55 protein-coding genes, 1 other RNA gene and 2 riboswitches (1 of these 58 cut by a window edge) are annotated in these 57,671 nt (G+C 45.2%); of the genes, 44 read left to right on the top strand and 12 right to left on the bottom strand.

From position 1 onward, the window contains the following. Positions 1-27 precede the first annotated feature (27 nt). The 13 genes from NST56_RS17990 to azoRB all read left to right on the top strand — a co-directional run bounded on the left by NST56_RS17990 (position 28) and on the right by azoRB (position 11,190). The gene (locus tag NST56_RS17990; RefSeq protein ID WP_010331892.1) at positions 28-768 is read left to right on the top strand and encodes a carboxylesterase; all 741 of its coding nucleotides are present in this window, start codon (positions 28-30) and stop codon (positions 766-768) included. 18 nt (positions 769-786) lie between these two features. Beyond that, positions 787-3,123, top strand: coding sequence for a ribonuclease R (rnr, locus tag NST56_RS17985; protein ID WP_010331891.1), 2,337 nt, complete (start codon positions 787-789; stop codon positions 3,121-3,123). A 142-nt stretch (positions 3,124-3,265) separates the two neighbouring features. Then, entirely contained in the window at positions 3,266-3,736 is a 471-nt protein-coding gene (gene smpB / locus NST56_RS17980) for an SsrA-binding protein (protein WP_010331890.1), read from the top strand. 174 nt (positions 3,737-3,910) lie between these two features. Beyond that, positions 3,911-4,273: a transfer-messenger RNA gene (gene ssrA, locus NST56_RS17975) on the top strand. Between the two features lie 179 nt (positions 4,274-4,452). Next, a complete protein-coding gene (locus tag NST56_RS17970) occupies positions 4,453-5,247 on the top strand; it encodes an SDR family oxidoreductase (RefSeq protein WP_268449167.1) in 795 nt (264 codons plus the stop codon). Between the two features lie 113 nt (positions 5,248-5,360). Then, the gene (locus tag NST56_RS17965) at positions 5,361-5,915 is read left to right on the top strand and encodes a TetR/AcrR family transcriptional regulator (RefSeq protein ID WP_026014608.1); all 555 of its coding nucleotides are present in this window, start codon (positions 5,361-5,363) and stop codon (positions 5,913-5,915) included. Positions 5,916-5,930: 15 nt separating this feature from the next. Continuing rightward, on the top strand, positions 5,931-6,284 hold the full coding sequence (locus NST56_RS17960) for a multidrug efflux SMR transporter (RefSeq protein WP_339178204.1): 354 nt from the start codon (positions 5,931-5,933) through the stop codon (positions 6,282-6,284). 1 nt (position 6,285) lies between these two features. Next, positions 6,286-6,675: a YvaD family protein gene (locus NST56_RS17955; RefSeq protein ID WP_168748751.1), complete on the top strand. Its 390-nt coding sequence runs from the start codon at positions 6,286-6,288 to the stop codon at positions 6,673-6,675. 93 nt (positions 6,676-6,768) lie between these two features. Next, a complete protein-coding gene (locus NST56_RS17950) occupies positions 6,769-7,710 on the top strand; it encodes a DMT family transporter (RefSeq protein WP_268504640.1) in 942 nt (313 codons plus the stop codon). Positions 7,711-7,716: 6 nt separating this feature from the next. Then, a complete protein-coding gene (locus NST56_RS17945; RefSeq protein WP_339178199.1) occupies positions 7,717-7,845 on the top strand; it encodes a hypothetical protein in 129 nt (42 codons plus the stop codon). A 68-nt stretch (positions 7,846-7,913) separates the two neighbouring features. After that, a complete protein-coding gene (locus NST56_RS17940) occupies positions 7,914-8,366 on the top strand; it encodes an FCD domain-containing protein (protein WP_339182282.1) in 453 nt (150 codons plus the stop codon). 138 nt (positions 8,367-8,504) lie between these two features. Then, complete coding sequence (locus NST56_RS17935; protein WP_339178196.1) at positions 8,505-10,403, top strand: FUSC family protein; 1,899 nt, start codon at positions 8,505-8,507, stop codon at positions 10,401-10,403. Positions 10,404-10,563: 160 nt separating this feature from the next. Next, positions 10,564-11,190 carry an FMN-dependent NADH-azoreductase AzoRB gene (gene azoRB / locus NST56_RS17930; RefSeq protein WP_168748747.1) on the top strand — a complete coding sequence of 209 codons (627 nt, stop codon included), beginning with the start codon at positions 10,564-10,566 and terminating at the stop codon, positions 11,188-11,190. A 35-nt stretch (positions 11,191-11,225) separates the two neighbouring features. On the opposite strand, the gene NST56_RS17925 is transcribed toward azoRB, so the two are convergent. Next, entirely contained in the window at positions 11,226-12,272 is a 1,047-nt protein-coding gene (locus NST56_RS17925; protein WP_339178193.1) for an oxidoreductase, read from the bottom strand. Positions 12,273-12,429: 157 nt separating this feature from the next. Between NST56_RS17925 and csoR the strand changes: the two genes are divergently transcribed. The 7 genes from csoR (at position 12,430) to NST56_RS17890 (ending at position 19,821) form a co-directional block, all read left to right on the top strand. After that, the gene (gene csoR / locus NST56_RS17920; RefSeq protein ID WP_010331880.1) at positions 12,430-12,732 is read left to right on the top strand and encodes a copper-sensing transcriptional repressor CsoR; all 303 of its coding nucleotides are present in this window, start codon (positions 12,430-12,432) and stop codon (positions 12,730-12,732) included. 76 nt (positions 12,733-12,808) lie between these two features. Continuing rightward, positions 12,809-13,018 (top strand): copper chaperone CopZ, encoded by a 210-nt coding sequence (gene copZ, locus NST56_RS17915; protein WP_339178189.1) that lies wholly within the window; start codon positions 12,809-12,811, stop codon positions 13,016-13,018. Between the two features lie 83 nt (positions 13,019-13,101). After that, complete coding sequence (gene copA, locus NST56_RS17910; protein ID WP_339178186.1) at positions 13,102-15,513, top strand: copper-exporting P-type ATPase CopA; 2,412 nt, start codon at positions 13,102-13,104, stop codon at positions 15,511-15,513. Between the two features lie 168 nt (positions 15,514-15,681). Beyond that, complete coding sequence (locus tag NST56_RS17905) at positions 15,682-17,793, top strand: heavy metal translocating P-type ATPase (RefSeq protein WP_339178183.1); 2,112 nt, start codon at positions 15,682-15,684, stop codon at positions 17,791-17,793. A gap of 118 nt (positions 17,794-17,911) precedes the next feature. Next, positions 17,912-18,580 carry a DsbA family protein gene (locus NST56_RS17900; protein ID WP_268449182.1) on the top strand — a complete coding sequence of 223 codons (669 nt, stop codon included), beginning with the start codon at positions 17,912-17,914 and terminating at the stop codon, positions 18,578-18,580. Between the two features lie 4 nt (positions 18,581-18,584). Continuing rightward, a complete protein-coding gene (locus tag NST56_RS17895; protein WP_268449185.1) occupies positions 18,585-19,001 on the top strand; it encodes a disulfide oxidoreductase in 417 nt (138 codons plus the stop codon). Positions 19,002-19,209: 208 nt separating this feature from the next. Next, positions 19,210-19,821, top strand: a complete 612-nt coding sequence (locus tag NST56_RS17890) for a trimeric intracellular cation channel family protein (RefSeq protein ID WP_168748740.1) — start codon at positions 19,210-19,212, stop codon at positions 19,819-19,821. 109 nt (positions 19,822-19,930) lie between these two features. Here NST56_RS17890 and NST56_RS17885 read toward each other — a convergent pair whose 3' ends face one another. Beyond that, positions 19,931-20,365 carry a hypothetical protein gene (locus tag NST56_RS17885; RefSeq protein WP_168748739.1) on the bottom strand — a complete coding sequence of 145 codons (435 nt, stop codon included), beginning with the start codon at positions 20,363-20,365 and terminating at the stop codon, positions 19,931-19,933. Between the two features lie 576 nt (positions 20,366-20,941). Here NST56_RS17885 and helD point away from each other — a divergent pair. The 4 genes from helD to NST56_RS17865 all read left to right on the top strand — a co-directional run bounded on the left by helD (position 20,942) and on the right by NST56_RS17865 (position 29,271). Beyond that, positions 20,942-23,266: an RNA polymerase recycling motor HelD gene (helD, locus tag NST56_RS17880; protein ID WP_339178174.1), complete on the top strand. Its 2,325-nt coding sequence runs from the start codon at positions 20,942-20,944 to the stop codon at positions 23,264-23,266. A 174-nt stretch (positions 23,267-23,440) separates the two neighbouring features. Continuing rightward, positions 23,441-25,255: an assimilatory sulfite reductase (NADPH) flavoprotein subunit gene (locus tag NST56_RS17875; RefSeq protein ID WP_339178172.1), complete on the top strand. Its 1,815-nt coding sequence runs from the start codon at positions 23,441-23,443 to the stop codon at positions 25,253-25,255. Between the two features lie 25 nt (positions 25,256-25,280). Then, positions 25,281-26,999: an assimilatory sulfite reductase (NADPH) hemoprotein subunit gene (cysI, locus tag NST56_RS17870; protein WP_286057973.1), complete on the top strand. Its 1,719-nt coding sequence runs from the start codon at positions 25,281-25,283 to the stop codon at positions 26,997-26,999. Positions 27,000-27,258: 259 nt separating this feature from the next. Next, complete coding sequence (locus tag NST56_RS17865) at positions 27,259-29,271, top strand: Na+/H+ antiporter (protein WP_168748735.1); 2,013 nt, start codon at positions 27,259-27,261, stop codon at positions 29,269-29,271. Positions 29,272-29,317: 46 nt separating this feature from the next. Here the strand turns inward: NST56_RS17865 and yvgO are convergent, their stop codons facing one another. Next, positions 29,318-29,803 carry a stress response protein YvgO gene (gene yvgO, locus NST56_RS17860; RefSeq protein ID WP_010331869.1) on the bottom strand — a complete coding sequence of 162 codons (486 nt, stop codon included), beginning with the start codon at positions 29,801-29,803 and terminating at the stop codon, positions 29,318-29,320. Positions 29,804-30,047: 244 nt separating this feature from the next. Between yvgO and pgoN the strand changes: the two genes are divergently transcribed. Continuing rightward, positions 30,048-30,878 carry a glyoxal/methylglyoxal reductase gene (pgoN, locus tag NST56_RS17855; protein WP_339178168.1) on the top strand — a complete coding sequence of 277 codons (831 nt, stop codon included), beginning with the start codon at positions 30,048-30,050 and terminating at the stop codon, positions 30,876-30,878. A 15-nt stretch (positions 30,879-30,893) separates the two neighbouring features. Here the strand turns inward: pgoN and modB are convergent, their stop codons facing one another. Then, a complete protein-coding gene (gene modB, locus NST56_RS17850) occupies positions 30,894-31,604 on the bottom strand; it encodes a molybdate ABC transporter permease subunit (protein WP_168748734.1) in 711 nt (236 codons plus the stop codon). Further along, on the bottom strand, positions 31,576-32,358 hold the full coding sequence (gene modA / locus NST56_RS17845; protein WP_339178164.1) for a molybdate ABC transporter substrate-binding protein: 783 nt from the start codon (positions 32,356-32,358) through the stop codon (positions 31,576-31,578). The genes modB and modA overlap by 29 nt, the downstream gene beginning before the upstream one ends. A gap of 110 nt (positions 32,359-32,468) precedes the next feature. On the opposite strand from modA, the gene NST56_RS17840 reads away from it, so the two are divergent. Continuing rightward, a complete protein-coding gene (locus tag NST56_RS17840; RefSeq protein ID WP_229149186.1) occupies positions 32,469-33,395 on the top strand; it encodes a substrate-binding domain-containing protein in 927 nt (308 codons plus the stop codon). Between the two features lie 27 nt (positions 33,396-33,422). On the opposite strand, the gene NST56_RS17835 is transcribed toward NST56_RS17840, so the two are convergent. Together NST56_RS17835 and NST56_RS17830 are read right to left on the bottom strand one after the other, a co-directional pair. Further along, positions 33,423-35,279 (bottom strand): LTA synthase family protein, encoded by a 1,857-nt coding sequence (locus NST56_RS17835; RefSeq protein ID WP_339178161.1) that lies wholly within the window; start codon positions 35,277-35,279, stop codon positions 33,423-33,425. 101 nt (positions 35,280-35,380) lie between these two features. After that, positions 35,381-35,863: a metal-dependent hydrolase gene (locus tag NST56_RS17830; RefSeq protein WP_024122827.1), complete on the bottom strand. Its 483-nt coding sequence runs from the start codon at positions 35,861-35,863 to the stop codon at positions 35,381-35,383. Between the two features lie 166 nt (positions 35,864-36,029). Between NST56_RS17830 and sspJ the strand changes: the two genes are divergently transcribed. After that, positions 36,030-36,170 carry a small acid-soluble spore protein SspJ gene (gene sspJ / locus NST56_RS17825; protein ID WP_010331863.1) on the top strand — a complete coding sequence of 47 codons (141 nt, stop codon included), beginning with the start codon at positions 36,030-36,032 and terminating at the stop codon, positions 36,168-36,170. Positions 36,171-36,285: 115 nt separating this feature from the next. Continuing rightward, positions 36,286-36,465: riboswitch (Lysine riboswitch) on the top strand. A 104-nt stretch (positions 36,466-36,569) separates the two neighbouring features. After that, positions 36,570-37,979 carry an amino acid permease gene (locus NST56_RS17820; RefSeq protein ID WP_168748730.1) on the top strand — a complete coding sequence of 470 codons (1,410 nt, stop codon included), beginning with the start codon at positions 36,570-36,572 and terminating at the stop codon, positions 37,977-37,979. A 198-nt stretch (positions 37,980-38,177) separates the two neighbouring features. Here NST56_RS17820 and NST56_RS17815 read toward each other — a convergent pair whose 3' ends face one another. Then, positions 38,178-39,125, bottom strand: a complete 948-nt coding sequence (locus NST56_RS17815) for an iron-hydroxamate ABC transporter substrate-binding protein (RefSeq protein ID WP_268448343.1) — start codon at positions 39,123-39,125, stop codon at positions 38,178-38,180. Positions 39,126-39,337: 212 nt separating this feature from the next. Between NST56_RS17815 and NST56_RS17810 the strand changes: the two genes are divergently transcribed. From NST56_RS17810 to NST56_RS17785, 6 genes are all read left to right on the top strand, one after another. Then, positions 39,338-40,378 (top strand): iron ABC transporter permease, encoded by a 1,041-nt coding sequence (locus NST56_RS17810; protein WP_229149213.1) that lies wholly within the window; start codon positions 39,338-39,340, stop codon positions 40,376-40,378. Then, on the top strand, positions 40,378-41,388 hold the full coding sequence (locus NST56_RS17805) for an iron ABC transporter permease (protein WP_339178155.1): 1,011 nt from the start codon (positions 40,378-40,380) through the stop codon (positions 41,386-41,388). The genes NST56_RS17810 and NST56_RS17805 overlap by 1 nt, the downstream gene beginning before the upstream one ends. 14 nt (positions 41,389-41,402) lie before the next feature. After that, positions 41,403-42,212, top strand: a complete 810-nt coding sequence (locus NST56_RS17800) for an ABC transporter ATP-binding protein (protein WP_229149182.1) — start codon at positions 41,403-41,405, stop codon at positions 42,210-42,212. A gap of 172 nt (positions 42,213-42,384) precedes the next feature. Further along, positions 42,385-43,578: an efflux RND transporter periplasmic adaptor subunit gene (locus NST56_RS17795; protein ID WP_010331857.1), complete on the top strand. Its 1,194-nt coding sequence runs from the start codon at positions 42,385-42,387 to the stop codon at positions 43,576-43,578. Then, positions 43,562-44,248 (top strand): ABC transporter ATP-binding protein, encoded by a 687-nt coding sequence (locus NST56_RS17790; RefSeq protein WP_010331856.1) that lies wholly within the window; start codon positions 43,562-43,564, stop codon positions 44,246-44,248. The genes NST56_RS17795 and NST56_RS17790 overlap by 17 nt, the downstream gene beginning before the upstream one ends. Then, a complete protein-coding gene (locus NST56_RS17785) occupies positions 44,241-45,470 on the top strand; it encodes an ABC transporter permease (protein WP_268448347.1) in 1,230 nt (409 codons plus the stop codon). Before NST56_RS17790 ends, NST56_RS17785 begins: the two co-directional genes overlap by 8 nt. Before the next feature lie 33 nt (positions 45,471-45,503). On the opposite strand, the gene NST56_RS17780 is transcribed toward NST56_RS17785, so the two are convergent. The 3 genes from NST56_RS17780 to NST56_RS17770 all read right to left on the bottom strand — a co-directional run bounded on the left by NST56_RS17780 (position 45,504) and on the right by NST56_RS17770 (position 47,401). Further along, the gene (locus NST56_RS17780; protein WP_168748724.1) at positions 45,504-45,905 is read right to left on the bottom strand and encodes a regulatory YrvL family protein; all 402 of its coding nucleotides are present in this window, start codon (positions 45,903-45,905) and stop codon (positions 45,504-45,506) included. 63 nt (positions 45,906-45,968) lie between these two features. Then, the gene (gene oxdC / locus NST56_RS17775) at positions 45,969-47,126 is read right to left on the bottom strand and encodes an oxalate decarboxylase (protein ID WP_010331853.1); all 1,158 of its coding nucleotides are present in this window, start codon (positions 47,124-47,126) and stop codon (positions 45,969-45,971) included. A gap of 119 nt (positions 47,127-47,245) precedes the next feature. Next, positions 47,246-47,401 (bottom strand): YvrJ family protein, encoded by a 156-nt coding sequence (locus NST56_RS17770; RefSeq protein ID WP_010331852.1) that lies wholly within the window; start codon positions 47,399-47,401, stop codon positions 47,246-47,248. Between the two features lie 205 nt (positions 47,402-47,606). Between NST56_RS17770 and sigO the strand changes: the two genes are divergently transcribed. The 5 genes from sigO (at position 47,607) to NST56_RS17745 (ending at position 51,936) form a co-directional block, all read left to right on the top strand. Beyond that, positions 47,607-48,137, top strand: a complete 531-nt coding sequence (sigO, locus tag NST56_RS17765; protein WP_081720748.1) for an RNA polymerase sigma factor SigO — start codon at positions 47,607-47,609, stop codon at positions 48,135-48,137. 3 nt (positions 48,138-48,140) lie between these two features. Next, on the top strand, positions 48,141-48,377 hold the full coding sequence (rsoA, locus tag NST56_RS17760) for a sigma-O factor regulator RsoA (RefSeq protein WP_010331850.1): 237 nt from the start codon (positions 48,141-48,143) through the stop codon (positions 48,375-48,377). 152 nt (positions 48,378-48,529) lie between these two features. Then, positions 48,530-49,249: a two-component system response regulator YvrH gene (gene yvrH, locus NST56_RS17755; RefSeq protein ID WP_026014607.1), complete on the top strand. Its 720-nt coding sequence runs from the start codon at positions 48,530-48,532 to the stop codon at positions 49,247-49,249. Further along, on the top strand, positions 49,246-50,988 hold the full coding sequence (locus tag NST56_RS17750) for a HAMP domain-containing sensor histidine kinase (protein WP_010331848.1): 1,743 nt from the start codon (positions 49,246-49,248) through the stop codon (positions 50,986-50,988). Before yvrH ends, NST56_RS17750 begins: the two co-directional genes overlap by 4 nt. A 69-nt stretch (positions 50,989-51,057) precedes the next feature. Then, a complete protein-coding gene (locus tag NST56_RS17745) occupies positions 51,058-51,936 on the top strand; it encodes an SMP-30/gluconolactonase/LRE family protein (protein WP_268471563.1) in 879 nt (292 codons plus the stop codon). 35 nt (positions 51,937-51,971) lie between these two features. On the opposite strand, the gene NST56_RS17740 is transcribed toward NST56_RS17745, so the two are convergent. Further along, on the bottom strand, positions 51,972-52,763 hold the full coding sequence (locus NST56_RS17740) for an SDR family oxidoreductase (RefSeq protein WP_010331846.1): 792 nt from the start codon (positions 52,761-52,763) through the stop codon (positions 51,972-51,974). 154 nt (positions 52,764-52,917) lie between these two features. Continuing rightward, positions 52,918-53,057, top strand: a riboswitch (cobalamin riboswitch). A 101-nt stretch (positions 53,058-53,158) separates the two neighbouring features. Between NST56_RS17740 and NST56_RS17735 the strand changes: the two genes are divergently transcribed. The 5 genes from NST56_RS17735 to NST56_RS17715 form a co-directional block, all read left to right on the top strand. Continuing rightward, positions 53,159-54,112, top strand: coding sequence for an ABC transporter substrate-binding protein (locus NST56_RS17735; RefSeq protein ID WP_339178142.1), 954 nt, complete (start codon positions 53,159-53,161; stop codon positions 54,110-54,112). Continuing rightward, positions 54,075-55,136, top strand: a complete 1,062-nt coding sequence (locus NST56_RS17730) for an iron ABC transporter permease (protein ID WP_339178139.1) — start codon at positions 54,075-54,077, stop codon at positions 55,134-55,136. The genes NST56_RS17735 and NST56_RS17730 overlap by 38 nt, the downstream gene beginning before the upstream one ends. Then, positions 55,136-56,476 (top strand): ATP-binding cassette domain-containing protein, encoded by a 1,341-nt coding sequence (locus NST56_RS17725; RefSeq protein ID WP_339182279.1) that lies wholly within the window; start codon positions 55,136-55,138, stop codon positions 56,474-56,476. Before NST56_RS17730 ends, NST56_RS17725 begins: the two co-directional genes overlap by 1 nt. 22 nt (positions 56,477-56,498) lie before the next feature. Then, a complete protein-coding gene (locus NST56_RS17720) occupies positions 56,499-57,080 on the top strand; it encodes a cob(I)yrinic acid a,c-diamide adenosyltransferase (protein WP_339182276.1) in 582 nt (193 codons plus the stop codon). Positions 57,081-57,255: 175 nt separating this feature from the next. After that, positions 57,256-57,671, top strand: partial view of an MFS transporter gene (locus tag NST56_RS17715; protein ID WP_339178137.1) — the 5' portion only. Its footprint extends 853 nt past the window's final position; the window shows 416 of its 1,269 coding nt (coding positions 1-416); it begins with the start codon at positions 57,256-57,258; the stop codon falls past the right edge of the window.

Genomic DNA, 57,671 nt, shown 5'->3' with positions numbered 1-57,671 from the left:
CGTGCAGAAAGAAAGGGAGAAATGAGCATGAAAGTTGTGACACCAAAACCATTTACATTTAAAGGCGGAGACAAAGCGGTGCTTCTGCTGCACGGCTTTACAGGGAATACAGCGGATGTGAGAATGCTGGGACGTTATTTGAATGAACGAGGCTATACGTGCCACGCGCCACAATATGAAGGACACGGCGTTCCTCCTGAAGAATTGGTACATACGGGGCCGGAAGACTGGTGGAAAAACGTAATGGATGGCTATGATTATTTAAAATCTGAAGGCTATGAGAACATTGCTGCCTGCGGACTGTCGCTTGGCGGGGTTTTTTCGCTGAAATTGGGTTACACTGTACCCATAAAGGGAATTGTTCCAATGTGCGCGCCAATGCATATTAAAAGCGAAGAGGTCATGTATCAGGGCGTCCTTTCCTATGCGCGCAATTACAAAAAATTCGAGGGGAAAAGCCCGGAACAAATAGAAGAGGAAATGAAGGAATTTGAAAAAACGCCGATGAAAACCCTTAAGGCGCTGCAAGACTTGATTGCCGATGTGCGAAAGAATGTCGATATGATTTATTCTCCGACATTTGTTGTGCAAGCCCGTCATGATCACATGATTAATACCGAAAGTGCCAATATTATTTATAATGAAGTGGAAACTGACGATAAACAGCTGAAATGGTATGAGGAATCAGGCCATGTTATCACGCTGGACAAGGAACGGGACATCGTACATCAGGATGTGTATGAATTTTTAGAGAAGCTGGATTGGTAACTAACAGGAGGTCGGATGATGGAAAAAGAAGCATTTATGGATAAGCTTCTCTCGTTTATGAAGGAAGAGGCATATAAGCCTCTGACTGTTCAGGAACTTGAGGAGATGTTACAGATTACGGAAGCCGAGGAATTTAAAGAGCTCGTCAAAGCGCTGGTTGCGCTGGAAGAAAAAGGGCTTATCGTGCGGACGAGAAGCGACCGTTATGGCATTCCGGAAAAAATGAATTTAATTAAAGGAAAGCTTTCAGCGCATCCGAAGGGATTTGCCTTTTTGCTGCCTGAGGATACATCGTTAAGCGATGTGTTTATTCCGCCTAATGAGCTAAATACAGCTATGAACGGCGATATCGTAATGGTACGCCTGAATTCGCAGTCAAGCGGCTCCAGACAAGAGGGCACCGTCATACGCATTTTAGAAAGGGCGATTCAGCGTGTTGTCGGAACGTATACAGAAACAAAAAACTTCGGTTTTGTGATTCCGGATGACAAAAAAATCACAAGCGATATATTTATTCCTAATAGCGGGAAAAACGGAGCGGCTGAAGGACATAAGGTTGTTGTTAAGCTGACCAGCTACCCTGAAGGCCGCATGAACGCAGAGGGTGAGATTGAATCCATTCTCGGCCATAAAAATGATCCGGGCATTGATATTTTATCGGTCATCCATAAGCACGGCCTGCCGGGAGAATTCCCTGCCGACGCAATGGAACAAGCGACAAGCACGCCTGATACGATTGATGAAAAAGATCTGAAAGACCGCCGTGATCTCCGTGATCAGGTCATTGTTACCATTGATGGAGCAGACGCGAAGGACCTGGATGACGCGGTTACAGTGACAAAGCTGGATGACGGCAGCTATAAGCTTGGCGTTCACATTGCCGACGTCAGCCATTACGTGACTGAAAATTCGCCGATTGACAAAGAAGCGATGGAAAGAGGAACGAGTGTGTATTTGGTTGACCGTGTGATTCCGATGATTCCGCACAGACTGTCAAATGGTATTTGTTCATTAAATCCGAAGGTTGACCGCCTGACACTTTCTTGTGAAATGACCATTAACAGCCAGGGTGAAGTCACAGAGCACGAAATCTTCCAAAGCGTCATCAAAACAACGGAAAGAATGACATATTCCGATGTGAATCAAATTCTTGTTGATGATGATGAAGAATTAAAACAAAAATACGAACCGCTTGTGCCGATGTTCAAAGACATGGAGCGACTGGCAGAAATTCTTCGCGAAAAGCGGATGAACCGTGGCGCCGTTGATTTTGACTTCAAAGAAGCAAAGGTGCTTGTTGATGAAGAAGGCGCGGTCAAGGACGTTGTGATCAGAGAACGCTCTGTCGCCGAAAAACTGATTGAAGAATTTATGCTTGTTGCGAACGAAACTGTTGCAGAGCATTTCCATTGGATGAACGTTCCGTTTATTTACCGGATACATGAAGAGCCCAATGCTGAAAAACTGCAAAAGTTTTTAGAGTTTGTGACGACATTTGGCTATGTTGTAAAAGGTACGGCGGGAAATATTCATCCGCGCGCGCTGCAAAGCATTCTTGACGCTGTTCGTGACAGACCGGAGGAAACAGTGATTTCTACTGTCATGCTTCGTTCCATGAAACAGGCGAAATATGATCCGCAAAGCTTGGGGCACTTTGGCCTGTCAACGGAATTCTATACCCATTTCACATCGCCGATCCGCCGTTATCCGGATTTGATCGTTCACCGTTTGATCAGAACGTACTTAATCAACGGCAAAGTCGATGAAGCGACACAGGAGAAGTGGGCTGAACGACTTCCGGATATCGCTGAACATACTTCATCAATGGAACGCCGTGCAGTTGACGCAGAGCGTGAAACAGATGATTTGAAAAAAGCGGAATATATGCTTGATAAAATTGGTGAAGAATTTGACGGCATGATCAGCTCTGTGACAAACTTCGGGATGTTTGTCGAGCTGCCGAATACAATTGAAGGACTCGTCCACGTCAGCTTTATGACGGATGACTATTATCGCTTTGACGAGCAGCATTTTGCGATGATCGGCGAACGGACGGGGAATGTGTTCCGTATCGGGGATGAAATTACAGTCAAAGTCGTTGACGTCAATAAAGACGAGCGCAATATTGACTTCGAGATCGTCGGTATGAAAGGCACCCCGCGTCGTCCGAGAGAAATGGACAGCCGCAGCCGAAAACGCGGAAAACCTGCCAGAAAACGCGTGTTAAGCACAAATACGCCTGTATCTCCTGCTCCTTCCGAGGAAAAAGGAGAGTGGTTCACAAAGCCGAAGAAGAAAAAGAAAAAACGAGGCTTTCAAAACGCACCGAAGCAGAAACGGAAAAAGAAGAAATAGCAGCTCATCCAGCAAATAGGGCCGCAGTGCTCTATTTGCTTTCTTTCGGAAACAGCTTTTCATTGTCGCCATGCGTGACATTTGGTAAAATAGAGCGTATCGCAAAGGTGGACAGTTTTCCTTAGTGAGAGGAGGTTCTGGCATGCCGAAAGGGTCAGGAAAAGTATTATCTCAAAACAAAAAAGCCAATCACGATTATTTTATAGAAGAAACATATGAAACAGGCATTGTATTGCAAGGAACAGAAATCAAAGCAATTCGCGCCGGCCGCGTGAACCTTAAGGATTCCTTCGCCAAAATTGAACGGGGAGAAGTATTTCTCCACAATATGCACGTCAGCCCGTATGAGCAGGGAAACCGTTATAACCACGATCCGCTCCGGACAAGAAAGCTGTTAATGCACCGTAAGGAAATTAATAAGCTGATCGGCTTAACGAAGGAAAAAGGTTATTCTCTCGTTCCGCTCAAGCTATATTTGAAGAACGGCTTTGCCAAAGTTCTTCTCGGTCTGGGTAAAGGGAAGAAAAACTATGACAAACGTGAAGATCTGAAGCGCAAGGATGCGAAGCGTGAAATTGAAAGAGCGTTCAGAGACAGTCAAAAAGGGTTCTAAAAGCATAACGCTTGATACTGAAATCCAGCCTGTGCTATACTGATTTCACGATGAGATGACACGGTCTTTTCTTGAAGGATTTGTCAATTGAAATAAGCCGTGATCATGTTATAATAGGAATGTAGCCAGTTTGAGTGAGAGCTTGATATTTCTCCCGTATTTCCCTTATAACAAGGGGACGTTACGGATTCGACAGGGATGGATCGAGCTTGAGCTGCGAGCCGAGAGGCGATCTCGTAAACACGCACATAAATATAACTGGCAAAACTAACAGTTTTAACCAAAACGTAGCATTAGCTGCCTAATAAGCGCAGCGAGCTCTTCCTGACATTGCCTATGTGTCTGTGAAGAGCACATCCAAGTAGGCTACGCTTGCGTTCCTGTCTGAGAACGTAAGAAGAGACAAACAGACTAGCTCTCGGAAGGCCCGCCCGCAGGCAAGAAGATGAGTGAAAACATAAGTATGCAGGCTACGCTCGTAGACGCTTAAGTAATCGATGTTTCTGGACGTGGGTTCGACTCCCACCGTCTCCATACATAATGCAAAAAAAAGCAGAACCTTTTACAGGTTCTGCTTTTTTTTTCGTATAACAGGCACCAAAAAGTGCGTACTTCCATTTCAATCCCAGCTGTTTCATACTGGTTTTACAGCAGATGTTTCACCAATCACATTTCTGTTAATAAATAAGAGGAAACAAAAACGGAGGGATAAACGAATGAAGCTGAATTTACATGGAAAAACCGCACTGGTGACTGGCTCAACGTCGGGGATCGGCAAAGCGATTGCCGCTTCGTTAGCGGAAGAAGGCGCGGCGGTTATCATTAACGGACGCCGGGAAGAAAAAGTGAATCAGACGATAGACGATTTGAAAAAACAGCATGCAGAGGCTGTGTTTCATCCGGCCGCATTTGACCTTGGAACCGATGAAGGCTGCAATGACCTGTTTCAGGCATATCCGCAGGTTGATATTTTGGTCAATAATTTAGGGATTTTTGAACCGGCGGAGTATTTTGATATTCCTGATGAGGAGTGGTTCCGATTTTTTGAAGTGAATATTATGAGCGGTGTGAGGCTCACACGCAAGTATTTACACAAAATGATAGAGAAAAAAGAAGGCCGGGTGATTTTTATTGCCAGTGAAGCGGCAATCATGCCTTCACAGGAAATGGCCCATTACAGCGCGACGAAAACGATGCAGCTTTCCATTTCCCGCAGCTTGGCTGAGCTGGCAACTGGCACAAATGTAACGGTAAATACAGTCATGCCGGGTTCAACCTTAACAGAGGGAGTGGAAACAATGCTGAACTCTCTTTATCCTGGTGAAAACCTGACTGTTCAAGAAGCCGAAACCCGTTTTATGAAGGAAAACCGTCCGACTTCAATTATCCAAAGGCTGATTCGGCCGGAAGAAATTGCCCATTTTGTTACATTCCTAAGCAGTCCGCTGTCTTCCGCAATTAATGGCGCGGCACTGCGGGCGGACGGCGGCTTGGTCCGCAGCGTCTTTTAGAAAACCTCTCCCTCTGGGATGAGGTTTTTTTATTATATTGATTTCCAGAACCTGCTATCGTATAATATTGGTACCAAAATAGTTTCGATAGTACCAAAAGCGAGGTGGTTGAATTGGAGAAAAGAATATTGGCGGAAACCATTCGGCTGATCAGACAGAAAGGTTTTTCATTTACAATGAACGATCTGGCGGCAGCGCTTGGAACAAGCAAGCGGACGCTTTATGCGCACTATTCGTCGAAAGATCAGCTTGCGGAGGCCGTCGTGGAGCAGTTCATCTCAGAGATGAAGCAAATGGAAAAAAGCATCTATGAAGATGAGACCCTAGATGCGCTTGAAAAGGTGAAGCAATTGCTGATCGGTCTTCCAAAGGAAATGGAACTGCTGAACATGGGGTTATTACAAGAGCTGAAGAAATCCCATTACGATGCGTGGCTCACATTAGACATCTTTATGAAGGAAGAATGGTCAGTTGTTATCGATTTGTTAAACGAATGCAAGGAGCAAAAGAAGATCAGAAACATCAATATAGATTTATTGGTTCAAATGTATATAGGGAGCATCAACCAAGTGTACGATCCTGATTATCCCCTTAAACATCAGTACACAACAGGAGAGGTTCTTGAATCAATCGTAGATGTATTATGTAACGGCATAACAGAAAAATGAGGAGGCTGGTGGTGCGTGCAGTGGATGTTTTTATGTTTGGCCATTTTATTTGAAGTTGCCGGAACGGTCAGTATGAAGCTTTCATCGGGTTTTACAAAGCTTCTGCCGAGCGTGCTATTGATGTTTTTTTATGGCGGGAGTCTTTTCTTTCTGACGCTTACGCTCAAATCTATCGATGTATCTGTTGCTTACGCAGTCTGGTCGGGGATGGGCATTGTCCTGATCACAATTGTTGGGTTTTTGTATTTTCAAGAGAATATAAGTGTCATGAAACTGATTTCAATCGGGCTGATTATTGCCGGTGTTGTGTCTTTAAACCTGATCGATCAAGGGGCGGAATCTCAAACGGTACATAAAAGTGAGCAGTAACATGAGAGTGATGAAACTGTTCTTTCTCGTGACTGATATCGGTTTTATATTGTACTGGCTGTCTGCCGGCTTTTCATTAATGCCGGAAAGCTGGGCCTTTAAACATTATCAAGATCCGTTTATGATCGCTTGGAATTGGTCCTTTTTTCCCTTGGATATTTTAATCTCCATGACTGGTTTGTACAGCTTGTATTTGCAGCGCGTCAAAAGAGCAATATGGAGGCAAATGGCGCTGATTTCTCTTGTGTTGACCTTCTGTTCAGGCCTTCAGGCTTTATCATTCTGGACATTTAGCGGGGATTTTGATCTTGCATGGTGGCTGTTTAATGGATACCTGTTGATTTATCCTTTATTTTTTATTCACAGACTTTTATCTAAGCAGTGCGAGTAGCACTGCTTTTATTTTTCGAAAACACCTTGTTTTCAGAAAATTTAACGATACAATATGTAATATATTGCATATTACATGTCAGGAGGATATACGTTGGCGACTCAGAAACAACGGTTGTACGGCTTTTTTATGGTGATTGTCGGAGCCGCTTTTTGGGGATTATCGGGTACGGTTGCCCAGCATTTATTTGAAACGAGTGATGTATCGGTGGAGTGGCTTGTAACGGTGCGTTTACTGTTATCAGGCCTGTTGGTGCTGATTATAGTATCCGCCGGTAAAAACAGGAGGGCAGTTTGGGGCATATGGAAAGATAAAAAAGCGGCTGTCCAGCTTATTGTTTTCGGGATTGCCGGCATGCTGGGTGTTCAGTATACATTTTTAGCTTCAATCGGCAACGGGAACGCAGCGGTGGCCACGCTGCTCCAATACTTAGCGCCTGTTCTGATTATGCTGTATTTGCTTCTAACCCGAAAGAATTCCTTTCAGTTTTTCGATTTTTTGGGGCTTTTGTTGGCTTTAGGAGGCACTTTTTTGCTGCTGACGAATGGAAACATCAGCAATTTAACAGTTTCTCCTTTGTCTGTTGTGTGGGGGATTCTGTCTGCTGGCGCGCTTGCCTTCTATACGCTGTATTCCAGTTCTCTTTTGAAAACATGGGGGTCGGCTATCGTCATAGGCTGGGGGATGCTGGTCGGGGGCGTCGGCATGAGCTTTATTCATCCGCCTTGGGCTGTCCAGGCAGAAGGCTGGACGGTTTCTGGAATTGTATCGGTCGCTTTTATTGTCATTTTCGGAACGTTATTGGGATTCTGCATGTATCTAGAAAGCTTGAAATATTTATTTCCCCAAGAGGCGAGCATGCTGGGATGCACAGAGCCGGTTGCCGCAGTCGCGTCTTCTATTCTTTGGCTTGGCGTGTCCTTTGGGTTGTTTCAGGCGGCAGGAGCGGCATGCATTTTAGTCATGATTTTTGTCCTTTCACAGAAGAAAAGTGCCGGCAAAACGGCAGCATTAAAAAACAATATTCAGAGGTGATGCTTTATGCCGATACCGTCAAATGCCTCGAAGCCGAAACGGCAGACTGCCAAAAAGCTTGCGTTTGAGCAAATTCAAAAGTGGATCGTGGAAGGAGTGCTCATGCCCGGAGAAAAATTGAATGATGACGCATAGCGCTTGGCGTCAGCAGAACACCGGTCAGAGAAGCCTTGCAATTATTAGAGATGCAGGGGTTTGTTGAAATGTCGCCGGGAAAAGAAACACGAATTTCACAGATTGAAAAAAACGATGTCTTCAAAGTCTATCCGCCGATGGCGTCTCTCCAGTCCACCGCTGCCGAATTGGCGATTGAAAACATTCAATCGTCTCATATAGAGCAGCTGACAGCCATCAATTACGAAATGAAAGCGGCAATTGATCAAAACGAAATCTATGAAGTGCTTGGCTTTGATAAAGCGTTTCATGATGTGATTATTGAGGCGGCTGATAATGAATATATCAGCAATTTTACCTCTGTTCTTCATATGCATATTCTTCGGCTTGAGTACCTCTTTTTCAAGTCTCCGCAGAATTCTATTGAAGAACATAAGCAAATCATTCAAGCATATAAGGAGAAGGACCGGAAAAGGGTGGCTGAGCTGACATACAGCAACTGGATCAAACCAATGCAGGACATTGCGAAAAAACTTGTGTAATGAAGGCAGAGAAGATGGGTCTCTGTCTTTTTTGATGAGAGCATATCCAATGAGAAGATGAGTCGGTTTCTGGGCATACTATGGCCAATAAACGGGAAGAGACCTACATCATTTCGTTGTAGAAGAGGGTTATGTGATATGAACAAGTCTTCTGATCAAAATCGTAGAACAGTGCCAAGTGTCGTCAAGGATGCCTTTCGCATTCATGCAACTCCTTTTCCATGGAAAAAGGCGATCGGTTCAGGCATCGCTTCAGGATTTCCTGTGTTTGTCGGCGCATTGTCGGGACACACGGATTATGGTCTAACCGCAAGCATCGGCGGTTTTGTTTTTATATATGCAGGCGGGGAATCGTATACGAAACGTATCCTGAAGCTGCTGTTTGTTTCAATAGGGATCGCCGTTTCGTTTGGATTGGGGACGCTGTTGGCAGGGACTTTTTGGAGCATGGCAGCTGTTCTGGGGCTTATCGGGGCAGCTGCAATGTTTATTTTTGGCGCGCTTGGGATTCAAGGTCCAGCACCCATGTTTTTTGTCCTTGCTTTTTTGGTGAGTTCGGGTTTGCCGGCAGATCCTTCAGAAGCTCCGCTCAGAGCGGGACTGACATTTGCCGGCGGGCTTTTCGCCACGGGAATCGCCTTGATTGGCTGGATCAATAACAGACATGGACCGGAAAATGAAGTGCTGCAAACCACATACCGCCAGCTAGCATCTTGCCTTTCTGCTGTCGGAACTCCTGATTTTCATAACGCGCAGCATCAGACCGTGCTGATGCTGAGAACAGCCCGTCAAACGGTACTCGGCAAAGGAAACAGATGGAGAAAGTCGCCTCATGATGAACGGTTTATCCGCTTGCTGGAAAAAGCTGATAATCTCTTTATCGCCATCATTCATTTTTCTGCTGAAACACCAAACGCAGATACAGTTCAGCTCGAAAAGGCACTTCGCCAAACTGCCGATATGCTTGGACAGGCTCGTTGTTCCGATGCGTTTCTGATCAAGGAGGATGAAGCGGAGCCAACCCGGAAGCTGTATGAAGGAATCAACGAGGTTTTGAGCATCGCTTCAGGACGGAATGATGATCCATCGGATGCGGAGCCAAGCCGGCTGCCATCCTCCTATTATTTTCTGAGAAATGCCTTTGACTGGAAGTCACCTGTTTTGATTCGGGCATTAAAGTATGGGATTGTGCTGTTTGCGGCTGCTTTGTTTGCCAATGCCTTCGGTTTTCACCGTTCTTATTGGATCCCGCTCTCGGCAGCGGCAGTGATGCTGGGCACGACTGTTGTCTTTACGCTGCATAGAGCTATTCAGCGTTCGGCAGGAACCGTGCTTGGCGTGATGCTGGCAGGGGCGATCCTGTTCTTTAAGCCAGCCGGCGTGTATATCGCTTTATGTATCACAATGCTTCAATTTCTTCTTGAAATGCTGATTGTCCGCAATTATGCTTTGGCGGTTCCTTTTCTGACCGCAAATGCGCTTGTCATCACAGAAAGCATGCATGGCGGCTTAGGGACCGGTTATTTTATAACGGCGAGGCTGACCGATGTCGCTGTCGGCAGCACAATTGGGCTATTGGGAACGATCCTTTTGTGGAGACGTTTTTCAGCAAAACGCCTGCCTGAACACATGAGGGAAGTGATCCGGCTGGAAGGACAGTTTATGGAGAGGCTGTTAGCAGGACAGCAAATAGACGGACATCAGCTAAGAGTGAGCTTAGTCAGGCTGCGGGATGCATATGATAAAGCACTAGGAGATTTTCCAAAAGCGAAAGCGGATACGCTGTGGCCGGCGATCTCTGGAGTCCAGCACTTGGGTTATTATTTGCTCTCCGCCCAAGCCCATCACCGCCCGCCCTCTCCGGTTTCTGAACAAGAAATAAACCATTTGAGAGCGTTTTTTGAACAGGCTGAGCAATCAGTATTGATGAAAATGCCGCCGGCTGTGATAGAAGTGCCGCGTATTCCGTATTATCCGCGAATCAGCGGGGAACTCTACACATTGTATACAGGTTTGCGAACAGCTTATGAAAAGTAAGCTGTTCGTACGGGTTTAAAAAAATCTTTAATTCGAGATATTTTACTTGAAAGCAATTTTTATTACACCTATAATAAGGATTAAGAGATAAAGAATAATCATGACGCGTCTGAATGATAATAACGGATGTGTAATTTTAAAATTGAAAGGGCTGGTAAAAATGGCAAAAGTATTGTATATCACTGCTCACCCGCATGATGAAGCAACTTCTTACAGCATGGCAACAGGTAAAGCGTTTATTGAATCATACAAAGAAGCAAATCCAAATGATGAAGTTGTACATATCGACTTGTACAAAGAAAACATTCCTCATATTGATGCTGATGTATTCAGCGGCTGGGGCAAGCTCCAGTCCGGCGATGAACTTTCTGAAAACGAAAAAGCGAAAGTGGGCCGTTTAGGAGAGCTTAGCGATCAATTTGCATCTGCTGATAAATATGTGTTCGTCACGCCACTATGGAACTTCTCATTCCCGCCAGTGATGAAAGCATACCTTGATTCAGTTGCAGTAGCAGGAAAGTCTTTTAAATACACTGAACAAGGTCCAGTCGGCTTGTTAACTGATAAAAAAGCGATTCACATTCAAGCGCGCGGCGGCTATTATTCAGAAGGCCCTGCGGCTGAAATGGAAATGGGCCACCGCTACATCGGCATTATGATGAACTTCTTCGGCGTTCCATCCTTCGATGGCATTTTCGTAGAGGGCCATAATGCAGAGCCTGACAAAGCACAGCAAATCAAAGAAGATGCAATTGCCCGCGCAAAAGAAGCAGGAAAAACATTCTAATGAAAAAAGCCTCCCCGTATAAAGGGAGGCTTTATTTATTGTTCTAACGAAATGGTCCGTTTCTCTTCACTGCTTTTCACAGCCGATTCAATAATCCGGATGACATCAATTCCCTCTTCAGCTGTGACAGGGAGCGGCGCGCCTTTGCGTATGCTGTCCGCTATTTTGCGGTAATAGGTAAGGTAAGAGCCGTTAACTGATGGAATGGTTTCAGTTTTTTTGTTTTCGCCATGAACTGTTGTCAGCTGACCGTATGATTCGGGATCATCCGCACCCCAGCTGTCATTCTCCGGTTTTTTTCCGGCTCTGAGGGCATCTTCCTGTCCGTCGATCCCGTATTTGATAAAACTTGAATGCTGTCCGTGAATTTGATAACGCGGGCCGTTTGCCGCGGCGATTGATCCGCCGTATAGAATGGCTTGAAGCTTACCGTAATTCATTGTCAGATGAAAATAATCAACGGTTTCAGCATGTTCTCTTTGAGCCATGACTTTTGCGGTTACAGCTTTAGGCATTCCGAATAAATGGAGTGCCTGGTCTATGATATGGGAGCCGAGATCATACAGCGTACCGGTGGCAGCCCCTTCTTTTTCCCGCCATCTTGCTTGAACCTCTGGTTTGTATCGGTCATAGGAGACCTGATATGTATTGATATCTTCAAGAGACCCGTCATCAATCAGTTTTTTAATTGTTAAAAAGTCATTATCCCATCGTCTGTTATGGTATACGCTTAACAATACGCCTCGTTCGTCAGCCGCTTTTTTTAATTTTTCCCCTTCTTCAGCAGTGGCTGTCATTGGTTTTTCGATGACGACATGTTTGCCCGCCTGAATGCATGCCAATGCGTGCTCGTAGTGGAGGCCGCTCGGAGTGGTGACGATGACAAGCTCAATTGCCGGGTCATTTTTCATCTCCTCAAGCTCATGTACTACTTCGGCATCAGGGAAATCACGCTTCACCTCTTCCGTTCGCGACGTCATCACCTTACTGATATGATACTCATCCAGAACGGCAAGCAGCGGCGCGTGAAAGACGGAGCCTGACAGTCCATACCCTAATATCCCTACCTGTATCGTATCCACTTTTCTTCTCCCCTTTTAAAAGTGCTTTGATAAAGGTATATACCCTTTCCTTCAAATGGTAAAACCTGCATAGTGAATTTTTTTGCCGCCGCAAGCTTAGACAACGGTTTGGACAATCAGTATAATGGGAATTAATATATGAAACAGAGGTGTGCGCATGGAGAAGCATAATGAACATAAAGCATTAAACCATAAAAGCTCGAAAGAAAAGGATCAAATTACAAACCGATTGAAACGGATTGAAGGCCAGGTCAGAGGCATTCAAAATATGGTGGAAAACGATCGATATTGTGTTGACATTCTTGTGCAGATTTCAGCTGTTCAGGCGGCGATGCAAAAAGTGGCTCTCCACTTGCTTGAAGATCACGCCCATCATTGCGTAGCAGACGCCATCAAAAGCGGAGACGGGGATCAAGCCATTTCCGAGCTATTAGACGTATTTAAAAAATTAACGAAATAATCATGCTTTCATCATTGTAATACCCTACGGGGGTATGGTAGGATGAAAACAGACAAAACAAACAGGAGGTATTGATATGGAACAAAAAACATTACAAGTTGAAGGCATGTCTTGTCAGCACTGCGTCAAATCAGTTGAAACGAGTGTGGGAGAGCTGGACGGCGTTAGCGCTGTTCGCGTTCATCTTGAAGCAGGAAAAGTTGATGTCACGTTTGATGCCGGCAAAGTGTCAGTCAAAGACATTGCGGATGCGATAGAAGACCAAGGCTATGATGTAGCCAACTGATTCACGGTATCGCACCTTGATGAAGGTGCGATATTTCTTTCATTTTTATATACCCCCCGGGTGTATATAAAGGAGTGAGTGTATTGAGTGAGCAAAAGGAAATTGCGATGCAGGTATCTGGTATGACTTGTGCGGCGTGTGCCGCCAGGATTGAAAAAGGACTGAAACGGATGCCTGGTGTCACAGACGCCAATGTGAATCTGGCGACGGAAACGTCAAATGTCACCTATGACCCTGCTGAAACAGGAACAGAAGAAATCCAAGAAAAAATAGAAAAACTGGGCTATCATGTCGTAACGGAAAAAGCTGAGTTTGATATTGAGGGCATGACCTGTGCGGCATGCGCCAATCGGATTGAAAAACGGCTTAACAAATTAGAAGGCGTTACAAATGCTCCGGTGAACTTTGCTTTAGAAACTGTGACAGTTGAATACAACCCAAAAGAAGCGGCTGTCAGCGATTTTAAAGAAGCCGTTGATAAGCTCGGATATAAACTTAAGCTGAAAGGCGATGAGGATAGCGAAGCCGCTGCTTCTAAAAAGAAAGAAGAACGGCAGCAAACAGCGAGACTGATCTTTTCAGCTATTCTGTCATTTCCTTTACTGTGGGCAATGGTGAGCCATTTTACATTTACTTCGTTCATTTGGGTGCCGGATTTATTCCTCAATCCGTGGATGCAATTTGCCCTTGCGACCCCGGTGCAGTTTTTGATCGGCTGGCCGTTTTACGTCGGCGCATATAAGGCGCTCAGAAATAAAAGCGCCAATATGGATGTATTGGTTGCACTCGGAACAACGGCTGCTTATGCTTACAGTCTTTATCTTACGATTCAAAGCCTCGGTTCCCATGGGCATACTGACGGCCTTTACTATGAAACAAGCGCGATTTTGCTGACGCTCATTTTGTTAGGAAAGCTGTTTGAGACAAAGGCGAAAGGGCGCTCATCAGATGCCATTAAAAAGCTCATGAAGCTGCAAGCCAAAACAGCGGCGGTCGTAAGAGACGGACAGGAGCAAATCATCCCGATAGATGAAGTGGCTGTTGGTGATATTGTTCATGTCAAACCAGGCGAACGAATTCCTGTTGATGGAGAGGTGCTGGAAGGCCGCTCGGCTGTAGATGAATCCATGATCACAGGAGAAAGTCTTCCCGTTGACAAATCTCCCGGTGACAGCGTGACAGGAGCGACTGTGAACTCAAACGGTTTCCTGAAAATCAAGGCTGTGAACGTCGGGAAAGAAACAGCGCTTTCTCATATCATCAAAATTGTGGAGGAAGCACAAGGATCAAAAGCGCCGATCCAGCGTCTCGCCGACCAGATCTCAGGCATTTTTGTGCCGATTGTATTGGGTATCGCCGTTCTCACGTTCCTTATTTGGTATCTTTGGGCGTCTCCAGGTGATTTTGCTGAAGCGATCAGCAAGTTTATTGCGGTTCTCGTCATCGCCTGTCCATGTGCACTGGGCCTTGCCACCCCGACAAGCATTATGGCAGGATCCGGACGGGCGGCTGAATTTGGCATTCTTTTTAAAGGCGGAGAGCATTTAGAAAAAACACATCGCCTTGATACCATTGTTCTCGATAAAACAGGAACAGTGACAAACGGAAAGCCGAAGCTGACGGATGCCCTTCCATCTGATGCCTTTGAAGAAACAGAGCTGCTCCGGTTCGCAGCAGCTGCTGAGACGGGCTCGGAACACCCGCTAGGTGAAGCGATCGTTGCCGGTGTGAAAGATAAGGGGCTGGAGATACCAAAGCTGACCCATTTTGAAGCAAAAGTAGGCGCGGGTATATCAGCCGAAGCCGGAGGCAAAACGATACTCGTCGGCACAAGACGGTTAATGGAGAGCGAACGGATTGAGCATGAAGCTCTTCTTCCTCGGATGGAGGAGCTTGAAGGAGAAGGAAAAACGGTGATGCTCGTGTCCATTGATGGTGCCGCAGCGGGACTTATAGCGGTTGCCGATACGATAAAAGACACGTCGCGGGAGGCAGTCACCCGCCTGAAAGAGATGGGGCTGGATGTCATCATGATGACCGGGGACAATCGCAGAACGGCAGAAGCGATTGCGAAGGAAGCTGGAATTGCCAGCGTCATTGCTGAGGTCCTTCCTGAGCAAAAGGCAGCGGAAATCTCCCGTCTGCAAAAAGAAGGACGCCAGACAGCAATGGTCGGTGATGGAATCAACGATGCACCCGCGCTTGCCACAGCGGATATCGGCATGGCAATTGGAACAGGCACTGACATCGCGATGGAAACAGCGGACATCACGCTCATTCGAGGTGATCTGAACAGTATTGCGGACGCCATCCGTATGAGCAGACTTACCATGAAAAACATTAAACAAAACTTATTCTGGGCACTTGGCTATAACAGTCTCGGCATTCCAGTCGCGGCCCTTGGATTTTTAGCGCCATGGATAGCGGGAGCGGCAATGGCTTTTAGCTCTGTATCTGTTGTTCTGAATGCATTGCGTCTGCAAAAAGTAAAATAAAAACCGGTAAATTGCCGGTTTTTATTTTTCATTGACACTTTCTTGGAAGACACCATATAATAGATGTAACTATTATATGATTATATGCTCATATATGTAATTTTGATACTCACACTCATTCATCTGCTTTGATGAGGGAATCCTAAATCGGAAGGTAAGGTGAGACAAATGAAACAAGTGAAGCGGGAATATGTTCTGGACGGTTTGGATTGCAGCAACTGCGCACAAAAAATTGAAAATGGCGTCAAAGGCATCAAAGGCGTTGACGGATGCGCGGTTAACTTTGCAGCAAGCACACTGACTGTCTCAGCCGATGGCAAAGAAGAACAATGGGTCACCAATAAGGTCGAGAAAAAAGTAAAATCAATTGATCCTCATGTAACCGTTCGTCCGAAACATAAAAAGAAATCAGCAGATGACGGTTATCGAAAAAGAATGATCAATATGCTGATCAGAATGGCAGCAGCGGTCATTCTCGGAGCAGCGGCATATTTGATTCATGCCGGCCCAATACTGGAATTTTTATTATTCTTTGCCGCCTACTTGATAATCGGGGGGGATATTGTCGTTCGAGCGGTCAAAAACATCAGCCGCGGACAAGTGTTTGATGAACATTTTTTAATGGCTCTTGCAACAATCGGCGCTTTTTTGATTCAGCAATACCCGGAAGGCGTTGCTGTAATGCTGTTTTATCAAATCGGTGAGCTGTTTCAAGGAGCCGCGGTCAGCCGTTCAAGAAAATCGATCAGTGCATTAATGGATATCAGGCCGGATTACGCCAATATGAAAATAGGGGACGGCATCAAGACCGTTTCTCCGGAGGACGTGCAGACAGGAGATATCATTGTCGTCAACCCGGGAGAAAGCATACCGCTGGACGGAAAAATCGTACAGGGATCAGCGATGGTTGACACATCAGCGCTGACAGGAGAATCTGTTCCAAGAAAAGCGGCAGAAGGACAAGAAGTCATGTCCGGCTTTATCAATCAAAACGGCGTTCTGCATATCGAAGTAACAAAAGGCTATAAGGATTCCGCGGTATCCAAAATATTAGATTTGGTTCAAAATGCGAGCAGCCGCAAAGCGCGGACTGAAAACTTTATCACGAAGTTTGCCAAGTATTATACACCGGCTGTCGTCATCATCGCCGCTCTGCTGGCATTTGTCCCGCCGCAGGTTATTCCTGGCGCTTTACTTTCTGATTGGGTGTACCGCGCGCTTATTTTCTTAGTCATTTCATGCCCATGCGCCCTTGTAGTCTCCATTCCGCTCGGTTTCTTCGGCGGAATCGGCGCAGCTTCGAAGGCCGGGGTGCTTGTGAAAGGAAGCAATTATTTAGAAGCCTTACATCAAGTCAAGTACGCTGTGTTTGATAAAACAGGCACCCTGACAAAAGGCAGCTTTGAAGTGACAGAGATCAAACCTGCGGAAGGCCTTTCGAAGGAGACTTTACTCGAAGCCGCGGCATACGCTGAGCTTCACTCTCAGCACCCGATTGCAGAATCTGTCCGGAAAGCCTATGGTAAGCCGCTTTCTCCAGACAAAATCGAGTCATATGAGGAAATATCCGGCCACGGTATTTTCGCTAAGGTGAACGGAAAAGAAATCCTTGCGGGGAACAAGAAGCTGATGGAAAGAGAACAGATTAAGAGCGTCCCGGATGAAAACGCCGGTACAATTGTTCACGTGGCTATTGATCAGCGCTATGCCGGGGCGATCATCATAGCAGATGAAGTAAAGGAAGACGCAAAACAAGCAATCGCAGATTTGAAATCACTCGGTATCAAACAGACAGTCATGCTGACGGGCGATTCAAAACAGACAGGAGAAACAGTCGGAAAACAGCTCGGCCTCGACGAGGTTTATGCGGAGCTGCTGCCGGAGGATAAAGTGGAGCGGGTAGAAGCACTGGAATTGAAGCTGCTCCCGAATGAAAAGCTCATTTTTGTCGGTGACGGAATTAATGACACGCCGGTGCTTGCGCGCGCGGATATCGGAGCGGCGATGGGCGGACTCGGATCAGATGCAGCTGTAGAAGCCGCGGATGTTGTGCTGATGACAGATCAGCCGTCGAAAATAGCGGAAGCGATTCGGATTGCCAAACGGACTCGGCGAATCGTGTGGCAAAACATCGGCTTTGCTTTAGGTGTTAAGGCTATTTTCCTCTTACTCGGAGCGTTTGGATTTGCGACCATGTGGGAGGCGGTTTTCTCAGATGTCGGTGTTACGCTTCTTGCTGTTGCAAACGCCATGCGTGTGATGCGCCTCAAAATGAGATAATTGTCGGACAGAATTCACTATTTCGGGCTTTTCTTATAGACGGTTGTCTTGTTAAAATAAAGAAGTGGGTCAATGGAGATCCGCTTCTTTTTTAATTTTAAAACGATGAGGTGTCGGAGTGAAAAAGAAACAGCAGTCTTCTGCGAAATTCGCGGTCATCCTTACGGTTGTCGTTGTTGTCTTATTAGCAGCAATTGTCATCATTAATAACAAAACAGAGCAAGGCAACGAAGCAGTGTCAGGACAGCCGTCTATCAAAGGCCAGCCTGTGCTTGGCGAGGATGATGCACCGGTAACAGTAGTGGAATTCGGAGATTACAAATGTCCGTCTTGCAAGATGTTTAACAGCGACATCTTCCCCAAAATCCAAAAAGACTTTATTGACAAGGGCGATGTGAAATTTTCTTTCGTGAACGTCATGTTCCATGGAAAAGGCTCAACGTTAGCAGCTCTTGCCTCAGAGGAAGTATGGAAAGAAGATCCTGATTCTTTCTGGGCATTTCATGAGAAGCTGTTTGATAAGCAGCCGGACACAGAGCAGGAATGGGTAACGCCAGCGGTTCTCGGTGATATTGCAAAAAGCACGACGAAGGTAAACCCTGATACGCTGAAGGACAATCTTGATAAGGAAACGTTTGCTTCTGCAGTGGAAAAGGATTCAGCTCTTAATAATAAAATGAACATAAAAGCAACGCCTACGATTTACGTTAATGATAAAGTGATCAGTGATTTTTCGGATTATGAAGAAATTAAAGAAACGATAGAAAAAGAGCTGAAAGGGAAGTAAGCGCATGAAAAATAGAATGGTTTTTTTATATACTTCCTGGGTTGTCGCTCTAATTGCCATGCTGGGCAGTCTGTATTTCAGTGAAATCAGAAAATTCATCCCGTGTGAACTGTGCTGGTACCAGCGTATTCTCATGTATCCGCTCGTTCTGATTTTAGGAATCGCCACCTTTCAGGGTGACACACGCGTGAAAAAATATGTGCTGCCGATGGCGATTATCGGCGCCTTTATTTCAATTATGCACTATCTGGAGCAAAAAGTGCCGGGCTTTAGCGGCATCAAGCCATGTATAAGCGGTGTGCCTTGCTCGGGTCAATATATTAACTGGTTCGGTTTTGTAACCATTCCGTTTCTGGCCTTGATTGCTTTTATTTTGATCATCATTTTTATGTGCCTGCTCAAAGGCGAAAAACCTGAATAAGAAAAAAGCGCCCGCGAATGCAGGGCGCTTTTTTAACTTGTACAAATGATAGGAGCTGCCAGAGGCAAACCCACGCTGATCGGTGTTTGCTGTTTTCCCTCTAAATTTATCTTTTTTTATCATAAAAATGTTATTGATTTTCACCTGAAGCGGTTATAAAATCTAGAGGTCGTCAGAAAATTTAACAAATATAAAGGGAGTCATCAGAATGGCTTGGGAGCTGCTCAGTGTGATCGGCATCATTGCGTTTGCGGTTAGCGGCGCAATTGTTGCGATGGAAGAAGAATATGATATTTTAGGTGTTTATATATTAGGAATTGTCACAGCTTTTGGAGGAGGAGCGATCCGCAATTTGCTGATCGGCGTTCCGGTGTCAGCATTGTGGGAGCAGGGTGCGTACTTTCAAATCGCTCTGGTATCGATCACGATCGTTTTCTTGTTTCCAAAGCTGCTGCTGAAGCATTGGAACAAATGGGGAAATTTATCGGATGCGATCGGTCTTGCAGCCTTCGCTATTCAGGGCGCCCTGTATGCCGTTAAAATGGGGCATCCGCTTAGTGCCGTTATCGTGGCTGCGGTGCTGACGGGAAGCGGCGGAGGAATCATTCGGGACCTGCTTGCCGGGCGCAAGCCGCTCGTGCTGAAAGCGGAAATCTATGCGGTATGGGCGGCGCTCGGCGGTTTAATCGTCGGCTTGGGCTGGACCGGAAACTCGATCGGTTTATACGCGCTGTTTTTTGTGCTCGTCGTATGCCGCGTTTGTTCTTATATGTTCAATTGGAAGCTGCCAAACCGTTATTATCGCTTAGATAGTCAGTAAAATAAAAGAAACCTCTCCGTCATGGAGAGGTTTCTTTTATGGTAGCCTGCTGGGATCAAATAAAAAGTCCTTTCGAATGCTGACCGCACAGAGCAAAGCTGTTTGAAAATTAATAGGTAGCCCAAAAGGTATAGCTGATGGTTTTTTTAGTTCCTGTGTTAGTGAATTTGAATCTGTATGTTGTTTTGTAGCTTTTAGAAGCTTGTTTGTAACTTAAATTTGTAGAGCCTTTTTTCGTTGCATAAAAAGTTTTAACATTTTTCCAGCCTTTATTTGTCTTTTGTTGCAGAGTTGCTGTAATTTTCCCGCTGCCTGATCCGTTTGCCTTAATGTTGGCCCAAGTTCCTTGCCCTGGATAATAAATATGAAAAGTTGGCGAGTAAGTATAGTTTTTAAACGAGCCCGAATGGTAATGAGTACTCCATATTTGCCCTTTTTTAACCCAATCTTTAGCTTCCGCTTTGTTGTTTACTAGGTCAATCGCCGTAAAACTTGTAACGGCTACGACGAATGCCAGCAACATCATAGATAGCTTCTTCTTCACTGAGTATTTCCTCCTAACTTATTCTGGTTCTTTCTTCATGTTCATATCATAAACCGAGAGAAATAATGTAACATCGTCCTATTCTCCCAAATTAAAAACTTCAATTTGTTGAAATATGTCGAAATTGGATGGAAAATGACTATTTTACTGCGACTATAGGTGCGATAGCAAGGATATAGTTGCTTTATGGAAGATGACAATAACAGCCAGTTTAATCATTCTTCACGTTAGAAGAACAGACAAACACGGTAAAGCTCTGTATGTTTTTAAAATGAAAAAGATATATCCTATCGAAGATGGAATGGAATAAGGAATCGATACTGATGAAAGAGAAGATTCGCAACCTAAGAAAAGCACGTCCAGCAGTGATCAATGTGAAATCTTAAAATAAAAAACCGATCTCGAGTTGAAATCGGTTTTTTAATGCATATAAATAACCCAAACCTTGAACGATGTTGGGTGAATGTGCTATTATAAATTGTATTTGCCTGTTTTTATCATATATTAAATATATATCCAATTCTATTTTACCTTATTTCTTCTTCGTTTGTCAACTATTTTCTGGAGGTGCCGTTCATGAATCAGCATGATAAGGAATGGAAAGAAGAGCAGTCAAGAATAGATGATGTACTGCAGGAGCTCGAGAATAAAGAGCGGCTTCTCGAAACGTCCGCGGGCGGGTTAAAGCATGATATTATCGGATTACGAAAAAGCTTCTGGGAAGATGTCACGGTTAACTTTGATGACGCCCATGAAGCTGTTGAAACGATGGCAAGCATTAAGCAGCAAGCAGAGCTGCTGTCTGATCGGGAACGGAATCATCGGCATATGGATCAGCAGCTCAAGCGAATTCATCAATTAAAAGCAACGCCTTATTTCGGCCGGATTGATTTTATTGAAAACGGCGACAAACAGGCAGAGCAGATCTATATCGGTTTAGCATCCTGTATGGATGAGAAGGAGGAACACTTTCTGATTTATGATTGGAGAGCGCCGATATCGAGCCTTTACTATAATTATTCCCCAGGAAAAGCCGAATACGAGGTACCCGGTGAAACGATAGAAGGGGAAATGGTGCTGAAGCGCCAGTTTATCATTAAAAACGGCGCTCTCAAAGCGATGTTTAATACAGATATGACGATCGGAGATGAGATGCTCCAAGAGGTGTTAAGCCACCATTCTGATACACAAATGAAAAACATTGTGTCCACGATCCAAAAAGAACAAAATCAGATTATCCGAAATGAAAAAAGTAAATTTCTGATTGTGCAGGGTGCGGCAGGCAGCGGAAAAACGTCAGCGGCGCTCCAGCGTGTCGCTTATTTGTTATACAGGCACCGCGGTGTCATTGATGCCGGACAAATCGTTTTATTTTCCCCCAACTTTTTGTTTAACAGCTATGTCTCCTCTGTTTTGCCTGAATTAGGCGAAGAAAATATGGAGCAGGCGACGTTTCAGGAATATATCGAGCATCGGCTTGGCCGCAAGTTTCAATGTGAAAGCCCCTTTGATCAGCTGGAATATTGCCTGACCAAAGCAAAAGATGGCCGTTTTCAATCAAGGCTTGCCGGAATCACGTGGAAGGCAGGTTTATCTTTTCAGCAATTTATTGATGAATACGTCAGCAGGCTGTCTTCTGAAGGAATGATCTTTAAAAATATCGTTTTCCGCGAGCAAAAACTGATCACAAAGGAGCAGGTCCAAGCATATTTTTACTCGCTCGATCAAAGCCAGTCCATTCCGAACCGAATGGAACAAACAGCAAATTGGCTGCTGAGTGAGCTTAACAAGCTGGAGAAAAAGGAACGGCGAAAGGATTGGGTCGTTCAGGAAGCCGAGCTTCTCGACAAAGAGGAATATTTGGAAGTGTACAAAAAGCTGCAGGCAAGGAAACGGTTTAGTGAGAGTACGTTTAACGACCATCAAAGAGAACAGCAGCTGCTTGCCGCCATGATTGTAAAAAAGGCCTTCAGCCCAATCAAACAGGCAGTCAGACAGCTGGCGTTTCTTGATGTCAAACAGCTGTATCTGCAATTGTTTTCTGACTGGGGAAGCAAAGCTCAAACAGAGGAAACTGCGGCAATAGGGGAGCTGACAAGATCGGCATTTGGAGAAAATAAACTGCTCTATGAGGACGCGTCTCCATTTCTATATTTGCAGGATTTGCTAGAAGGCAGAAAGAAAAACACGCAGATCAAACATCTATTTATCGATGAAGCTCAAGATTATTCTCCATTCCAGATGGCGTATATAAGGAGTATTTTCCCGTCTGCCAGCATGACGGTGCTCGGTGACATCAATCAGTCTATTTATGCCCATGCAATAAACGGTGCAGCGCGTATGGATGCCGGCTTTGAAGATGAACAGGCTGAATGTGTCCGTTTAAAAAGAACGTACAGATCAACGAGACAAATTGTGGAATTGACAAAGGCGCTGCTTCAGGACGGGGCGGATATCGAGCCTTTTAACAGAGATGGGGAAATGCCCTGCGTGTTAAAAAGCGAGGGTCGCGAGGATCTTTGCCAAAAGCTTACGAAAGAAATTGGGCGCCTTAGAAAGAAAGGGCATGAAACCATTGCCGTTATTTGCAAAACGGCGCAGCAGTCAAGACAGGCTCACGCTCAAATGAGCGAATATATCGATATTCGGCTGATCCATAAAGAAAACCAAACGTTTCAAAAGGGAGTCTGTGTTATTCCGGTTTATTTAGCGAAGGGAATTGAGTTTGACGCAGTACTTGTTTATGATGCCTCAGAAGAGCAATATAGAACAGAGCACGACCGCAGGCTGCTGTACACTGCCTGCACCCGGGCCATGCACGGGCTGACTGTTTCTTCTATCGGTGAGCCAAGTCCGTTTGTGAGTGCTGTGCCCCCTCATTTATATAAGAGTGTTGATTGAAAGAGAAGGGACCCCTTCTCTTTTTTTCTTCATTTCAATGAGACAAAGGGTTTTATCATTAATAATCTTAATCGTTATCATCATGTAAATATATTTTACTTGCGGTGTGTCTTCCGGTAAAGTTCAATTAGATACTATTTCGATCAGTTTATACAATTTTGTGAGGTGGATACGTTGCAACTTCAGGTCATGAACAGTCCGTTTAATCAGGAGCAGGCAGAGCTCCTTAACCGCCTTCTGCCAACCTTGACAGAATCTCAGAAAATTTGGCTGAGCGGCTATTTATCAGCGCCATCTGTTTCCGTACTGGAAACAACGGGGGCGCCGGCTGCTGAGTCTGCGGGTGTTACGGCACCGGCCATTTCAAAAGAAGTCACCGTTCTTTACGGTTCACAGACGGGAAACGCACAAGGGCTTGCAGAGAACGCCGGCAAGCTGCTTGAGGAGCGAGGCTTTCAAGTTACCGTTTCATCTATGAGTGATTTTAAGCCGAACCAGCTCAAGAAAATTAACAATCTTCTGATTGTCGTCAGTACGCATGGCGAAGGCGAGCCGCCTGATAACGCACTGTCGTTTCACGAATTTTTGCACGGAAGACGGGCGCCTAAGCTTGAGGATCTTCGCTTTTCTGTTTTGGCGCTTGGTGACAGTTCATACGAATTCTTCTGTCAGACAGGAAAAGAATTTGATCAGCGCTTGGAAGAGCTTGGCGGGAAACGAATTTCTCCGCGCGTTGATTGTGATTTGGACTATGATGAGCCGGCTGCTGAATGGCTGGAAAGCGTATTTGAGGGCTTAAGTGAAGCCGAGAGCGGAAGCGCCGCGCCTGCGCCGGCAGCAGCGCCTCAAACTGGTGAATCTGCGTATTCAAGAACAAATCCGTTTCGGGCGGAAGTGTTAGAAAATTTAAATTTAAACGGCCGCGGATCAAATAAAGAAACACGCCATGTGGAATTGTCTCTTGAAGGATCAGGCCTTACGTATGAACCTGGTGACAGCCTCGGCGTCTATCCGGAAAATGATCCGGAGCTTGTCGATGCGCTGCTTCAGGAAATGAATTGGGATCCCGAAGAGATTGTGACGCTGAATAAGCAAGGCGATGTCCGTCCGCTGAAAGAAGCGCTGATTTCCCATTATGAAATTACTGTTCTCACAAAGCCGCTTCTTGAACAGGCTGCTCATTTGACGGGAAGCGAGGAGCTTAGAGAGCTTTTAGCACCGGGAAATGAGGGGAAAGTGAAAGCGTATATGGAAGGGCGCGATTTGCTTGATTTGATCCGGGATTATGGCCCGTTCAGTGTAACGGCGCAAGAATTTGTATCCATTCTTCGAAAAATGCCGGCCCGCCTCTATTCAATTGCGAGCAGCTTATCCGCAAACCCGGATGAAGTGCATTTAACGATTGGTGCAGTCCGGTACGACGCGCATGGCCGCGAACGAAAAGGCGTCTGCTCGATTTTATGCGCTGAGCGTCTGCAGCCGGGAGACACACTGCCGGTTTATGTCCAGCATAATCAGAACTTCAAGCTTCCGAAGGATCCTGAAACACCAATTATCATGGTCGGCCCTGGGACAGGCGTTGCGCCGTTCCGTTCCTTTATGCAGGAACGAGAGGAGACGGGAGCTGAAGGAAAAGCATGGATGTTCTTCGGTGATCAGCATTTTGTTACAGATTTCCTTTATCAGACAGAGTGGCAGAATTGGCTGAAAGACGGCGTGCTGACAAAAATGGACGTTGCGTTTTCACGCGATACGGAAGAAAAAGTGTATGTGCAGCACCGCATGCTTGAACAGAGTGCAGAACTGTTTGAATGGCTTCAAGAAGGAGCGGCTGTTTACATTTGCGGAGATGAAAAGTACATGGCACACGATGTCCATAACACCCTTTTAGAAATTATAGAAAAAGAAGGCAATATGACCCGTGAAGAAGCGGAAGTTTATCTTGCCGATATGCAGCAGCAAAAACGTTATCAGCGTGATGTATACTGATTTGACCTGAAAGGAGTTTTTCAACATGGTGACCAAAATCTTAAAAGCACCGGACGGCTCTCCAAGTGACGTCGAGCGCATTAAAGAAAAAAGCGATTATTTGCGCGGCACACTGAAAGAAGTGATGCTGGATCGGATCAGTGCGGGAATTCCGGATGATGATAACCGCCTGATGAAACACCACGGCAGTTATTTGCAGGATGACCGGGACCTCCGCAATGAACGCCAAAAGCAAAAGCTTGAACCGGCTTATCAGTTCATGCTGCGTGTCCGTATGCCGGGCGGCGTATCAACGCCTGAGCAATGGCTCGTGATGGATGATCTTTCACAGAAATACGGTAACGGCACCCTAAAGCTGACGACTCGTGAGACGTTCCAAATGCATGGGATTTTAAAATGGAACATGAAAAAAACCATTCAGACGATCCACTCGGCTCTTCTGGATACAATCGCAGCTTGCGGAGATGTAAACAGGAATGTCATGTGCACATCGAATCCTTACCAGTCTGAAATCCATTCTGAAGTATACGAATGGTCCAAAACATTAAGTGATGATCTTCTCCCTCGGACGAGAGCGTATCATGAAATTTGGCTTGATGAAGAAAGAGTGGCCGGCACTCCTGACGCAGAAGAAGTCGAGCCAATGTACGGGCCGCTTTACCTGCCGCGGAAATTCAAAATCGGTATTGCGGTTCCGCCGTCAAACGATATTGATGTCTTTTCTCAGGATCTCGGATTCATTGCAATTGTGGAAGATGGCAAGCTTATCGGATTTAACGTGGCAATCGGCGGCGGTATGGGAATGACGCACGGCGACAAAGCGACATATCCGCAATTAGCCAAGGTAATTGGATTCTGCCGCCCTGAACAAATGTATGACGTTGCTGAAAAAACAATTACCATTCAGCGAGACTACGGAAACCGTTCCGTCCGTAAAAATGCCCGTTTCAAATACACAGTTGACCGCCTCGGTTTGGAAACAGTGAAAGAGGAATTGGAAAATCGTCTCGGCTGGAGCCTGGAAGAAGCGAAGCCGTACCATTTTGACCATAACGGCGACCGCTACGGCTGGGTAGAAGGCATTGAGGATAAATGGCATTTTACGCTGTTTGTCGAAGGCGGCCGCGTGACGGATTACGAGGATTATAAGCTGATGACAGGCTTGCGTGAAATTGCTAAAGTTCATACAGGTGATTTTCGTCTGACAGCCAATCAGAACTTGATTATCGGTAACGTTTCAAGCGAGAAAAAGGACGAAATCAACGCGTTAATCGACCAATACGGTTTAACTGACGGGAAGCATCATTCAGCGCTCCGTCGCAGCTCTATGGCATGTGTCGCACTTCCGACCTGCGGATTGGCAATGGCTGAAGCAGAACGTTACTTGCCGTCCCTTTTAGATAAAGTAGAAGAGATTATTGACGAAAACGGTCTTCGTGATGAGGAAATTACCATTCGCATGACAGGCTGCCCGAACGGCTGCGCCCGCCATGCGCTCGGAGAGATTGGATTTATCGGAAAGGCGCCTGGCAAATATAATATGTATCTAGGCGCTGCGTTTGACGGCAGCCGCTTAAGCAAAATGTACCGCGAAAATATCGGAGAAGAAGACATTTTGAGCGAGCTGCGCGTCCTGCTTTCCCGCTATGCGAAAGAACGCGAGGAAGGCGAGCACTTCGGTGATTTCGTCATTCGCGCCGGTATCATTAAAGCGACAACTGACGGCACGAATTTTCATGATTGATTATAGAGACGAGAGACAGGGAGGATTGCCCTGTCTCTTTTTTATTTTGCTTTGCGGCAAAAAAGTTCACCATGAGCATATCATGAGAAAAAATACCCTAAAAAGGGTACTATAAAAGAAGACTAGTGTGGAGGAGACTCCTGCGGAATCCAGTATTGGATGTAAGGCCATCTTTTATCTTTTGCAAGCCTCAGCCTCTTCGGACAAATATTGATTAACTCATCATGCAGATACGCAACAGATTAAGGAGGTTATGCATTTGGACATATTTTTAGTCGTCCTTGTTTTACTGGCTATTATTGCGATTTCTAACATTGTCAATCGGTTTATCCCGTTTATTCCAGTGCCTCTGATTCAGGTGGCGCTTGGGATTATTGCCGCCTCATTTCCACAGGGGCTTCATTTTGAATTAAACACGGAATTGTTTTTCGTTTTGTTTATTGCGCCTCTTCTATTTAATGATGGAAAGAGGACGCCTCGGGCGGAGCTTTGGAATTTAAGAGCCCCCATTTTATTGCTTGCACTTGGCCTTGTATTTGCCACTGTGATTGTAGGAGGATACACGATCCACTGGATGATTCCTGATATTCCGCTGGCAGCGGCCTTTGGACTGGCAGCCATTCTTTCACCGACTGATGTTGTCGCTGTCAGCGCATTATCAGGAAGGGTGAAGATGCCCAAAGGAATTCTGCGCCTGCTTGAAGGGGAAGGACTGATGAATGATGCATCAGGTCTGGTTGCCTTTAAGTTTGCGATTGCCGCAGCGGTTACCGGGGCCTTTTCATTGGCCCAAGCAGCTGTCAGCTTTGTGTTTATTTCTGTTGGCGGCCTTTTGTGCGGGGTTGTGATTTCGTTCTTGATTATCCGCTTTCGTCTATTCCTGCGCCGCCTTGGCATGCAGGATGTCACGATGCACATGCTGATTCAAATTCTGACGCCGTTTGTGATTTATTTGGCAGCGGAGGAAATTGGTGTTTCCGGCATTTTAGCCGTTGTGGCAGGCGGTATTACGCATGCGGTTGAACAGGATCGTCTCGAATCGACGATGGTCAAGCTGCAAATCGTCTCATCGAGTACGTGGAATATTATTTTATTTATTTTGAACGGTCTTGTCTTTGTCATCCTTGGCACACAGATTCCGGATGTCATTTCCGTCATTTTTAATGATACAGCGATCAGCAACATGAAAGTGATCGGCTATATTCTGGTCATTACATTTACGTTAATGCTCCTCAGATTTCTGTGGGTGCTGTTCTTCTGGAACGGCAAGTGGTTCTTTAATAAAGATCAAACCATTTATAAGCCGGGACTTCGTTCTACACTGTTAATTTCCATTTCCGGTGTGCGGGGAGCAGTTACGCTTGCAGGTTCATTCTCCATCCCATATTTCTTGGAAGACGGCACACCGTTTCCGCAAAGAAATCTGATTCTCTTTTTAGCCGCAGGCGTCATTTTATGTACGCTTGTCATTGCCACCGTTGTGCTTCCGCTTCTGACTGAAAAAGAAGAAGATGACGAAGAAAAAAATAAGAAGCTGCTGACGGCGAGACGCAAGCTGATTAAAACGGCTCTCAAAACGATTAAAGAAGGCATGAATGATACAAACAAAACGGCGTCTCTTGCGGTCATTGCTGAATACAATGAGAAAATGAAAAACCTTCGTTTTCAGCAATACACAACGTCAACCCGCATAAAAAAGTATGAACGGAAAATCCGCGCTCAAGGGATTAAAGCCGAGCAAGAAGAACTGATGAAACTGCTGGAGCGGGGAGACATCCCGGAAGAAACGGCAAACGCTCTGCAGGAACGGTTTAATGAATTAGAAATTTTGTATGCCAACCCGTTTAAAGTCGGTTTATCAAAGACAAGGCTGAAACGGCTGATGCATTGGATTTTCTTCGGAGAGCATAAAAAGCCGGAGATGTCGATTTTAAACGAAGAGGGATTAATGAGAGCAACTAGAGTTAAAACGGCTAAAGCCGCGCTTGAACATTTGGAAAAGCATATACCGGAAGAACATAAGGAAGTATTTTTATCTGTCATCTCGTTTTATAAACAATTAATTTTCAGATTGAAGCACAGCCATCACGAACATAAATCGAGCGCCCATTTCGAAAATCAGAAGCTGGAAGTAAAGCTGAAGGCTGTGCAGGCGATCAGAAATGAGATTCAGACACTCTTTGAGGAGCGGGAAATTTCCCGGGACATCTCTCATGAGCTTCGCCAATATATTAATGATGTGGAAGCCGCAATGCTAGAAGGCGGCGAATAACTTCAAGAAAAAAAGCTGGCATCGGATGCCAGCTTTTTTCTATAGGTTAGGGGCGATGGAATTCGACAGTGTTGTCATGCCGGTCGAACCAGCCTCTGAAGGCCCAGTTGATCCAGCCGCCGTCTCCTTTGTTTGTGAAGCTTCCGTCTTCAAATACCCAAATGCCGTACGTAATGCCGTCATAAACGGCCGAGCCGTAAAACTGCACACCATTTAAATGATCTTCATATTCCTGGCTTAAGTTAAAAACCATGACGTTATATTTTTGGCCGGATGCGTAGAAGGAAGATTCCATGAGATTTTTCACAAAACCATCGCGGTTCTGGGCTGATTTAATGGCATCTGAAATTTGGTTGGCAATTCCAAGCAAATCAAGGTTAACGTTTAAACCGACTTCTGCGGCAGCAGTTCCGGCGGTTGTTTTCTGTGAGATCTTCGGTGCGGGATTTTCCTCAGCAGAGGCAAGGGAAAAAGGGGCAATTGTCAAAGCGGCGCCAAGAGCAATAGTCATTGGGATACGAATACGTTTCAATTTGTTTCCTCCTCTATGTTTTTGTGGGCTACAGTATTCGCTTACCCTGCTCGCTGTCTAACTAATCTTATAATTGATAAAATAGGAAAAAATTAGCGGTAATGCTCATAATTTACTATGAGATGAAATTCATCCTTATGAAAAAAGAAGCAATAAGAGGCTCTTAAGCGTATTATTGGTATCTGCTGAGAGGAATGTGAGATAATATAGACGCTTACATTTCAATGAAAGGGTGGATGTTCAAGTGGCAACAAGTTTAAAAGATACTGTAAAGCTACATAACGGAGTTGAAATGCCTTGGTTCGGTCTTGGTGTTTTTAAAGTAGAAAACGGCAGTGAAGCGACTGAATCTGTTAAAGCTGCGATTAAAAATGGCTACTGCAGCATTGATACAGCGGCTGTCTATAAAAATGAAGAAGGTGTAGGCATCGGCATCAAAGAATCCGGTGTTGCAAGAGAAGAGCTCTTCATTACATCAAAGGTATGGAATGAAGATCAGGGCTATGACACTACGCTTGCTGCCTTTGAAAAAAGCCTGGAAAGACTTCAGCTTGATTATTTAGACTTATATTTAATCCACTGGCCTGGCAAGGATAAATATAAAGATACATGGCGCGCGCTTGAAAAGCTGTATAAAGACGGCAAAATCCGCGCGATCGGCGTCAGCAACTTCCAAGTTCATCATTTAGAAGAGCTTTTGAAAGATGCTGAAATCAAACCGATGGTGAACCAAGTTGAATTTCACCCTCGTTTGACGCAGAAAGAATTAAGAGATTATTGCAAAGCGCAAGGCATCCAGCTGGAAGCATGGTCTCCGCTTATGCAGGGGCAGCTGCTTGATAACGATGTGCTCACACAGATCGCTGAAAAATATAATAAATCTGTAGCACAAGTGATTTTGCGCTGGGATCTTCAGCATGAAGTTGTAACGATTCCAAAATCCATTAAAGAACACCGTATTATCGAAAACGCTGATATTTTTGATTTTGAATTGTCTCAAGAAGACATGGACAAAATTGATGCGTTAAATCAAGATGAACGTGTCGGTCCAAACCCCGATGAGCTTCTGTTTTAATCAAAAACTCCCCGTCTAAGTACGGGGAGTTTTTTCATGTGTTTTTTTCAGTTGAATCAAAAACAGCATCAGAAAGGAAATCACGATGATACAGATGACCCAAGCCCACGCAAGTGTGTTGTTGCCGGAATCCAAAGCCACATAAATGGCCGTCGGCAGTGTTTGGGTAACACCCGGGATATTCCCGGCAAACATCAAGGTGGCGCCGAATTCACCGAGCGCCCGCGCCAGGCTGAGGATGCTTCCGGTCAGCAATGAAGGATATGCCAGCGGAATGGAGATATGGATAAACACCTTCCATCTGCTTGCGCCGTCTACCATTGCCGCTCCCTCTATATCAGGGTCAATATCGGAAAATCCAGTTTTGGCCGATTGATACATAAGCGGAAAAGCAACGATAGCAGAAGCAATCACAGCGGCCCACCAGGTGAAAATGACGGGCTGATGAAAGATCCATTCGATCGCTTGTCCGATGAAGCTGTGCTTTCCAAAAATGACAATCAAAATAAAACCGACAACGGTGGGCGGAAGAACGAGAGGAAGCATAAAAATCGTTTCGAGTGCAGTTTTTCCGAAAAATGAAGCCCGCGCCATCCACGCTCCCGCCAATGTTCCGAGAATGATCACCGCGATTCCGGCGACCGCCGCCACTTGAAAGGAAAGCGCAACCGGCGTAAAAAATTCTGAAGTGCTGATGTTATGCAGCAGTAAAACCATACTTCTCAAACACTTTCATCGCTTCATCTGTTTGCAGGTAATCGTAAAATTCCTTCGCTTCCTTATGGTGTTTCGTATCTTTTACAATTCCTAACGGATAAACAATCGGGCTGTGTGTGTCAGCTTTTGCCTCGTCGACGATTTTGACTTTCTTAGAGATCAGCGCGTCCGTTTTATAAACGACGCCTGCGTCTACATTGCCTGTTTCTACATATGAAAGAACCTGGCGAACGTCTTTTCCGTAAACGATCTTATCTTTTATTTTGTTCCATAAAGACAGCTTTGTCAGTGATTCTTTTCCATAAGCTCCTGCCGGAACGGATTCCGGGGTTCCAAGAGCGATTTTTTCTGAATCAGTCAGATTGTCGAAGCTTTTGACAGGTGAATCTCCGTCTTTTGGCACGACCAGCACAATTTCATTTCCGACTACATCAGTGCTGTCTTTTTTAGCGATATCCCCATCATCTACAAGCTTTTGGAATTTGTCCTCAGCGGCTGAGAAGAACAGATCAGCCCCGGCTCCTTGAGAAATTTGCTTTTGTAAGGCGCCTGATGAGCCAAAGTTATCTTGGATTGTAATATTGTGATGGGTTTTCTCATAATTCTTTTGAATTTCCTCGAGTGCATCCTGGGCACTGGCAGCTGCTGAGACAGTTAAGGTCACTTCTTTCTCATTGTCACTTGATGACTGGTTGGCAGAGCAGCCTGCTGCAAGCAGAAAAACAGTTAATGCTGTGGTCAGAATGGAATACTTCTTAAACATGATTGCACCCCTTATAATTAGTTATATCTAATTATAACGGATTATGTTTGGGTTATGTGGGTTTTTATACATTCTCCGAAAAGGTATAATGAAATAGGAGAGTGATGATAATGAATGAAACCTCTTCCTATACGATAGAAGAAGTTGCTGGTCTGCTGAAGGTATCAAAGCTGACCGTTTATGATTTGATTAAAAAAGGCATGATCCCTGCTTACCGTGTCGGAAGGCAGATGCGTGTCGATGAAGCAGATTTAAAGCAATATAAGGCAAACATGAGGATGTCTCAGCCTGTGTCTACACACGAAGAGCCAAGAAAGGCACAGGAGCCGATGCCGGAGGGCAGGCAGAATGTCGTTATCAGCGGACAGGATATATCGATGGATCTGCTCAGCAAGCATTTAGAAAATGCCATTCAAGAGACGCCGCTCCGCCAATACAAAGGCAGTTTAAACAGCCTGATTGACATGTACCAAGGCAAATGCGACATTGTCAGCCTGCATCTGTACGATGCGGAAACCGCTCAATATAACACGCCTTATGTCAAACGCATTCTGTCAGGCGAACCGTTTTGTCAGATGAATGTTGTTCTTCGCAAAGCCGGCCTATACGTTCAAAAAGGAAATCCAAAAAACATACAAGGCTGGAATGACCTGAAACGAACCGACATTCGCATCATCAACAGAGAAAAAGGATCGGGCGCAAGAGTGCTGCTTGACGAACAGCTTGGTCTGCTTGGTGTGACGCCTTCAGATGTTAAGGGGTACAGTGACACTGTGACTGATCATTATGCTGTTGCCTCCCAAGTCTCAAGCGGACAGGCAGACGCGGGAATCGGGGCGCAGCACGCGGCACATATGGGAAGCGTTGATTTTATCCCGCTCATCGAGGAGCAATACGACGTTGTCATTTTGAAAAAACACCAGCAACTGCTTAAAGCTGTAAAGAGCATCTTGAAATCGGAAGAATATAAGGCCAACCTGTCTCATCTCAATGGCTATCAAACGAAGCTGACAGGCAAAGTGATATACGAAACATGAAAAAAAATCCCTCTTAGAGGGATTTTTTTATTGACCATAAAAACGCAGAAGGTCTCCGTTTAACATTTTATCAGAGAGAGACAGCTCTTCATTTGCTTTTTCCTTATAGGGAGTGCACGCATCTTGGTTTTCTAACACTTCTCCTGTTTTTTGGCTGTAGCATGTGTTTTTCGTATACACATAGTCGTTCGTGATAAAGCTGCCGTTTCTCAGCACGGCAAATGGCGTTCGGTCGTTTGACAGCAAATCATTGCCGAACTGAATATCACCTTTTGTATTGATTCCGAGCAGGTGCATCAGGGTCGGCCTAACGTCAACCTGCCCTCCGGCATCGGAGATTGTTTCCGGATTTTGATCAGTGATTCCAGGAATATGAATGATAAACGGCACCCGCTGAAGCTGGACGGTGTCATACGGCGTAATGTCACTTTTTCCTAAAAACTCTGCCAGAGCTTTATTATGGGCTTCTGAGATGCCGTAATGATCTCCCATAAAGACAATCATCGAGTTTTCGTATAAGCCTTCATCCTTGAGCTTTTTGATAAAATGCTTCAGTGCTTCATCCTCATAGCGAACTGTCGTCACATAGCGGTTTAACAGGTCGCTGCTTGAATCATATTCATCAATCAGCTGATCCTTTTCGTCAATTTCAAACGGAAAATGGTTCGTCAATGTGATGAAATTGCTGTAGAACGGCTGCGGCAGGCTTTTCAGTTTACCAGCTGACTGTTCCAGAAATTCCTTATCCTTTAATCCCCAGCCTGTTGAGGTTTCAGGAGTCACATGGAATTCATCGACATCAAAAAAGCGGTCAATCCCAAACGTTTCATACATCACATCTCTGTTCCAAAATGTCTTATGATTGGCGTGAAAGACGGCTGAATAATAATCATGCTGCTTGAGTGATTTGTACATCGTATGAAATTGATGGTCGCTTTTCGTAAAAAAGACGGCGCCGCTTAGGGAAGGGTATAGAGAGTTAGCGACGATAAATTCCGAATCAGACGTTTTGCCTTGCTCTGTTTGCTGATAAAAATGATCAAAGGTATAGCTCTTCTTCATCAGGTCATTCATGAACGGGGTAATTTCTTTTCCGTTTACCTTTTCATTCAGAACAAAGCTTTGAGTCGACTCAAGCGTCACAAAAATCACATTCCGTCCCTTTGCCAGTCCGAACTTGCTTTGATTGGGCTTGCTGTAGTCAGCCTCAGTGTAGTTTTTGATTGTAGAGAGGCTGTCTTCATCGGCAAATGCCTTCGCACTCATATTGACAGTCTGAGAAATGGTATCGTAGATGTGAAACTGAAACAGACCAATACTTTTGACGAGCACTTCCCGGTCGAAGGAATGGGCCAAGAGCTTCGGCTGTTCAATTTCGGCAAGCCCCAGCGTACATATAAGTATCCCGCAGGAAGCGGCATAGTACCGTTTGACCGTACGGGGGTTCGCTTTTGACTCCGGTCTCTTTTCTTTTCTGGAGAGCAGAAGAAGAAAAGTCAAATCCGCAAACAGAGCGATGAACAAAGGATTGAACAGCTCTTTTACACTGCTGCCCATATCGCTCATGTTGCTGGCCTGAAACAAAACAGGGATGGTAATAAAATCGATATAAAAGCCGTAAAAAATCGTGTTGGAGATCAAAATGGCAGTCAGAACCAAATTGGCAATCAGCAAAAAGATGCGCTGCTTGCTGCCCTGTAAAAGCAGGCCAATTCCAAATAGAGGGAGTATGAAGCTAAGCGGATTGATCAGCAGAATCAGCTCCTGTAATAGAGAGTCGGTCTGCAAATCAAAGCCCAGTTTATAGATCACATAAGTTTTGATCCACATGAATAAGATGGATAAACTTAAAAAACGCTGATTGTGAAAAAAGGTTCCTTTCATCAATTTATAACTCCTCACGTTTTCTTGAACATCTGCCATGAGATGCTTCTTATGTAAAACCTACTAAAAACAGTCTTCTTAGACAAGCTTCAGCACTCGGTTTAAAACATGCGCCCATGGAACAGCATATAAAAATAATAGCATGATGCTATTGTCAGACCGGCCAACACAAGCTGTTCGGAAAAACTGCCTGTCTTCATATACAGCGGCAGCCGTATGCGAATGGTTGAAGGGAATAACAATTTGATGCCATTCACTGTCCAGGCATCCAGAACCAAGTGGCTTGCCATTCCAATCATCAGCCCTGCTGATATGTTTTTATCTGGAATATATGTAGCTGTGATAAAAAACATGATGAGAAGAAACAGCAGGCTGTGTGTAAAGGTGCGATGGCCAAATACGGAACTTACTATTTTCGATAAGATAGGAAATCTTCTTCCGATTTTACTTTGTGTGTGGCAGATGTCGGGAATTAATGCGCCAACCGCGCCGGACGCCGCCATGAGTACTGGGTCAAATCCATAATAATAAGCTGCTGCGGTACAAGAAGCGATGCCTCCCATGATGTGTGTTTTTCCTGTCATTTCCCCGCTTCTCCTTTATGTTTTGCAAAAATCTCTGAATTACAAATATATCAAGAGAATGTATGTTTGAGCAACAGAACTTTGGCCGATAAAAAAATGAGCCGCATAATTTTCTGAGAAAAAGGCATCTTAAAGATGTACCTATTTTTTAAAAGAGGTGATACGAATGGCTTTCTTTAATAAAGATAAAGGGAAACGATCTGAAAAAGAAAAAAACGTAATCCAAGGAGCTCTTGAGGATGCCGGTTCAGCTCTTAAAGATGATCCGCTTCAAGAAGCTGTGCAAAAAAAGAAAAATAATCGCTAACCGTATGCGGATAGGGCTTGGCTCTATCCGCATTTTCCATCTGTTCCCTTTGACAGATCATTCTTTCTTTGATAACCTTCTGGAGTAACTGAATAAATAAATCCTCACTCTTTCTCAGTGAGGTAGAGGTTGCGCGGATGATGAGTCACACATGCCAGGCTGACAGGAGCTGTTAAACATGTGTAAAAGGCATCAGCGCCGAAGTGTGGAGAAAGCCGATCCTTCTCTATGCTGGGACTGTATCTGAATAAGTGCAGGACTGCCGCGTGCTTTTTCGCGGAGGGCTATCCGGAGATCAAGGGTGTGTGTTTCTTTAAGCATGGACTTTTGTTCAGGCTTTTTTTGTATTTACATGATCTCGGGTTCTGGTCCGTACAAAGAATCATTGGAGGTACTGGAATGGAACAGACAAAAAAATGGGGTTTTTGGTTATTAACGGCGTTTGTCGTTGGAAATATGGTTGGATCGGGAATTTTCTCCCTGCCGAGTTCGCTTGCTTCGATTGCAAGTCCGCTTGGCGCCACGTCCGCCTGGCTTTTGACAGGTGCGGGCGTGCTGATGATTGCGCTTGTCTTCGGGCACTTGTCGATTCGCAAGCCTGAGTTGACAGCGGGGCCGCAAAGTTATGCGAGAGCGCTGTTTTCTGATCCGAAGAAAGGGAACGCTGCCGGATTCACAATGGTGTGGGGCTACTGGGTGGCGAGCTGGATCAGTAACGTGGCGATTATCACAAGTCTCGCCGGTTACTTGACTTCGTTTTTCCCGATCTTAGTTGATAAACGTGTACTGTTTGCTGTCGGCAGCCAAGAGGTGACACTCGGCCAATTGCTGACGTTTGCTGTATGTACGATTTTGCTCTGGGGAACGCACACGATTCTTGTTGCAAGCATTAACGGTGCAAGTAAATTAAACTTTATCACAACGTTTTCGAAAGTATTAGGTTTTGTTTTCTTTATCATTGCCGGATTGTTTGTGTTTCAAACGACATTATTCGATCATTTTTATTTTCCGGTTCAAGGTGAAAATGGCACAACCATTGGCATCGGCGGACAGGTTCACAACGCCGCCATTTCTACTTTATGGGCGTTTGTCGGAATTGAATCAGCAGTGATCTTGTCTGGACGCGCGCGTACTCAGCGTGATGTCAAACGTGCAACAATCACAGGGTTGTTGATCGCGTTAAGCATCTACATTATAGTGACATTGATCACGATGGGTGTTCTGCCGCACGATAAACTTGTCGGATCTGAAAAACCGTTCGTTGATGTGCTGTATGCGATTGTCGGAAACGCAGGAAGCGTGATCATGGCACTACTAGCGATTCTTTGCTTATTCGGAACGATGCTCGGCTGGATTTTGCTTGGCTCTGAGGTTCCATACCAAGCTGCTAAAGCAGGCGATTTTCCGGCGGTCTTTGCGAAAACGAATAAAAAGGGAAGCCCGGTTATTTCTCTGATCATTACAAATGTGATGTCACAGGTCTTCATATTCTCTGTTATTTCCCGGACAATAAGTGACGCATTTACGTTTTTAACGACAGCAGCGACACTTGCGTATTTAATTCCGTATTTAGTGTCTGCGATCTACAGTCTAAAGCTGGTTATAAAAGGCGAAACGTATGATCAGCTGAAAGGCTCCCGCGTAAAAGACGGATTGATCGCGTTGTTAGCGTGTGTATACTCATTGTTTGTTATCGTAACAGGAACTGCCGATTTAACGACATTTATTCTCGGTATCGGTTTGTTCTTTGTCGGTCTGGTGATTTATCCGTTTGTGATTAAGAAATTCTCGAAAGAAAAACAAGCATAAAAAAAGACACCTGACAATGCAGTCAGGTGTCTTTTTTATATTACTCCCGTTACGAATGCCATACACAAAATAGCTGACAGGAACGCGCTTCGTATGAATGGAGTAAGAAAATATGCGATGTGATTCAATATGAGGTGCTCCGGCTTGTCGGTTTCTTTGCAAAATAGAAAAGAGCCGCAGATCAGTGCGGCTCTTTGTTTATTTTGTTAAGCTTTCGGTGATAAATTTCAGCTGTCCTTCTAGTGAAATTGGGTCTGTGAAATAGAAGCCGATTGGGTCAATTTTATAGACATGATCATTTTTGACAGCATCGAGGTTTTTCCAAATGGAACTGTCAAATACGCCGCCGTCATCTCCGCCTGATTGCCATGGACCCGCGAAAATGTAATCTCCGGCGAAGTCAGGGAGCTTTTCTAAAGAAATGCTGGTATATCCTGGGCCTTGGTCAATGGCTTTTTCCTTTGTCAGCTTTGTGGCCTGTAAACCAAGATCTTTGTAGACGATGCTTCCGCCTCTTCCGAAATCTTTACCGAATACATAAATGTCTTTGCCGTTTGTTTGCATAATGGAAACTGTTTTGTCACCGATGACTTTTTGAATTTTTGTTTTGGCAGCCGCTACTTTTTTGTCCCACTCGGCAAGCCACTCCTCCGCTTTATCTTCCGTTCCTGTCATTTTTGCAAATTCTTTCAGCTGTTCAATGTTGTCGAGCTTATCGTATTTCACCGCAACAGTTGGTGCGATTTTTTCGAGCTTTTTAATATCGGCGCCTTGTGTTGTCCAAACGATGATCAGGTCAGGCTTTAAATCAATCACTTTTTCAACAGAAGTGCCGTCTCCGATATTTGTGACTCCGTCGGTTTTACCTTTGTAGTAAGGGTTTTTAAATACATTTTCAGGTGCACCGACGACGTTGATGCCCAGTGTTTTGAAGTCTCCGTAGTAGCCGTCAGCCATGACAACCACCCGTTTAGGATGTTTAGGAATTTTCACATTTCCGTTTTCAGCCTTGTATGTAACGGTTTCTCCGTCTTTTGAATCAGAGGAAGAGCCTTTGCTTTCTGAATTATTTCCGCAGGCTGCCAGCGCTGCAATCAATAAAAGAGCAAAAAAAGCGGCGCCAAGCTTTTTGTATGTATGGGTCATATCTCATACCTTCTTTCAAAAAAATAGATGATAAAGAGAATCATTATCATCTGTGATTATACCATCACAAGTGCCAGTTGACACGATATTTTTGCATTTATATTCTCATTTTTATCAAAACGCTCTATTAAATCAGCGGAAAAAAGTGATATACTGAAACAGCAATTGATAATCATTATCATTATCGAAAGGAAGTACGGCTGTTGAGTCACATGAAAAATAAACAGATGATATTAGATGAAGAAATTCAATGGACATCCCGGTCGTTAGGTGCGGTCATTGTGCTTGTTGCGGGGGTATGCTTCCTATGCTTCGGCGCGATGCTGTCCATTTCTCTCGGTGCTGCGGATATCCATTTACGGACTGTGTGGGACGCTATCTTTCATTTTCAGCCAAATGAAACCTCACACCAAATTATACACGATCTTCGGCTGCCAAGAACGGCTGCTGCCGCACTTGTCGGCGCATTGTTAGCCGTGTCTGGGGCGATTATGCAGGGCATGACCAGAAACCCGTTGGCGGAGCCTTCTATCATGGGGATAACATCTGGCTCTGCTTTTGCCATTTCAATTGCGTTTGCTTTTTTTCCAGGGCTTTCAGCCATCGGGCTTGTGCTGTGGTCCTTTGCGGGTGCGGGACTGGGGGCATCGACAGTATTGGGCATCGGCATGTTTTCCAGAGGCGGTCTCACGCCTGTAAAGCTTGCTCTTGCCGGAACGGCCGTCAGTTATTTCTTTACGGGCATTTCAACCGCAATTGCGCTCCGTTTTGATGTAGCACAGGATGTCAGCTTTTGGTACGCAGGCGGGGTAGCGGGTGTGAAATGGTCAGGCGTACAGCTGCTGGTTATCGCAGGAGCTGTTGGTATAACGCTTGCGTTTATCATTGCCCGGTCTGTGACGGTGTTAAGCCTTGGTGACGATCTGGCGAAGGGGCTTGGGCAGTATACATCAGCGGTAAAACTGGTTGGGATGCTTGTCGTTGTGGTGTTGACCGGTGCTGCTGTTTCCATTGCCGGCACTATTGCATTTATTGGACTGATCATTCCTCATATCACAAGGTTTTTGGTAGGGGTTGATTATCGGTGGATCATTCCTTGCTCGGCGGTGCTTGGGGCTGTTTTGCTTGTTTTTGCTGACATTGCGGCCAGACTCGTGAACGCGCCGTTTGAAACGCCTGTCGGCGCTCTGACCTCTCTCATCGGTGTTCCCTTTTTCTTTTATTTGGCACGTCGTGAAAGGAGAGGGCTGTAATGAAAACGAAGACGAAAAAACCACTTGTTGTAATAGCGGTGACTTTACTGCTGATCGTGCTTGTCTTTTTTATCAGTCTGAATCTGGGTGTCATAAAAATTGCTCCATTGCAAACGCTCAAGGTCTTTTTCGGCCAAGGGACGGCGCGGGATGAGCTTGTCTTATTTGAGTTCAGGCTGCCGCGAATAATTTTGTCGTTGCTTGTTGGGGCGGGTATCGCTGTTGCCGGAGCCATTTTGCAAAGCGTGTCTCAAAATGATTTGGCTGAACCGGGTATTCTCGGGATTAACGCGGGGGGTTCGCTTGCTGTTGTGCTCTTTATTTACTTTTTTCAAGGGTCGGCATCAGATCTGGGCTTCTTAGGGACGTTTATGCTGCCGTTCAGTGCTCTGGCAGGCGCGTTCCTCGCTGCGTTTCTCATTTATCTCCTGGCTTGGAAAAAAGGTGTGACTCCGATTCGGCTGATCCTGGTCGGCATCGGTGTGAATGCGGGATTTAATGCCCTTTTGCTTATTTTTCAGCTCAAAATGGACCCGCATGACTTTATGCAGGCTGCAGTTTGGATATCAGGCTCGATATGGGGGGGCAATTGGAACATGATCTGGGCGGTACTCCCCTGGATTGTGATTTTGCTTCCTTTTACTTTATATAAAGCACGCTATCTGAACATTTTACAGCTGGGAGACCAATTGGCGACCGGACTTGGCACTGCTGTTGAAAAGGAAAGACGGATTCTCCTTCTGGCAGCGGTCGCTCTTGCCGCATCCTGTGTGGCAGCTGCAGGAGGCATCGCGTTCCTCGGATTAATCGCACCGCATGTGGCAAGAAGGCTTACCGGTCCCCGCCATCAGACGCTTATACCCGTTTCCGCCTTTATCGGCGCGTTTCTGTTTCTGCTGGCTGATACGCTGGCGAGAAATGTATTGGCACCATCAGAAATTCCGGTCGGACTTGTCATCTCCGTTTTAGGTGCGCCTTACTTTGTTTATTTATTGATGAAATCGAATTGAGGAGGGGACCGAACTTGAATTCATTATCAACGGAACAGCTTGGGATCGGTTATGGCGACAGGCTGATTGTAAAAGATTTAAATATATCCATTCCTAAAGGAAAAATAACAACCTTAATTGGGCCAAATGGCTGCGGGAAGTCAACGATATTAAAAACGATGTCCAGAATTATGCGCTCACATCAAGGTGCTGTTTACTTAAACGGCAATGCGATTCATAAAATGTCTACGAAGGACATTGCGAAGGATATGGCCATTCTGCCGCAGACGCCTGAGGCTCCGAGCGGATTAACGGTGTACGAATTGGTGTCGTACGGCAGATTTCCCCATCAATCAGGCTTCGGCAGATTAAATGATGAAGATCGCCGCATCATCAAATGGGCACTCGAAGAAACCGGCATGGCGGAATACCATGAGCGTCCGATTGAGGCATTGTCAGGCGGACAGCGTCAGCGCGTGTGGATTGCGATGGCGCTTGCACAAGGGACAGAGCTGCTTTTGCTTGACGAGCCTACAACATATCTCGATCTCGCACATCAGCTCGAAATCCTGCAGCTGCTTGACAGACTGAACAAGGAACAGGGGCGGACGATTTTAATGGTCATTCATGATCTGAATCATGCGGCCCGTTTTTCCCATTATATGATTGCGCTCAAAAAAGGCAAGGTCATCAAGGAAGGGACCGCACTGGAGGTCATGACGCCGGATATTTTGAAGCGGGTATTCCAGATTGATGCTGAAATCGTCACTGATCCTCGTACAAATAAACCCGTATGCTTAACCTATGACCTGATTAAAACTGAAAAACAGCTTGTTTCTGTGTAAGAAAAATCCCGGTATAACGCCGGGATTTTTTATTTTCAACCCCCAAAAATGTAATTTCACTTACAAATTCCGTATTTTGAAGAAAAAGATTGAAAGTCTATTTGAATTAATAGATAATATTGGTTAGAATGTTTCGAAAATATTACGAAGATTACAGAAAGAGGAGATCATTGTGTCCAAGAAGAAAAAATGGCTTATTGCCGGTTCGATATGTGCCGGTGTGCTCGTACTGGCGGGGATCGGCGCCGGCGGTTTTTACTTTTTTACTCACATGAATCAAGTTGCCGTTTCATCGGAGCCTTATGCTGAATCAGTCGCGGTGTATATGGGCGGTGAATCTGAATCAGCCCAATCGTTTTCAGGAAAAGTTGAACCAGAGAAACAGCAAAAAGTATACATAGATTCAGAGAAAGGAAGCATTAAAAAAACGTACGTCAAAGAAGGCGATAAGGTCAAAAAAGGCGATAAGCTTTTTGAGTACGAGGGTGAGGATCATTCTGACGAAATTGAGCAAAGCAATTTACAAATTGAAATGACAAACCTTCAAATCAGCCGCTTGCAAAAATCAATAGCAGAAACAGAGAAGAAGCTGAAAACAGCCGGAAAAGACGAGAAAGCACAGCTTCAAGACGAGCTTGACCAGGCTAATTTTGATTTAAAGACAAGCCAGCTTGAACTGAAGCAGCACCAAAAAGAACTGGCTGCACAATCGAAAAACAAAGGTTCAAATGTGATCACAAGCAAGCATGACGGTATTGTTCAAAGCGTCAATCAGGATATTGCGGACGGCGCTACTGGTGATCAAGCAGCAGGACCGTATATCCAAATCGTTTCAACGGGCAAATACCTTGTAAAAAGCCAAATCAACGAGCTGTTAATGGACACGATTAAAAAAGGCAGCAAGGTCAGAGTTACGCTGAAAACAGGCAGTGAAGGCGAGTGGAAAGGCAAAATTACTTCAATCGGCAAGCTTCCTGCTGGAACAGGTGAGGGGGAAGCATCAGAAAGTTATGCTGAAGAGGAAATGAATCCCCAATCTTCTAACTATCCTTTCACTGTTTTATTGGACAGCCATAAGGGCCTTGAAGTCGGCTATCATGTCAACATTGAAGTTATTAGTGACGAAGCTGATGCGAATACCATTAAGCTGCCTTCCGACATGATTATCCAGGACGATGGCGAACCGTATGTTTGGAAGACGGATGAGGATCAGAAGGCGGTTAAACAGCCTGTTGAAATCGGGGAAACAGACGAAAGTGACATGGTCGAAATCAAAAGCGGCCTGACACCGGAAGATTATGTGATCTATCCTGATCCCGCGGTCAAGGAAGGAAAGCAGGTTACAGTCAATGCTGACACTGAATAATGTTTCTAAATCGTACAAGCTGGGCAAAGAAGAGGTGCCGATCTTAAAGCAGATTAATCTCACCGTCAAGGCTGGTGAATTTCTGGCCATTATGGGGCCGTCCGGTTCAGGAAAGTCTACGTTAATGAATATTATAGGCTGTTTGGACAGGCCGACCTCCGGAACCTATATGCTAGACCAAATGGATGTATTAAAAGGGAAAGACGGTGCTTTGGCTGACATTCGCAACGAATCAATCGGATTTGTGTTTCAAACCTTTCATTTGCTGCCGCGCCTTACCGCATTGCAAAATGTCGAGCTGCCGATGATTTACAATAAGGTAAAGAAAAAAGAAAGAAGGCAAAGAGCCTACGAAGCTCTTGAAAAGGTTGGTTTGAAAGATAGGATCTCCTACAAACCGCCAAAGCTGTCCGGCGGACAAAAGCAGCGGGTGGCGATTGCAAGAGCCCTTGTCAATCAGCCGCGGTTTATTCTGGCAGATGAACCGACCGGGGCGCTTGATACAAAATCAAGTGAACAAATTTTGTCGCTGTTTTCACAATTGCATCAGGAAGGCACAACGATTATCATGATCACCCATGACCCGGACGTCGCCAGAAAAGCCGACAGAACCGTTTTTATCAGAGACGGAGAATTAGTGTTAGACGAGAGAGGGATTAGCCATGCTTGAACATATTCGGATCTCCTTTCAATCTATTTTTTCACATAAGCTGAGGTCGATTCTTACGATGCTTGGTGTCATTATCGGTATAGCGGCGATCATTGCGATCGTTTCTATGCTGAAAGGCCAAAGCGAGCAATTAAAGCAAAGTATGATTGGCATGGGAAATAACGCGATTAATGTAGTGTACCAGCCAACAGGCGGGGAGGAGGAAGGCGGTTACCAGGAGGTTTCTTATACGTCCGCCCCCCCTGTATCTGAAGAAACGATTGAGACGATAAAATCAGACCCTGTTGTAAAAGGATTATCTTTATATTACCTGTCTGAAGGCGCCTCCGTTTTTCACTTAACGAACGTTTCATATCCCCAAGTGTACGGAGTTGATGCTGATTATTTTGATATGTTCCCGATCAGCATCACTGAGGGGAGAAAACTGACGGAAAAAGAATTAAACAGCACACACCAAGTGGTTATGATCAATGAGGCTGCAAGAGATGAGCTGTTTCCTGATGGGGACGCTCTCCACAAAAACATCGAGCTGAACGGTGTGCCGTTCCGGGTTGCCGGTGTTTTTCAAGAAAAGAAACAGGAAGAAAGCATGTTTGGTGGCGACTATGCGAATCCGGTTTTATATGCGCCGAAAAAAGTGTGGCCGCTAATTGAAGGATTCGACGCACCGACACAGATTGCGGTGCAGGCAGACTCTTCTGAGCATATCCAAGAAGCCGGTGTAATGGCCGCGGATCTTCTAAATCAAGGACTGTCAGATGCTGATTTGGAAAAAGCGGAGTACAGCGTGATGGATCTTCAGGAGGTCGCTCAGGAAGTGGAATCCTTTAACCAGTCATTTGCTCTGCTGCTTGGCGGAATTGCCAGCATCTCACTTTTGGTCGGAGGCATCGGTGTCATGAACATTATGCTCGTTTCAGTGACGGAGCGCACGCGGGAAATCGGAATTAAGAAGGCGCTCGGTGCCAAGCGGCGCGTGATTTTATTTCAATTTTTAACAGAGGCCGTCGTACTGACAAGTATTGGCGGAATTCTCGGTGTGCTTGCGGGCTTTGGCATCGCTAAACTTATCACGGTTATCTTTCCGATGCCTTTCATCATCTCCGTTCCGGCAGTTATCGGAGCACTCATTTTCTCAATGGCAGTCGGCATTATTTTCGGCTTGCTGCCGTCCATTAAGGCATCGAAGCTTCAGCCTGTCGACGCGCTTCGATATGAATAAAAAGAACGCATCCAATCGGATGGCGTTCTTTTTTTAGCTGGGCAGTGATGAATTGCATTTATCCAAAATAAGAAAAACGGCTGCGAGAATCATCTCTTCTGTGGTTGACAGCCAAATGTCATGAATCATTTGATCTGTCGTATAAGCGGTTATCCATAAAAACAGCAGCTGGACGGTGCCGGCCATAAGGATAAAAGCTCGTCTTCCAGTCTTGAAAAACGTAAAACTATGTATCATCAGCCGTTCAAAAGGTTCAAAGCATAGTCCGATCACAAGAAATAACACAGCAAATAGCAGGACATGAGCAGCTGATCGGTAGCTCATTCCCGCCAAAGAAAAAACACTGAGAATGATAGTGAAATAGCAAAATAACACAGCCGCCGCTGCCAGCACGTACTGTACGGCCTGCTTTATTGTATCTTTTTGATGTAGCACTGATTCAGCTCCTTATCAGCGCTTGCAGAGAACGAGCGCTCTCTGCAAGCTGCCAGTTGTTTATTATTTACTGCTTTTCTTTTTCACAACCGGATGCTTTTCCTTTGAAAGGACATCCGTAAATTCTTTGCCTAAGTCAAGGTGTTCTTGGACGAAGGTTTCAGGAAGCATTGCGAGCCATTGGTTTAAAGACACATCGGCATAATGGTCATCCTTAAAGATTTCTAAAAAAACGAGCGGTTCATCGCCAAGGTTTTCTACGTAGTGGCCCATCGCAAATGGAACATAACCGACATCACCGGCTTGATAGTTAAAGGTTCTCGCATGGCCGTCAGCAGCAAAAACGGTCATTCTCGCTTTACCGGAGATGTAATATTGCCATTCATGCGTATTCGGATGCCAGTGAAGCTCTCTCATTGCGCCAGGTTCCACAGTTACGAGCGCTGATGCAATGGTTTTAGACACAGTAAAGTTTGTCGAATCCGCAATGTACACCTTTCCTCCTTCTGATGCAATCGGCTCCTGTTCAAGAAGGCGGTACGTAAACGGATAAGGCACTTCGCCGTACGGCCCTTCCACAATGTCATCTTTTAAACAGCCGGGTACAGGTTTTTCAAATATATATTTTTCTTTGCCTGGCAAATTGGCGATTTCTTCTTCTGTCACGCCGAAATTAGCGGCAATGACTTCTTTAGGGGTGTGGGCAAGCCAGTCTGTCAGCTGGAATGTGCTGTTTTCAGAGAATGACCCGTCGTCAAACACGAGCAGGAACTCTGCCCCTTCTTCGAGTGCTTGAATCGAGTGCGGCAGGCCTGACGGGAAGTACCATAAATCTCCCTCGCCTACATCATCAATAAAGCTGCGGCCCTTTTCATCCACGATCGTGACACGTGCTTTCCCATAGATCATGTATGCCCACTCTGCTTCCTTATGCCAATGAAGCTCGCGAATGGCGCCTGGCTTCAGCCGCATATTAACAGAAGCCAGGTTTTCTGAAATCGGCAGCTCACGTACGGTAACTTCACGGGCGTACCCGCCTTTTTCCAAACGGTTATGAGTATCTGAGAAAGAAAACTTCATATTTTCAACGGTGCCATGATCAGTTTCCGGCGGTACGAGCATATCGGGATTCTGCCGGTCCCTTTCAATATTACGCGGGATTTTCACTGTCGCTCCCTTATCTCCTCTGATTGGCTGTGGAATGTCGTTTTGTTTTTTCATTTTTCTGTCTCCTCCTTAAAAATAAATGTGACGCAGAAAGAGAATGTGAAAGGCCTTTCGTTTTCCCTTCTGTCTTGTTAAGTGAAAAAAAACGATGAAAAGTCAACTTCGATACAAAATTAATGTTTCGCTTTCTGATCTTTCACCTCTGTCATCAATTCAATGAGCTGATCGAACTTTTTCTCGAAACGGGTCAGCAGGTACATCGCGATCAGTGCCGGGAACCCCAGATTGCTGATCTGCTTGACGACCTCCTCTATAAAAACCTGATCCATGAAAAACACCTCCTTCCTTTTTGTGCAGTCATGTAAGTAAGTGAAGGGAACCCAAGAAATCGTAAACCATGACTGGAAGGTTTGCTTCAGCAAACGCTAGTCTGAAAGTAGTAGTTTACTTTTTTTTGCTTTCCTTCATTTAATTTAGTAGGGAGGCGGTTTGATGGACTATCAGGGTCTGTTGCGATCGAAATGTAAGGAGATTATGAAGCATCCCATCGTGAAGCACTTTTTGAGCAATCCTCAGCATTACCGTTTGTTCAAAAATGTAATGGAAAACCCGAATGAAAAGGATGCAAAATCGCTGGACGAGCAATTCAAGCAATTTTATAAGGAGATTCGCATCGTCAAGTATATGAATTCAATGATTCGGATTTTTTCCATCGATTTTGATAAGCGGGTTCGCAAAAATCAGAAACGGTATCCGCTGACGGTTGATCATCCGGAAGCAGGAGAACGACTTCCTTCCGAAACGGGAAGTGACGCGTTTGAGGAGTTTTTAGACCTGCAGGATGATTTGAGCCAGCATGTCCAGGATTATCAGCTTTATCAAGCGATTCAGAATCTGACTGACAAACAAAAAAGTGTGCTGACAAAAGTCTATCTTCACGGTGCCACGATGCAGGAAATCGCTGATTCATTAGGTGAGTCCCGGCAAAATATCTCTAATATTCATAAAAAGGGATTAGAAAATATTAGAAAGCAGCTAGCGGCGCAAAAAAAGGGGGAAAAGTAAACTGTGAGCGGCCAGTTTGAACATAATAGGGATCATGATGAAATGTACGACATTGAGCATCTGATTGCATGCTTTTCACCGATGATCAGAAAAAAACTCAGCAATACGTCCTATCAAGAAAGAGAAGATTTAGAGCAGGAGCTGAAAATCAAGATGTTTGAAAAGGCTGATATGCTTCTGTGTCAGGATGTTCCGGGATTTTGGGAGTTTATTTTATACATGGTAGACGAGAACTCATAACGATTACTCATTCTAAGAAAACGGGAACATTTTTGCAGGTTCCCGTTTTCTGCTGTTCACCCCCGTCAAGAGCCCTCCTATTCAAAAATGTACCAAAAAGAAACGATATAATGATAAGATGAAAAAAAACAGTGACAGAAAGGAACATAAAAGTGGAAAATGCGTCAATTTTAATCGTAGACGATGAGAAAGCGATTGTAGATATGATCAAACGTGTTCTCGAAAAAGAAGGTTATCGACATATAATGGATGCGGCAAGTGCAGAGGAAGCCATTCCGATCGTAAAGACAAATAAGGTTGATTTAATCGTATTGGATGTCATGATGGGCGGAATGACCGGTTTTGAGGCCTGCACATTAATCAGGGAGTATTCAGACGCCCCGATTTTTTTCCTGACGGCGAGATCATCGGACGCTGACAAATTATCTGGTTTTGCGGTCGGAGCTGATGATTATATTACAAAACCATTTAATCCGCTGGAATTAGCCGCGCGGATCAGAGCGCATTTAAAGCGTACGTATCAGTCGAAACCAGCTGAAACAAACAAAACCTATACATATGATTACTTTACATTTTCTCCGCAAAATGCCGAGCTGATTGTGGGCGGGGAAACTGTCGCCTGTTCGGCTCAGCTTTTGCAGCTGCTTCAATATTTTTGCGAACATCCCAATGTGGTGCTTTCTAAAGATCAAATTTATGAAAAAGTATGGGGCTATCCTTCGTACGGAGATAACAATACCGTCATGGTTCATATCCGCAAGCTCCGGGAAAAAATTGAGCGTGACCCGAGCAATCCGGAATATATCGTAACCGTTCGCGGTCTCGGATACCGTTTTATCCCGAGTCCAGAAGGAAACGGAAAGCGCCCATGAGGTTAAGGTGGAAGTTTCTGTTTCACTTTTTCGGGCAGATGCTGATTGTTATCCTTCTTCTTTCGATCATGCTTGTGGCTTCTTTTTTCTATCTAGACTCGCGATTTAGCGATGCGGAATCCAATTCAGGGCTGACAAAGGCAACGACTGACACGCTTGAGGCATATCTCGATGTAAACGAAGACGGGTCATGGGAAGTGGACGATTTCCTGAAGAAATCTGTTGATAAACAGCACGGCTGGATGCAAATCATTGATTCTAATGGAAAAACGGATTATTCCTACAGTGTGCCGAAAGACGTGCCCGGCACCTACACAAAGAAGGAGCTTTTGTCTATTTATAAAAGCAAGAAGCTTGATAACTATAAGCTGAATTATTGGGCAATCAATATTGAAGACAAGTCATATCTCCTCTTGTTCGGCTGGAAGTCAAAGAGCGAGCAGCTGCTGACTTCCATTGAAAGCCGTGAACCGTCCCTCGACTCTTTGTCACAATATAAGTCCGGTACAGTTGACTATATTAAGCGGGAAAAAGGCGCCATTTACTTATTGGACAGCGATGGGAACATTCTCGACAGCATCAACAGTACAAAAAGTGAAAGAAAAACGATGAACCAGCTGGAACTGCTCAAATACAGCTCTAAACCCTGGAACTATAAAAGGGAAATTTCCGTTAAGATCCTCAATAAAGACAGATGGATGGTCGCTACGGTGCCGAACCCTGTCTATGTAACCGATCAGGAGTTTAACAAATCGTTTCTTAATGTTGTTCTTAAAGCGATGTTCCTGATTATGGGCGTTCTGCTTCTCTATATTTTTTGGATGACGGCCTGGTATATGTTCAGGTTTGGCCTGCCGATTTTTCATACAATCAAATGGCTCGTCAATCTATCGAAAGGGAAGCTTGAAGAGCCGAAAAACCGTAAAGGGCGCCCAGTCAGCAAAAACAAAAAGGGGAAAATCAAACAGCCGTACCGTTTCTTCGGTGAGATATTTGAATCTATGGATCAGCTGACGGAAACGCTGCGACGGGACAAGAGAAACCGAGAAAAAATTCAGGCGACACGGGAAGAATGGATCGCCGGTTTGTCTCATGATTTAAAAACACCCCTCAGCAGCATTTACGGCTACAGCATGATGCTTGAATCGAAGCAATACGACTGGTCTCCTGATGAAGTGAAAGAAATGGGGCAGGTGGTCAGAGAGAAATCGGAATACATGTCAAAGCTCATCGAGGACTTAAATTTAACGTACCGTCTAAAAAATGACGCTCTGCCGATGGAGAGAAACCTCACAAGCCTCATTCCGTTCTTTAAAAATGTCATTGAGGATTTCAAGAAAAATCCGTTTTCTGAAGGGTATGATATCTCATTTGTATCAAGAGAAGAGCATATTGAATTTGCGCTGGATGAAGCCTGGTTCAGACGCATCCTGGAAAATCTGCTCGGAAATGCTGTGAAGCACAACGATAAAGGAACAGCAATTCAGGTGATTCTTGAACAGACAAAAAATCATATTTCATTGAAGGTCAAAGACAATGGGAGAGGAATGGATGAGGAGACGATCACCCATTTATTTAACCGCTATTACAGGGGAACCAATACGAAAGATCCGGCTGCCGGGACGGGGCTTGGACTGGCGATTGCCAAAGAGCTGGTGCACCTGCATAACGGAACGATTCACGTCAACAGCAGGATCAATATTGGCTCCGTCATTACTATCCTTTTCAAAAAAGAATAAGGCATGTGGTTTGGACATCTCTTTGCCGGGAATAACAATATATAGAATGAAGCTAAAGAGGTGTTACACATGGATGCAGTATTAGAAGCAGACACTAGGGCAGTAATCGGTGAAGGCCCGTTATGGGATGAAGAAAACGGCCGACTATATTGGGTTGATATTTTAGGAAGTGAGCTCCATATTTTTGATCCTAAAGAAAAAATCAATCGTTCGGTCAAATTTACATCCTTTGTGACGGCGCTTGCGAAATATTCAAAGGATGAGCTGATCATGACGATGAAAGACGGTTTTTACCTGTATCATCTTCATGATGACAGTCTTGAAAAAATCAAACAGCCGAAAGATATGCATGAGAGCCTTCGGTTTAACGACGCCAAATGTGATCCGTACGGAAGGCTTTGGGCAGGGACGACGAGCATGGAAGGCGAACAAAAACAAGCCTCGCTTTATCGTTTGGACGCAGATGGGAGCCTTGTCAAAATGAAAGATCAAGTCTCAACCTCGAACGGTTTGGATTGGGATCGCGAACGCAACCTGATGTACTACATTGACACGCCGACGCAGGAGATTGTGTGCTATCAATACGATCCCGAAAGCGGAAACGTCTCAAACCCCGAGACTGTCTATCGTTTTGAAAAATCGGATGGGCTGCCGGATGGCATGACAATTGATCAAAACGGCATGCTGTGGGTAGCGCTGTTTGGCGGAAGCCGTGTGGTTCACATTGATCCTTTTCAGAGAAAAGAAATTGATTCAATAAGTGTTCCGGCCAAATATGTCACGTGCTGTGCGTTCGGCGGCCAAGACATGAAAACCCTTTACATCACAACAGCTACTGAACAAATGACCGAAACAGAAAGATATGAACAGCCTCATGCGGGCGGATTGTTTTCAGCCAGACTTGAAACGGGCGGATATCAGCCGGTTCCATTCGCTGGGGAGTTATAAAAAAAACGCATCCGAAAACGGATGCGTTTTTGCATTTAAAGTGAACGGATAATTCCGCCTTCCACACGCTGTGCTGTGCCATTAATGGCAGATGCGGCATCAGATGCGAGGAATACAATTGTGTTGGCGACTTCTTCAGCTGTTGCGTATCTTTGAATGAGTGAAGTCGGCTCATTCACTTTAAAATAGTCTTGCACAAATGTATCTGTATCCTGGCCGGCTGCCTTTGCGGCGCCCTCCATATAGGACGCAACGCCTTCTGTCCAAGTAGGTCCCGGAAGCACTGAATTAACCGTAACGTTTGTGCCCTTCGTCATTTCAGCCATTCCTCTGGACAGGCTGATCAGCGCTGTTTTGGTCATTGAATAAGGAATCATAGTCGGAAGCGGTTTAACGCCTGCTTCACTTGCAATATTCAAAATGCGGCCGCTGTTTTTGGCAAGCATCTTTGGAAGGAAGTGACGGCTTGTCCGAACAGCGCTCATCACGTTTACTTCAAAATATTGATTCCATTCTTCATCCGTTACCTCGGCGAAATCCTTCACTTCAAAGAAACCGAGATTGTTGACAAGAACATCTATATCACCGATCTGCTTCACTTTTTCCAGAAAAGCTGCTGCTTCATCCGGTTTTGATAAGTCGGCGGCTGCTCCATGCACCGTTCCATAGGAAGAAAGCTCCTCAACCGTGCGATCGACTGTCTCTTGTGTTCGGCCATTGACTACAACGGCTGCACCTTCTTGCAAAAAGCTTTTCGCCGCGGCTTTCCCGATGCCGGAAGTTGAGCCTGTGATTAAGACGAGCTTGTCTTTAAGCTGTAAGTCCATAAGAATCATTCCTTTTTTATTGATCATGCTACTTAGTATACAAGATGAAATTTAGTGTTTACGAGAATTTTGCTTCCATACATGCAGCTGAGGAAAAGTCATTCATACTGCATATACAAGCCTGTCAGCCATATAGTATAATAACTCCGAAAAAGGATACGAATGTCAAACAGGTGCCGGTACGTGAAAATAGCCGGCTTAATAGGGAAACCGGTAAAAGCCGGTGCGATCCCGCCACTGTAATTGGCCTTTGCGCCAAGAGCCAGGATACCTGCCTGTTTGATAAGCACGAAGTCTGCGAGGACAGATGATGTGTAAACAATAGGCTTTCTTGTTGTTTACAGCGTCTTTACCATCGTAGAGATGCTTTTTTAGTTCATTTAGGAGGAAAGGGTATGAAAAAATTAGCCGGAATATGGACGGCGCTTCTGCTGACCGCCATTATGATTTCAGGCTGCGGCAATGCGGCAGATGAGAAGGATTCCGTTGCAAAGCAAAAGACAGCCGCGTCTGAAGCGTTCCCTGTCACAATTGATGATGCGTCAAGCGAAGACGTTACCATCAAAAAGGAGCCGAAAAAAATTGTTTCATTAATGCCGAGCAACACGGAAATTATATATGCTCTCGGACTCGGTGACAAAGTGGTCGGTGTCACCAAAAACGATACATATCCAAAGGAAGTCAAACAGGTTGAGAAGGTTGGGGATATGAATGTAAACGTTGAGAAAGTCATTTCTCTTAAACCTGATCTCGTTCTCGCCCATGAATCTTCCATGTCAGCCTCAGCTGATGCCATTAAGCAGCTGAAAGACGCTGGCATTCCTGTGCTGACTGTCAATGATGCACAATCTTTCGCAGAGGTATACAAATCAATCGAAATGATCGGTGAAGCTGCCGGGGTCGAGAAAAAAGCGGGCCAACTGGTCAACAGCATGAAATCAGACCTGCAGGAGATTCAAGAAAAAGCGAAATCCATTTCAAAAGACGAGGAAAAAAGCGTCTTTATTGAGGTTTCGCCTGATCCTGACATTTACACAACCGGAAAAGACACGTTTATGAATGAAATGCTGAATGTCATCCATGCTAAAAACGCTGCAGCGGATCAAAAAGGCTGGGTGCAAATGACAGACGAGGCCATCGTTAAGCTGAATCCAGACACCATTGTCACAACGGACGGTGTAAAAGCGGATGCGGTGGAAAAGCGTGATGGCTGGAGCGGAATCAATGCTGTGAAACATCATCGCGTTTATGATGTTGATCCGGATCTCGTCACACGTTCAGGTCCGCGTCTGATCGAAGGGGTCGAAGAACTTGCGGAAAGCATTTACCCGGATACGTTTAAAGAATAATCGTTTTGCTGCTTATAGCATCAGTATCTTATTTTTAGCCGCTAGTATCATATTGGGGATTTCTTGCGGCAGTCTGCAAATTCCGATACCCGCCATCGTCCATATCTTTTGGCATGAAGGCTTTGGCGGCTCTGCCGGCTCCTATGATCCAATGTATACAAATATTATGTTGAATATCAGACTGCCGAGAGTTGTGCTGGCCGCCCTTGTGGGGGCGGCTCTTTCTATCGCTGGGGCTGCTTTTCAGGGGCTGTTGAAAAATCCGCTTGCTGATCCCTACACGCTCGGTGTTTCATCCGGTGCTTCAGTGGGGGCGGTTGTGACCCTATTCTTTACCCTGCAGCTTCCTGTCATCGGAGGCTTTACACTGCCGGTTGTGAGTGTAGCCGCGGCACTTGTCACAATGGCGGCGGTCCTTTTCTTCAGCCGCCTCGTTCATGCATCAATGTCTGTTTCCACCCTCATTTTGACCGGTGTCATCATCAATTCATTTTTGGGCGCATTTATTTCTCTTGTCATTGCTCTGACAGGAGATAATTTACTGCCTATTGTGCATTGGCTGCTTGGCAGCGTCTCGATGAGAGGCTGGAGCTACGTTGCACTGTTTCTCCCGTTTTTTCTTTTAGGAATCATGCTGCTGATCATAAACGGAAGGGAACTCAACGTGATGACCTATGGAGAGGAGAAAGCAAGGCTTCTCGGGGTTAGCGTCCAGCATAGTAAAATGATGATTTTAATTGCAGGGTCACTGCTGACGGGCGGCGCTGTGGCTGTATCCGGCACCATTGGCTTTGTCGGACTTGTGATTCCGCATATCACAAGATTGCTGTGGGGAACGGATCATCGGCATTTATTGCCGCTGTCTGCCTTGCTTGGCGCGGGATTTCTCGTCTTGGCCGATCTGCTATCGAGAACAATGATTGAGCCGATTGAATTGCCGATCGGCATTATTACAGCTTTAGCGGGAGCTCCTGTTTTCGCTCTGATTTTAATTCGGCAGCATCGCGGGGGGAGAAGCTTATGATTAAGGCAGAAGGGCTGTCGGGAGGTTACGGAGACAGCCGGCTGATTAAAAATATCAGTTTAACAGTGAAGAAGGGAGAATTTCTTGGCATTCTCGGACCGAATGGGAGTGGAAAAACAACACTGCTTCACTTGCTGACAGGAACACTTCCGCCAATAGAAGGCTCCGTTTGTCTGGCTGGCAAACCACTCACTGAATATAAGCCGAAGGAACTGGCGCAAATGATGGCAGTTCTGCCGCAAAAAACAGATCAAGCCTTTAGCTTTACTGTCAAAGAAACCGTATCCTTCGGCAGATATCCATTTCAAAAAGGGCTGTTCAGCCAGCAGACTGAAGAGGATGAAGCCATCATTGAGAATGCGATGAAACAAACAGGGGTACTTGCCTTCGCTGACAAATCGATTCGTGATCTAAGCGGGGGTGAACAGCAGCGGGTTTATTTGGCTCAAGCACTGGCGCAGCAGCCGCGCATTTTATTTTTAGACGAACCGACCACTTTTCTGGATTTGGCCTATCAAAAAGAACTGCTCGATCTTATCAAGCGCCTGACGAGAGAAAATGGGCTGACTGCTGTCAGTGTTTTTCACGATCTGAATACCGCTAGCCTGTACTGTGATGAAATCGTCTTTATAAAAAACGGAACAGCCGGGCCTAAGCAAAAACCGGAAACCGCCATCACAGAAGAGCACATAAAGGCGTTGTATAACACGAAAGTCAGCGCCTTACTCCATCATCAATTGCCTAAACCCCTTATTGCGATTCAGCCTGAAGAGGCCGCCCTAAAGCTGCAGACGATTTCGTTTGAAGCTTTACTGCAAGTGCGGCGCGACGAGATCCTTTTGCAAACGGAAATCCCGCTCCGGACGCTGTCCTCGGCTCCTATCGGTTCAGGCTTTTCTTGGAACCAGACGTTTCTCCATAAACGGCTGTCTGCCCATTCAGATCAAAAAGAAGGGCTTACAGCCTATTTATCTGAAAACGGCTTTTATCCGCAGGAAACCTGTGCGATGGCCTCCTCCGGCAGACTTGACCGGCTTGTGTGCCGTACGTTTGAAGACGAAGAGCTGTCCGTTTGTATTTGTGTCATGTCTGGCTTTTCGATATGGATTTTGATCAACGGCTTTGCGACAGACCAATTCTTCGTCAGGGCTGTCATGGGAGCGGAAGCCGAGCGCATGAAAGTGCTGGGCGGTGAACAAAATGAACCTGGAGAAATCCTCGTTGCAGCGACACAAACTAAAGAGACATCTTCAGAAGAAAACATAGAAAAACGGCTGAACCAATTGATTCGGTTTGGGACAGCTGAATGTGTGCGAGAGGCTGCGGACCTGCTTGAATAAGTCTGTAAAGGAGACAGATATGATGAAACTATATACAAAAACAGGCGATAACGGGCAAACGAGCTTAATCGGAGGCAGAACAGATAAGGACAGCCTCCGAGTAGAAAGCTACGGCACGATTGATGAGCTGAACAGTTTTGTCGGGCTGGCCTTGGCTGAGCTCTCCGAAAAGCGTGACTTTGAGGATCTAACGGCCGAGCTGCTCAACATTCAGCACGAGCTCTTTGACTGCGGGGGCGATCTGGCAATCATCACAGAAAAAAGAGAATATAAATTGAAGGAAGAATCCGTTTCCTATTTAGAAATGCGAATCGATGCCTATACAGAAGAGGCACCTGAACTAAAGAGATTTATTCTTCCGGGCGGATCAAAGGCCGCTTCGCTTCTCCATGTGGCGCGCACCATTACAAGGCGGGCGGAACGTCAAGTGGTGGCGCTGATGAAAACGGAAGAGATCCATGAAATGGTGCTCCGTTATCTCAATCGATTGTCCGACTATTTCTTTGCCGCAGCACGGGTTGTCAATGTGAGAAGCGGTATTAACGACGTGGAGTATGAAAGAAGCGCTATTGTGTTTCGCGATCGAAACAGCAGCGGATCATAAAAAAACATGAATGAAAGCTGGCATTTTCAATACATGCCGGCTTTTTATTTTTTCATTTTGTCAATTTCCCTTTTTACGACAAAAAATGAACCTTATGAATTATTGACTGAAAAATGGAAAAATGAGATATTGTAACAAATTGATGTAAAAAATAGGCAGTGGGGGGCTCTGATTGATGGTGAGATTCATCGAAAGTGATAGCGTCTGGAAGAGAAATTTCAACTTCCTTTTCTTCTCAAGAATAGTCAAGATTTCCGGCGATATGTTCGCATTTAATTCGATATTATGGTTTTTAATTTTTGACGGTGAAGGTGCGATCGGAACTGCTTTATTGATTGCTGTCACCTTTTTGCCGGAAGCTGTTTTAGCACCTGTGACGGGTCCTTTCATGAAACAGAATACATTGAAATTCTGGATGTACTTTTCAGACCTGACAAGAGCCGCGGTTGTTTTAATCATTCCGCTCTGCCATTTCGGCGGATTCTCTCCGCTGTGGTTTGTTATGACTCTTATGATTGTGCATTCAGCTACTGGCGCTGCCTATAATCCTGCTTCCATTGCTTTAATCCCGCAAATTGTAGATGAAAAAGG

It is taken from the genome of Bacillus sp. FSL R5-0560, from assembly GCF_037966305.1.
Classification (GTDB): Bacteria; Bacillota; Bacilli; order Bacillales; family Bacillaceae; genus Bacillus; species Bacillus mojavensis.
This window is presented reverse-complemented; position numbering and strand designations above follow the sequence as displayed.

Coding starts and splice junctions, on each gene's coding strand:
- NST56_RS17895 (WP_268449185.1), top strand. CDS start 18,585: ATGAAAAATAGAATGGTTTTTTTATATACTTCCTGGGTTGTCGCTCTA.
- NST56_RS17890 (WP_168748740.1), top strand. CDS start 19,210: ATGGCTTGGGAGCTGCTCAGTGTGATCGGCATCATTGCGTTTGCGGTT.
- NST56_RS17735 (WP_339178142.1), top strand. CDS start 53,159: ATGAAAAAATTAGCCGGAATATGGACGGCGCTTCTGCTGACCGCCATT.
- rnr (WP_010331891.1), top strand. CDS start 787: ATGGAAAAAGAAGCATTTATGGATAAGCTTCTCTCGTTTATGAAGGAA.
- NST56_RS17990 (WP_010331892.1), top strand. CDS start 28: ATGAAAGTTGTGACACCAAAACCATTTACATTTAAAGGCGGAGACAAA.
- NST56_RS17935 (WP_339178196.1), top strand. CDS start 8,505: ATGAACAAGTCTTCTGATCAAAATCGTAGAACAGTGCCAAGTGTCGTC.
- oxdC (WP_010331853.1), bottom strand. CDS start 47,126: ATGAAAAAACAAAACGACATTCCACAGCCAATCAGAGGAGATAAGGGA.
- NST56_RS17785 (WP_268448347.1), top strand. CDS start 44,241: ATGCTTGAACATATTCGGATCTCCTTTCAATCTATTTTTTCACATAAG.
- NST56_RS17805 (WP_339178155.1), top strand. CDS start 40,378: ATGAAAACGAAGACGAAAAAACCACTTGTTGTAATAGCGGTGACTTTA.
- NST56_RS17970 (WP_268449167.1), top strand. CDS start 4,453: ATGAAGCTGAATTTACATGGAAAAACCGCACTGGTGACTGGCTCAACG.
- NST56_RS17830 (WP_024122827.1), bottom strand. CDS start 35,863: ATGACAGGAAAAACACACATCATGGGAGGCATCGCTTCTTGTACCGCA.
- NST56_RS17750 (WP_010331848.1), top strand. CDS start 49,246: ATGAGGTTAAGGTGGAAGTTTCTGTTTCACTTTTTCGGGCAGATGCTG.
- NST56_RS17955 (WP_168748751.1), top strand. CDS start 6,286: ATGAGAGTGATGAAACTGTTCTTTCTCGTGACTGATATCGGTTTTATA.
- sigO (WP_081720748.1), top strand. CDS start 47,607: ATGAAGCATCCCATCGTGAAGCACTTTTTGAGCAATCCTCAGCATTAC.
- NST56_RS17815 (WP_268448343.1), bottom strand. CDS start 39,125: ATGACCCATACATACAAAAAGCTTGGCGCCGCTTTTTTTGCTCTTTTA.
- NST56_RS17840 (WP_229149186.1), top strand. CDS start 32,469: ATGAATGAAACCTCTTCCTATACGATAGAAGAAGTTGCTGGTCTGCTG.
- NST56_RS17940 (WP_339182282.1), top strand. CDS start 7,914: ATGTCGCCGGGAAAAGAAACACGAATTTCACAGATTGAAAAAAACGAT.
- modA (WP_339178164.1), bottom strand. CDS start 32,358: ATGTTTAAGAAGTATTCCATTCTGACCACAGCATTAACTGTTTTTCTG.
- NST56_RS17770 (WP_010331852.1), bottom strand. CDS start 47,401: ATGGATCAGGTTTTTATAGAGGAGGTCGTCAAGCAGATCAGCAATCTG.
- NST56_RS17835 (WP_339178161.1), bottom strand. CDS start 35,279: ATGAAAGGAACCTTTTTTCACAATCAGCGTTTTTTAAGTTTATCCATC.
- helD (WP_339178174.1), top strand. CDS start 20,942: ATGAATCAGCATGATAAGGAATGGAAAGAAGAGCAGTCAAGAATAGAT.
- copZ (WP_339178189.1), top strand. CDS start 12,809: ATGGAACAAAAAACATTACAAGTTGAAGGCATGTCTTGTCAGCACTGC.
- sspJ (WP_010331863.1), top strand. CDS start 36,030: ATGGCTTTCTTTAATAAAGATAAAGGGAAACGATCTGAAAAAGAAAAA.
- NST56_RS17720 (WP_339182276.1), top strand. CDS start 56,499: ATGAAACTATATACAAAAACAGGCGATAACGGGCAAACGAGCTTAATC.
- NST56_RS17905 (WP_339178183.1), top strand. CDS start 15,682: ATGAAACAAGTGAAGCGGGAATATGTTCTGGACGGTTTGGATTGCAGC.
- NST56_RS17820 (WP_168748730.1), top strand. CDS start 36,570: ATGGAACAGACAAAAAAATGGGGTTTTTGGTTATTAACGGCGTTTGTC.
- NST56_RS17945 (WP_339178199.1), top strand. CDS start 7,717: ATGCCGATACCGTCAAATGCCTCGAAGCCGAAACGGCAGACTGCCAAA.
- NST56_RS17745 (WP_268471563.1), top strand. CDS start 51,058: ATGGATGCAGTATTAGAAGCAGACACTAGGGCAGTAATCGGTGAAGGC.
- azoRB (WP_168748747.1), top strand. CDS start 10,564: ATGGCAAAAGTATTGTATATCACTGCTCACCCGCATGATGAAGCAACT.
- csoR (WP_010331880.1), top strand. CDS start 12,430: ATGGAGAAGCATAATGAACATAAAGCATTAAACCATAAAAGCTCGAAA.
- smpB (WP_010331890.1), top strand. CDS start 3,266: ATGCCGAAAGGGTCAGGAAAAGTATTATCTCAAAACAAAAAAGCCAAT.
- cysI (WP_286057973.1), top strand. CDS start 25,281: ATGGTGACCAAAATCTTAAAAGCACCGGACGGCTCTCCAAGTGACGTC.
- NST56_RS17810 (WP_229149213.1), top strand. CDS start 39,338: ATGAAAAATAAACAGATGATATTAGATGAAGAAATTCAATGGACATCC.
- NST56_RS17790 (WP_010331856.1), top strand. CDS start 43,562: ATGCTGACACTGAATAATGTTTCTAAATCGTACAAGCTGGGCAAAGAA.
- NST56_RS17740 (WP_010331846.1), bottom strand. CDS start 52,763: ATGGACTTACAGCTTAAAGACAAGCTCGTCTTAATCACAGGCTCAACT.